The organism is Niastella sp. sgz303648 (assembly GCF_059587045.1).
This window is the reverse complement of sequence record NZ_JCAPSW010000019.1, coordinates 57,672-115,342: the sequence shown is the minus strand read 5'-3', so window position 1 is coordinate 115,342 and position 57,671 is coordinate 57,672. Positions and strand designations below refer to the sequence as shown.

The 57,671-nt window shown below is 44.1% G+C and carries 42 protein-coding genes and 1 tRNA gene (1 of these 43 only partly in view); 26 read left to right on the top strand and 17 right to left on the bottom strand.

Going from position 1 to position 57,671, the window contains the following annotated elements; translation table 11 throughout:
- Window positions 1-256 precede the first annotated feature (256 nt).
- The 5 genes from AC59IL_RS33885 (at window position 257) to AC59IL_RS33865 (ending at window position 9,789) form a co-directional block, all read left to right on the top strand.
- Window positions 257-3,151: an N-acetylmuramoyl-L-alanine amidase gene (locus AC59IL_RS33885; protein WP_496556697.1), complete on the top strand. Its 2,895-nt coding sequence runs from the start codon at window positions 257-259 to the stop codon at window positions 3,149-3,151.
- A gap of 245 nt (window positions 3,152-3,396) precedes the next feature.
- Window positions 3,397-6,375 (top strand): SpoIID/LytB domain-containing protein, encoded by a 2,979-nt coding sequence (locus tag AC59IL_RS33880; protein ID WP_496556696.1) that lies wholly within the window; start codon window positions 3,397-3,399, stop codon window positions 6,373-6,375.
- A 312-nt stretch (window positions 6,376-6,687) separates the two neighbouring features.
- Window positions 6,688-7,194 (top strand): M23 family metallopeptidase, encoded by a 507-nt coding sequence (locus AC59IL_RS33875; RefSeq protein WP_496556695.1) that lies wholly within the window; start codon window positions 6,688-6,690, stop codon window positions 7,192-7,194.
- A gap of 130 nt (window positions 7,195-7,324) precedes the next feature.
- On the top strand, window positions 7,325-8,578 hold the full coding sequence (locus AC59IL_RS33870; protein ID WP_496556694.1) for a sialidase family protein: 1,254 nt from the start codon (window positions 7,325-7,327) through the stop codon (window positions 8,576-8,578).
- Window positions 8,579-8,832: 254 nt separating this feature from the next.
- Window positions 8,833-9,789: an EndoS/ChiA family endoglycosidase gene (locus AC59IL_RS33865; protein ID WP_496556693.1), complete on the top strand. Its 957-nt coding sequence runs from the start codon at window positions 8,833-8,835 to the stop codon at window positions 9,787-9,789.
- Between the two features lie 71 nt (window positions 9,790-9,860).
- On the opposite strand, the gene AC59IL_RS33860 is transcribed toward AC59IL_RS33865, so the two are convergent.
- The 3 genes from AC59IL_RS33860 to AC59IL_RS33850 all read right to left on the bottom strand — a co-directional run bounded on the left by AC59IL_RS33860 (window position 9,861) and on the right by AC59IL_RS33850 (window position 14,157).
- Window positions 9,861-10,610, bottom strand: coding sequence for a DUF542 domain-containing protein (locus AC59IL_RS33860; protein ID WP_496556692.1), 750 nt, complete (start codon window positions 10,608-10,610; stop codon window positions 9,861-9,863).
- 220 nt (window positions 10,611-10,830) lie between these two features.
- Window positions 10,831-13,047: a sensor histidine kinase gene (locus AC59IL_RS33855; RefSeq protein ID WP_496556691.1), complete on the bottom strand. Its 2,217-nt coding sequence runs from the start codon at window positions 13,045-13,047 to the stop codon at window positions 10,831-10,833.
- 564 nt (window positions 13,048-13,611) lie between these two features.
- Window positions 13,612-14,157 carry a GNAT family N-acetyltransferase gene (locus tag AC59IL_RS33850; protein WP_496556690.1) on the bottom strand — a complete coding sequence of 182 codons (546 nt, stop codon included), beginning with the start codon at window positions 14,155-14,157 and terminating at the stop codon, window positions 13,612-13,614.
- Between the two features lie 588 nt (window positions 14,158-14,745).
- On the opposite strand from AC59IL_RS33850, the gene AC59IL_RS33845 reads away from it, so the two are divergent.
- On the top strand, window positions 14,746-17,802 hold the full coding sequence (locus AC59IL_RS33845) for a SusC/RagA family TonB-linked outer membrane protein (RefSeq protein ID WP_496556689.1): 3,057 nt from the start codon (window positions 14,746-14,748) through the stop codon (window positions 17,800-17,802).
- Between the two features lie 40 nt (window positions 17,803-17,842).
- Entirely contained in the window at window positions 17,843-19,246 is a 1,404-nt protein-coding gene (locus tag AC59IL_RS33840) for a SusD/RagB family nutrient-binding outer membrane lipoprotein (RefSeq protein WP_496556688.1), read from the top strand.
- 146 nt (window positions 19,247-19,392) lie between these two features.
- Here AC59IL_RS33840 and AC59IL_RS33835 read toward each other — a convergent pair whose 3' ends face one another.
- Window positions 19,393-20,484, bottom strand: a complete 1,092-nt coding sequence (locus AC59IL_RS33835; RefSeq protein WP_496556687.1) for a site-2 protease family protein — start codon at window positions 20,482-20,484, stop codon at window positions 19,393-19,395.
- Window positions 20,485-20,580: 96 nt separating this feature from the next.
- Here AC59IL_RS33835 and AC59IL_RS33830 point away from each other — a divergent pair.
- The 7 genes from AC59IL_RS33830 to AC59IL_RS33800 all read left to right on the top strand — a co-directional run bounded on the left by AC59IL_RS33830 (window position 20,581) and on the right by AC59IL_RS33800 (window position 25,841).
- Window positions 20,581-20,651, top strand: a tRNA-Gln gene (locus AC59IL_RS33830).
- A gap of 173 nt (window positions 20,652-20,824) precedes the next feature.
- The gene (locus AC59IL_RS33825) at window positions 20,825-21,652 is read left to right on the top strand and encodes an MBL fold metallo-hydrolase (RefSeq protein WP_496556686.1); all 828 of its coding nucleotides are present in this window, start codon (window positions 20,825-20,827) and stop codon (window positions 21,650-21,652) included.
- Between the two features lie 182 nt (window positions 21,653-21,834).
- Complete coding sequence (locus tag AC59IL_RS33820) at window positions 21,835-22,890, top strand: helix-turn-helix transcriptional regulator (RefSeq protein WP_496556685.1); 1,056 nt, start codon at window positions 21,835-21,837, stop codon at window positions 22,888-22,890.
- A 352-nt stretch (window positions 22,891-23,242) separates the two neighbouring features.
- On the top strand, window positions 23,243-23,827 hold the full coding sequence (locus AC59IL_RS33815) for an RNA polymerase sigma factor (protein ID WP_496556684.1): 585 nt from the start codon (window positions 23,243-23,245) through the stop codon (window positions 23,825-23,827).
- A gap of 64 nt (window positions 23,828-23,891) precedes the next feature.
- Entirely contained in the window at window positions 23,892-24,236 is a 345-nt protein-coding gene (locus AC59IL_RS33810) for a hypothetical protein (protein WP_496556683.1), read from the top strand.
- Complete coding sequence (locus AC59IL_RS33805; RefSeq protein WP_496556682.1) at window positions 24,233-24,754, top strand: Spy/CpxP family protein refolding chaperone; 522 nt, start codon at window positions 24,233-24,235, stop codon at window positions 24,752-24,754. Before AC59IL_RS33810 ends, AC59IL_RS33805 begins: the two co-directional genes overlap by 4 nt.
- A 406-nt stretch (window positions 24,755-25,160) precedes the next feature.
- Window positions 25,161-25,841, top strand: coding sequence for a TapB family protein (locus tag AC59IL_RS33800; protein WP_496556681.1), 681 nt, complete (start codon window positions 25,161-25,163; stop codon window positions 25,839-25,841).
- 63 nt (window positions 25,842-25,904) lie between these two features.
- Here AC59IL_RS33800 and AC59IL_RS33795 read toward each other — a convergent pair whose 3' ends face one another.
- From AC59IL_RS33795 to AC59IL_RS33765, 7 genes are all read right to left on the bottom strand, one after another.
- Window positions 25,905-29,366: a T9SS type A sorting domain-containing protein gene (locus AC59IL_RS33795; RefSeq protein ID WP_496556680.1), complete on the bottom strand. Its 3,462-nt coding sequence runs from the start codon at window positions 29,364-29,366 to the stop codon at window positions 25,905-25,907.
- A gap of 128 nt (window positions 29,367-29,494) precedes the next feature.
- The gene (gene rfbD, locus AC59IL_RS33790) at window positions 29,495-30,382 is read right to left on the bottom strand and encodes a dTDP-4-dehydrorhamnose reductase (RefSeq protein WP_496556679.1); all 888 of its coding nucleotides are present in this window, start codon (window positions 30,380-30,382) and stop codon (window positions 29,495-29,497) included.
- A 9-nt stretch (window positions 30,383-30,391) separates the two neighbouring features.
- On the bottom strand, window positions 30,392-30,952 hold the full coding sequence (gene rfbC, locus AC59IL_RS33785; protein ID WP_496556678.1) for a dTDP-4-dehydrorhamnose 3,5-epimerase: 561 nt from the start codon (window positions 30,950-30,952) through the stop codon (window positions 30,392-30,394).
- A gap of 152 nt (window positions 30,953-31,104) precedes the next feature.
- Window positions 31,105-32,175 carry a dTDP-glucose 4,6-dehydratase gene (rfbB, locus tag AC59IL_RS33780; RefSeq protein WP_496556677.1) on the bottom strand — a complete coding sequence of 357 codons (1,071 nt, stop codon included), beginning with the start codon at window positions 32,173-32,175 and terminating at the stop codon, window positions 31,105-31,107.
- 156 nt (window positions 32,176-32,331) lie between these two features.
- Window positions 32,332-33,312, bottom strand: coding sequence for a UDP-glucuronic acid decarboxylase family protein (locus tag AC59IL_RS33775; RefSeq protein ID WP_496556676.1), 981 nt, complete (start codon window positions 33,310-33,312; stop codon window positions 32,332-32,334).
- A 10-nt stretch (window positions 33,313-33,322) separates the two neighbouring features.
- Window positions 33,323-34,654: a UDP-glucose dehydrogenase family protein gene (locus tag AC59IL_RS33770; protein ID WP_496556675.1), complete on the bottom strand. Its 1,332-nt coding sequence runs from the start codon at window positions 34,652-34,654 to the stop codon at window positions 33,323-33,325.
- Between the two features lie 36 nt (window positions 34,655-34,690).
- The gene (locus AC59IL_RS33765) at window positions 34,691-35,824 is read right to left on the bottom strand and encodes a DegT/DnrJ/EryC1/StrS family aminotransferase (RefSeq protein WP_496556674.1); all 1,134 of its coding nucleotides are present in this window, start codon (window positions 35,822-35,824) and stop codon (window positions 34,691-34,693) included.
- A gap of 487 nt (window positions 35,825-36,311) precedes the next feature.
- Here AC59IL_RS33765 and AC59IL_RS33760 point away from each other — a divergent pair, with 487 nt between their 5' ends.
- Window positions 36,312-37,628, top strand: coding sequence for a 3-deoxy-D-manno-octulosonic acid transferase (locus AC59IL_RS33760; RefSeq protein WP_496556673.1), 1,317 nt, complete (start codon window positions 36,312-36,314; stop codon window positions 37,626-37,628).
- Here the strand turns inward: AC59IL_RS33760 and AC59IL_RS33755 are convergent.
- On the bottom strand, window positions 37,601-38,347 hold the full coding sequence (locus tag AC59IL_RS33755) for a DUF8457 domain-containing protein (protein WP_496556672.1): 747 nt from the start codon (window positions 38,345-38,347) through the stop codon (window positions 37,601-37,603). The two genes, AC59IL_RS33760 and AC59IL_RS33755, sit on opposite strands and share 28 nt — an antisense overlap.
- 72 nt (window positions 38,348-38,419) lie before the next feature.
- On the opposite strand from AC59IL_RS33755, the gene AC59IL_RS33750 reads away from it, so the two are divergent.
- The 8 genes from AC59IL_RS33750 (at window position 38,420) to AC59IL_RS33715 (ending at window position 44,013) form a co-directional block, all read left to right on the top strand.
- The gene (locus AC59IL_RS33750; RefSeq protein WP_496556671.1) at window positions 38,420-38,986 is read left to right on the top strand and encodes a thymidine kinase; all 567 of its coding nucleotides are present in this window, start codon (window positions 38,420-38,422) and stop codon (window positions 38,984-38,986) included.
- An 84-nt stretch (window positions 38,987-39,070) separates the two neighbouring features.
- The gene (locus AC59IL_RS33745; RefSeq protein ID WP_496556670.1) at window positions 39,071-39,721 is read left to right on the top strand and encodes a heme exporter protein CcmB; all 651 of its coding nucleotides are present in this window, start codon (window positions 39,071-39,073) and stop codon (window positions 39,719-39,721) included.
- 117 nt (window positions 39,722-39,838) lie between these two features.
- Entirely contained in the window at window positions 39,839-40,615 is a 777-nt protein-coding gene (gene ccsA / locus AC59IL_RS33740; protein WP_496556669.1) for a cytochrome c biogenesis protein CcsA, read from the top strand.
- 8 nt (window positions 40,616-40,623) lie between these two features.
- The gene (locus AC59IL_RS33735) at window positions 40,624-40,842 is read left to right on the top strand and encodes a CcmD family protein (RefSeq protein WP_496556668.1); all 219 of its coding nucleotides are present in this window, start codon (window positions 40,624-40,626) and stop codon (window positions 40,840-40,842) included.
- Window positions 40,843-41,001: 159 nt separating this feature from the next.
- Complete coding sequence (locus tag AC59IL_RS33730) at window positions 41,002-42,411, top strand: Glu/Leu/Phe/Val family dehydrogenase (protein WP_496556667.1); 1,410 nt, start codon at window positions 41,002-41,004, stop codon at window positions 42,409-42,411.
- Window positions 42,412-42,558: 147 nt separating this feature from the next.
- The gene (locus tag AC59IL_RS33725) at window positions 42,559-43,119 is read left to right on the top strand and encodes a DUF6934 family protein (protein WP_496556666.1); all 561 of its coding nucleotides are present in this window, start codon (window positions 42,559-42,561) and stop codon (window positions 43,117-43,119) included.
- 52 nt (window positions 43,120-43,171) lie between these two features.
- Complete coding sequence (locus AC59IL_RS33720; RefSeq protein WP_496556665.1) at window positions 43,172-43,348, top strand: hypothetical protein; 177 nt, start codon at window positions 43,172-43,174, stop codon at window positions 43,346-43,348.
- 125 nt (window positions 43,349-43,473) lie between these two features.
- A complete protein-coding gene (locus AC59IL_RS33715; RefSeq protein WP_496556664.1) occupies window positions 43,474-44,013 on the top strand; it encodes a GNAT family N-acetyltransferase in 540 nt (179 codons plus the stop codon).
- Between the two features lie 57 nt (window positions 44,014-44,070).
- On the opposite strand, the gene AC59IL_RS33710 is transcribed toward AC59IL_RS33715, so the two are convergent.
- Complete coding sequence (locus tag AC59IL_RS33710) at window positions 44,071-46,383, bottom strand: DUF2339 domain-containing protein (protein WP_496556663.1); 2,313 nt, start codon at window positions 46,381-46,383, stop codon at window positions 44,071-44,073.
- Window positions 46,384-46,434: 51 nt separating this feature from the next.
- Window positions 46,435-46,875, bottom strand: a complete 441-nt coding sequence (locus tag AC59IL_RS33705) for a type I restriction enzyme HsdR N-terminal domain-containing protein (protein WP_496556662.1) — start codon at window positions 46,873-46,875, stop codon at window positions 46,435-46,437.
- Between the two features lie 426 nt (window positions 46,876-47,301).
- Between AC59IL_RS33705 and AC59IL_RS33700 the strand changes: the two genes are divergently transcribed.
- Window positions 47,302-48,072, top strand: a complete 771-nt coding sequence (locus AC59IL_RS33700; RefSeq protein ID WP_496556661.1) for an AMP nucleosidase — start codon at window positions 47,302-47,304, stop codon at window positions 48,070-48,072.
- An 87-nt stretch (window positions 48,073-48,159) separates the two neighbouring features.
- On the opposite strand, the gene AC59IL_RS33695 is transcribed toward AC59IL_RS33700, so the two are convergent.
- From AC59IL_RS33695 to rpsT, 3 genes are all read right to left on the bottom strand, one after another.
- A complete protein-coding gene (locus AC59IL_RS33695; protein WP_496556660.1) occupies window positions 48,160-51,207 on the bottom strand; it encodes a DUF8202 domain-containing protein in 3,048 nt (1,015 codons plus the stop codon).
- A gap of 284 nt (window positions 51,208-51,491) precedes the next feature.
- Window positions 51,492-53,225 (bottom strand): M14 family metallopeptidase, encoded by a 1,734-nt coding sequence (locus AC59IL_RS33690; RefSeq protein WP_496556659.1) that lies wholly within the window; start codon window positions 53,223-53,225, stop codon window positions 51,492-51,494.
- Between the two features lie 120 nt (window positions 53,226-53,345).
- Window positions 53,346-53,603, bottom strand: coding sequence for a 30S ribosomal protein S20 (gene rpsT, locus AC59IL_RS33685; protein ID WP_496556658.1), 258 nt, complete (start codon window positions 53,601-53,603; stop codon window positions 53,346-53,348).
- Window positions 53,604-54,286: 683 nt separating this feature from the next.
- Here rpsT and AC59IL_RS33680 point away from each other — a divergent pair.
- Both AC59IL_RS33680 and odhB read left to right on the top strand, forming a co-directional pair.
- Window positions 54,287-57,061 carry a 2-oxoglutarate dehydrogenase E1 component gene (locus tag AC59IL_RS33680; protein WP_496556657.1) on the top strand — a complete coding sequence of 925 codons (2,775 nt, stop codon included), beginning with the start codon at window positions 54,287-54,289 and terminating at the stop codon, window positions 57,059-57,061.
- 105 nt (window positions 57,062-57,166) lie between these two features.
- A protein-coding gene (gene odhB / locus AC59IL_RS33675; protein WP_496556656.1) for a 2-oxoglutarate dehydrogenase complex dihydrolipoyllysine-residue succinyltransferase crosses the window boundary here: on the top strand, window positions 57,167-57,671 show its beginning. Its footprint extends 722 nt past the window's final position; only the first 505 of its 1,227 coding nucleotides appear in the window; its start codon is at window positions 57,167-57,169; its stop codon lies off the right edge, out of view.

Here is a 57,671-nt window from a genome sequence, read left to right as displayed (position 1 = left end):
AGCAGTGCCTTTGAAACCGGCCTGCATGCGATGATCACCCGGCGTTTGATTCCGCAGAGCGGAACAACAAACCCCTTTTGCCCTGACGCAACCCCTTACGTTTTAGTATAGCCCTACTTTACTGACAGACTACTCAGAAAAAGCATTTCTTTTTCTGACCAGGATATATATGCCCCTGCAAAAAACTTTGTTTTCTGCGGAACAGGAAACCTTTTTTCTATTCAAAAACCAATTCGCTAACCATTTAAAACTTCACATGATGATTACCCGAAGATTACTCTGTGGATTATTTATTACTCTTTTATGGAGTATGCAGGTAACCGCTCAGCAGGCCGACAATTACAGCGGTTATTTTGCCGAGGCTTATCGCCATTATCCTAACATTCCAACAGGTGTGCTCGAAGCCACTGCCTATTCGGCTTCGCATATGTACAACCTGGTTCCGGAACCAACCGGAGAAGGCGATGCAGTAGCAATGCCCAAACGCTATGGCATCTTTGCTTTGGTTGAAGATGGCAAAGGATATTTTAAAAACAACCTCGCAGCAGTTTGTTCATTAAGCGGAATTACCGTCGAACAGTTTAAAGCCGATGTTCGTTTACAAATTCTGGCTGTGGCAAAATTTCTTAGCCATGAAGCAGGCGCACAACAATTAGCCGCCAATGCTACCGCCGAAAGCTTTTCGGTTGTGCTTGACAAACTTTCTGAAATCCCCGACGATGGAAACGCAATTAATAAATATGCGCATTCATTGTACACGTTCGACATTTACAACCATCTTCAGAAAGGATTTTCTACACCGAATATTAAAATGACGCCCCGCAGCATTCAGCTCGATAAAATTTATCCGGCTAAAACACTGCGTGTATTACAGGCTCCCGGTGTACAAATCAATTACAATCGCGGTAGCATCAGCGCTAACGGCGCCGTTCTGCCAACTGCCAACACGCAAACGCCAACAACTGCAGGCAGCACTGCAAGAACCGATGGCACTACCGAAGTAGCGGCTATTCAAAGCACTGATTATCCGCCGGCCCTGTGGGACCAGGCAAGCACCAGTAACTTTACTGTTGGTCGCGGTGGGTACACGCCAACCAACGTGGTTGTACATACCTGCGAAGGAAGTTATTCAGGAACCATTTCATGGTTTAACAACTCCAGTGCGCAGGTATCTGCCCACTATGTGGTTCGTTCAAGCGACGGACAAATCACTCAAATGGTACTGGAAAAAGACAAAGCATGGCATGTATTGGACCACAACTACTACACCATTGGTATAGAGCATGAAGGATATGTTGCACAGGGCAACACGTGGTACACCAATGCCATGTACACAAGTTCGGCTGCTTTGGTACGTGATATATGCAGCAGTTGGAGCATCGATGGCACTACCTGCTTCCGCGGACCTGCCACTTCAGGCACTAATTTTCTGCCTGTAACAGTTCGTATCAAAGGACATCAGCACTACAGCGGCAATACGCACACCGATCCGGGTATTTACTGGAACTGGTCAAAATATGCCGACCTGATCAATCCGCCTACAGCAGTAACCACTATTACTTTTGCGGTAAAAGATATGAGCACCGGGCTGGCAATTGCCAGCGCATCGGTTAAAGTAACCAAACCCGATGGCACTACCGCTACCGTAACTACCGATGCCAGCGGTAAACTGGTATATGGCATCGAAACCGGTAACTATACTTTCGCGGTTTCAAAAAGCGGTTATACCACCCTCAGCACTTTGTTCACCGGCGGACCCGATGATGCCATCGCTGCTAATATCAACCTCGATCCCACCAGCACGGCAAGAATAGCATCTGGTTCTCCTTTATTAAAGGCAGAAAATAATGGCAGCAATATGGTGTTAACCGGTTATGTACGTGATGCCGATCAAAACACACCGCTGGCAGGCGTTCAGGTAAATGCAGGAACCTATACTGCCACTACCAATGCACAGGGCTTCTTTTCGCTTTCGGTACCTGCTTCAGCAGTAGCACAGGGTAATGTACCTGCTACCATTGCTATTCAATCTTCAAAAGCAGGTTACATCACCAATAGCATTAAAAACTTTTATGCTATTCCTGAAACATACGAAATGCAGATTGCACTTACTGCTACCGGTTCACCCCGTAGTGCTTTGTTGCAATCGAATGGCGATCTGATCACCCGCCATCATGGTTTGTTCGACAAAACACCGGCCGGGCAACTTGAGTTTACCGGCAGCAATCCGGTAAATAAATCAACCGCCAGAACAGATGGTTCGGCTGCAGTAACTGCAGCCCTCGCTGTGCCATCAAGCATTCGCGTAGCAACCAGTTGCGCATGCACTACCTGTTCAAATCCTACGGTTGAGGTGATGAGCCTTGAATCGTATGTACAAACCGGTGTTGATGATGAGTGGCTCAGCAGCTGGAACGCCGCTTCATTACAGGCCGGCGCTGTAGCATACCGTTCACGCGGCGCCTGGTTCGTTCAGAATCCTGCAGGCAACAACTACGACATTTCATCAGCAGCCTGTCATCAAACATGGCAGAGCGATAAAGCTACCAGCGTTAAAAATGCGGCCATTGCAACCGCCGGCATCGTGTTAATAAAAGACGGCGCTATTTACTTAGCCGAATACTGTGCTGAAACAAACAATGCAGGTTGCGGCGATGGTTATAGCGGAACCAGCACCGATTATCCCTGTATTGCCGACAGCCGTTGTGCAGGTCGTACCAAAAGCGGTCATGGCCGTGGTATGTGCCAGTGGGGATCGAGCTTTTGGGCTACCGATCAAACCTATACATGGATCTTAAACCACTATTACAATCCTGATGCAGCTTCTGTACAAACAGCCGCAGTTGCAGCCAGCAGCACCAGCGACAGCAAAGCCACTGATGCCGCAGGTACTTTGAAAGTATCGCCCAACCCGGTTACCGGCAGTGCTATCACTGTTGAGTATACGCTGGGTGATGCTTCGCAACCCGCAGGCGTTGTAATAGCCGACAACTACGGCAGCATAGCACAGCAACGTTCGGTGGTATTGCAAAAAGGCAGCAACCGCCTTACCATCAACACCACTGGTTTAAAAGCAGGTGTATATACCATTACCATTCGTTTGAATGCAACCGGCAAAGCAGTTAGCAAAAAGCTGGTGGTAGTTAAGTAATAGAAAACAAGTGAAGAATGCAGTAGCGTTAAGAGGATAAAAGAGCAAAGGAGAAAAAAGAGAAAATTCTCCTTTGCTTCTTTTCCCTGATTAATTTCTGACTTTCAGAATGATAAAAAGACAAAAGAGATTTAGAAAGTAAAAAAACTCTTTTTTCTCTTTCTTCTCCTTTAATCTCTTAGCCATACCTGATCTTCATCCTGAGCCAAAGGCGAAGGATTTAAAATTCATCTAAACGGTACACTATGATAAAAACGCGACTACTATTGATTGCACTGATGGTGCTGTTGTTTACTCAAACACGGGCGCAACAGAGTACCGGTGGAGGCAATAGTACCAACATCACTTTTGTTGTAAAAGACCAGAACACGGGTTTTGCCGTGCCCGGCGCTGTGGTACGGGTAACCGCACCCAACGGACAAAGCAGCACCATAACAGCTGCAGCAAACGGCAAAGTAGTATTCACTGCAGTAAACGGTAAGTACAACTTTGCCATCGGCGCAGACGGATACAAAACACTCGAAACATTTTTTTCATCGGGCGATGAAACCGAAATCGAAGCGAACATTAACCTCGATGCTGCCGGCAGCTATGCTTTGGCAGCTGAGCAACAGGGTCGCATAAATGTAAATCAGGCTATTATCAGCGGTTATGTACGCGATGCCGACCAAAATGCACCGTTGGCAGGAGTACAGGTTACTGCAGCAGATAAATCAGCTATCACAGATAGCAAAGGTTTCTTTTCGCTTCAGTTACCGGCTTCAGCAGCTATAACACAGGCCGCTGCTCCGCAAAAAGTTAATATCCGATTTACCAAAGCCGGATATGCACCTTACACGGTTCAAAACTTTTATTTAATACCCGATGCACATATGCTGCGGATTCCTCTATCACCACTGAGCTCGGCCCGCATGCAACAGAAGGCAGCAAGGCAGCAATCGATAGAAGAAACCGAAACGCAGGTACATGGCTTGTTCGACAGAACAGAAGCAGATGATCAGCAACGTTATGGCACTACGTCTGTTCCGCAGGCAAGGACTGAAGGGCTGCTCGCAGCAACAGTACCAAGCAGCATTCGCGTAGGTACCAGCTGTAGCTGTACCAGTTGCAGCGTGGTACAGGTAATGACGCTTGAAAAATATGTGCAAACCGGACTGAACGATGAATGGATTGCCAGTTGGAAAGCAGCTTCGTTAGAGGCAGGCGCCGTAGCCTACCGTACTTATGGAGCCTATTATGTTTTGCACCCGGTTAAAAGCAACTTTGATATCGCCTCCACTACCTGCAACCAGGTTTGGGACGCCGATGGCTCAACCGCCTGCACCAATGCAGCCAATGCCACTGCCGGCACTGTGCTGGTAAAAAGCGGCGCTATTTTCAGGGCTGAATATTCTGCAGAAAATAACAATGCCGGTTGCGGAGATGGTTACAGCGGTACAGGTTCAGCATGGCCTTGTATTTCTGATGCGCGCTGCGCCGGATATGCAACAAGTGGCCATGGCCGTGGTATGTGCCAGTGGGGATCGAGCCGTTGGGCCAGTGATAAAACCGGCACCTGGATCCTGAATCACTATTACAATCCCGGCAGTGTAACTATTCAGTTACCACCTGCTCCCACTGTTACTACTATCACTTTTGCAGTGAAAGATATGAGCACCGGCCTGGCAATTGCCAGCGCATCGGTTAAAGTAACCAAACCCGATGGCACTACCGCTACCGTAACTACCGATGCCAGTGGTAAACTGGTATATGGCATCGAAACCGGTAACTATACTTTCGCGGTTTCAAAAAGCGGTTATACAACCCTCAGCACTTTGTTCACCGGCGGACCCGATGAAACCATTGCTGCTAATATCAACCTCGATCCTGTTAGCACAGCAAGAATAGCATCGGGCTCTCCTTTATTAAAGGCAGAAAATAATGGCAGCAACATGGTGTTAACCGGTTATGTACGTGATGCCGATCAAAACACACCGCTGGCAGGCGTTCAGGTAAATGCAGGAACCTTTACTGCCACTACCAATGCACAGGGCTTCTTTTCGCTTTCGGTGCCTGCTTCAGCAGTAGCACAGGGCAAAGTACCTGCTACCATTGCTATTCAATCTTCAAAAGCAGGGTACATCACCAATAACATTAAAAACTTTTATGCTATTCCCGAAACATACGAAATGCAGATTGCACTTACTGCTACCGGCTCACCCCGTAGTGCTTTGTTGCAATCGAATGGCGATCTGATCACCCGCCGTCATGGTTTGTTCGATAAAACACCGGCCGGGCAAATGGAGTTTACCGGCAGCAATCCGGTAAATAAATCAACCGCCAGAACAGATGGTTCGGCTGCAGTAACTGCAGCCCTCGCTGTGCCATCAAGCATTCGCGTAGCAACCAGTTGCGCATGCACTACCTGTTCAGATCCTACGGTTGAGGTAATGAGCCTTGAATCGTATGTACAAACCGGTGTTGATGATGAGTGGCTCAGCAGCTGGAACACCGCTTCATTGCAGGCCGGCACTGTAGCATACCGTTCACGCGGCGCCTGGTTCGTTCAGAACCCTGCAGGCAACAACTACGACATTTCATCAGCAGCCTGCCATCAAACATGGCAGAGCGATAAAGCTACCAGCGTTAAAAATGCGGCCATCGCAACCGCCGGTATCGTGTTGATAAAAGACGGTGCTATTTACTTAGCCGAATACTGTGCTGAAACAAACAATGCAGGTTGCGGCGATGGTTATAGCGGAACCAGCACCGATTATCCCTGTATTGCCGATAGCCGTTGTGCAGGTCGTACCCAAAGCGGTCATGGCCGTGGTATGTGCCAGTGGGGATCGAGCTTCTGGGGTACCGATCAAACCTATACCTGGATCTTAAATCACTATTACAATCCTGATGCAGCTACTGTACAAACAGGTACAACTGCAACCAGCAGCACCAGCGACAACAAAGCCACTGACGCCGCAGGTACCCTGAAAGTGTCGCCCAACCCGGTTACCGGCAGTGCTATCACTGTTGAGTATACGCTGGGTGATGCTTCGCAACCCGCAGGCGTTGTAATAGCCGACAACTATGGCAGTATAGCACAGCAACGTTCGGTGGTATTGCAAAAAGGCAGCAACCGCCTTACCATCAACACCACTGGTTTAAAAGCAGGTGTATACACCATTACCATTCGTTTGAATGCAACCGGCAAAGCAGTTAGCAAAAAGCTGGTGGTAGTGAAGTAATAGGAAATAAGTGAAGAATGCAGCAACGCTAAGAGCATAAAAGAGCAAAGAAGAAAAAAAAGAGAAAATTCTCCTTTGCTTCTTTTCCCTGATTAATTTCTGACTTTCAGAATGATAAAAAGACAAAAGAGATTTAGAAAGTAAAAAAAACTCTTTTTTCTCTTTCTCCTCCTTTAATCTCTTAGCCATACCTGATCTTCATCCTGAGCGAAGCGAAGGATATATTCAGTTAGTTCTTTATTTCTAAATACAATTTAAACTATGAAAAAAAACACCGCAAGAATCATGTCTCTTGGAGTTTTAGTTCTCCTTATGTCAGTACTATCCTGTAACAAATCCGATACCTCTGCTGCATCGGAATCGCAGGACCAGGAAGTTACAACTGAACCGGTAAAAACTGAAGAACAAACTGAAGCAGCAGCTGCTGCCGCAGCGAGAATTGCATCGCCGGTTCCTGGTTATGGAATTAGCTATCCGTATGGGGTTAAAAATCCTCGCTATGCTGCCGGTTTCCATACCGGTGACGACTATGCTTCTCCTACAGGCACTAAAGTAGTAGCTGTTTTAGGTGGTAAAATTGCCTGGTCGAACGATAACGGTGGCGCATATGGTAAATGGATCGGTTTGCGCGCTACCAATGGCCGCGATTATGTGTATTGCCACCTTTCGAAACGCTCGGTTAGCAGCGGTGCAACAGTAGTTGCCGGTCAAAAATTAGGCGAAGTAGGTGCTACAGGAAATGTAACCGGTCCTCACCTGCATTTTGAAGACAGACCAAAAGGCGGTGGTTACGGAAATGTTCGTAAGCCAACGTGGTAATTTCGTGAATGGTGAATGATGAATAAAAACCATGAACCGTTGTTCACCTCAGTATTCTAAACACTCCTTACTATGTGCCACGTCGTTATGGCGTGGCACTTTTTGTTTCATCAACCATAATAACACAAACATGAAAAAAACAATGAACAAATTGCTGCAAATACCCGTTGCCGGCAAAATTGCGGGCATGATGGCGCTGATCGCCATTTCGGGTATTGCCTGTAAAAAAGGTATTACCGAAGAAGCTTCTGTAAGCAACGAACCGGCTTCTTCCAAATCAGCTGCGTTGGCGGCTGCCCAAACCCATACCCATATAAAATTATTTGACGGTGGTGCAGAAGGATATCATTCATGGCGTATCCCTTCTATTATACGCACCAACGCCAACACACTTATTGCTTTTGTAGAAGGACGAATGAGCAGCAACAAAGATTATGGCAATATAAATGTGGAGTACAAACGATCTACCGATAATGGCAGTAGCTGGTCGTCGGTAATGGAAGTAGTGGGAGCAGGCCAGGGAACCTGGGGCAATCCAACAGCAGTGGTAGATCGCAGTAACGGTCGCATCTGGATATTTATGAGCTGGAATTCGGCTACCAAGAATCAGGGAGGAACCGACGGTTACGAGAAAATTGATACCTGGGGCGACCGGCGTGTATACGTTTCGCACAGCGACGACGATGGCCTTACTTTTAGTTCGCCCATTGATATGACCAGTACCTTACTGCCGCCCAATCGTATCTGGGATGCTATGGGCCCCGGTGTGGGTATACAAACCAGCAATGGCACGCTGGTAATTCCTGCTATATCAAGAAATATTTACAGCACCGATCATGGCGCCACCTGGCAATACCAGATCATTCCGGGCGGAACCAGCGAAGGCGCTATCGTTGAATTAAACGACGGCCGCCTTATGCGAAATGATCGTCCTACTACGGCCTCCTGGGAAACTGCCAAACGTCGCTGGGTATCGCGGGGTACAATTCCAGGTACCTTTTCGGCATTTGCACCCGATAATGTATTACATGATCCAGCATGCGAAGGCTCCATAGTGCGTTATACCGGTTCGCCCGACCGTATTATGGTGTTAAACTCAGACAGCATCAGCACAAGAGGCAATATGCGTGTACGCATCAGTTATGATGGCGGCCTTACCTGGCCCATCAGCCGTAGAATTTTCGATTATTTAACAGTAAGCGACGCTATAGCACAGGGCAAAGGCGGTTACTCAAGCATGGTAAAAACAGCCGACTATACCATTGGCGCACTTATAGAAGTTAATGAAGATGTTCCGAACAGCAGCACCAGCCACCGTTCTATTGAATTTCACAAATTCAATCTTCCGTGGATGGTAGATGGCGCTACTGAGCCTCTTCCATAAATTTGGAAGTCTGAAGTCGGAAGCCCGAAGAATTCGTTATAAAAAAGATGGCATCTAAAAAATTCGGGTTCTTCTGACTTCGGACCTCTGACTTCAGACTTCTGACTTCGGACTTCTATTACTGACTTTCGGACTTATAATAACTTGCATCTTGCAACAATTTATATATGTGCAGCCCTCACCAACCATCGCAATTTTAAGTTAAATTGTTAGTATCCTGCCCTTTCTATTCTTCACACAAAACCTTTGCACATATGAAAAAAAATCACCTCGCAGCAATGCTTGTGGTTATTACGGGCATTTGTTCCTGCACAAAAACCAGCAACCTGAATCAGCTTTCAAACAATGAATTAAGCGGCAATCTGCTGCGAACAGCTTCTATAAACGCAGCGGCAGCGCTTCCGGCGCCACCCAATTTTAAAGTGGCTTATTATGCCTTCGACGCAACGCCCAACAACTTACCACTTACCAATTTTGCCAAAGCGGCAAATGTTGTAGTGTTATTCGAAGGAACTGCCTGGGAAATGGCCGACTCGGCTCATTATGGCAGTAGCAGCGCTTACATACTGAACGTTAATCCCAATTATCATTCCTATAAATCAATCATCAACCATGTAAGAGTGTTACAGCAGAGTGGTGTTAAGGTATTGATGAATGTTGATGATGCCGCTTCCTGGAATACTACAACGCCTTTCACAACATACAACGGCCAAACGCTGTCGTACACACAGTTTGCGGCTTTTGTTAAAGCATGTATCATCGATTCACTACACTATGATGGCATTGCGCTCGATGTTGAACACATGGGCAGCACACCGGCCAATACAAACTTCACGAACCTGGTGAAAGAGTTTGGAAAATACTTCGGGCCATTGTCGGCCAATAGTACTACTACGGTGTATACCGCAGCCATATACAGCGGCGGACAGGCAGGTTACGCCATCGGGCAATCGCCTTCGGTGGCGCAGTATTTAAATTTTGTTGAAGACATGGGTTATTTTCAAAATAATACTACCCGGTTTAACCGGTGGGCAAATTATATAGGCCCCTCCAAAACAATGATCGGTGTATCGAAACAATACAACAGTCTTAGTAATGCAACAACAGCGGCCGCCTGGGAACCATCCGGTGGAACCAAAGCAGGTATTATGGTTTTTGCGGGAAATGTTGATTCGTCGTATACCAATACGATATTCAGAGCAATCAGGTAATGACTCAAGACTCAAGGCACAAGGCCCCGCTTACGCTAACGCTATGGCGGGCAGGCAAGGATCAGGGAGCCTCACTGCTTGCTCAATTCTTTTTCGATAGTGAGCAAGCGGGGTAATATTATTTTGTTTTCGAGATACAGGTGTTGAACAACATCATTATCGAGTTCGATCAATTTCATAAACACCACGCTATGACTTTTACAGGCATTTACGGGCAGCGTGTAATTATTCGTAAGCTCGCGAAACTTTAATAATACGCTAATGGCCAGTTGATGCTCCTGATCCATTACTTTTTCAACCGGTTTGCGAAGCGTGCGCGTAAGCAGTCCGCCAAAGGGTTCTTTGGCCAGCCAGGCCCGGTTTACCTGTTTAATATAAGGGAAAATTGTTTCCTCCTGCTGTTTCATATAAACAGGCAAACTGGTAAACAGCTTCAAAAACTGTTGCTGCAGTTCATCGAGGTAAGCATATTTTTTACGATGTTCGGCAATAAAGTGATCAAGAAAATCTTTCAGCAGGGGAAGTGCTTGCTTCAAATAGCCGTGATGCACATACATAATATAATCTGTCAAAAAATCGAGCGGCCATTCGGCAAAAGGAAGCGCATTGGAAGTAGGAATGCTACGCACAGCCTGCTCCAGCTCTTCTTTTATAATATTGGTGTCGAGCCCCCTTACTTCACAGGCGGTTTGCAACGGCCATTTGGCGCCGCAGCAATAATCGATACCATATTTTTTAAATACATCTGCGGTCCGGTAGTCTCTGACAACCAAATCCGTCACAAAGGCCTGCTCATCAATTTTGTATAGCGGGGTGATCATGCTTCCGGGCTTTTGAATTTAATCCAACGAATAATCGACAAATTAAACTCATTGCCCGCAGAAAAAACCTGATTTTCGTCATGTCGGTGTTCCACCGAACTTGTATATAATAGCGCGAGACGCAGAGTTAAATGCAATTGTTTATTCTCTGCATTTCTGTGTATCCTTGTTAAGATTGGCTTTATTGTTTATCAATTGCCCATTGCCTATTGCCTATTGCTTATTGCTTATTGCAATCAACCGGCACCTTCACTATCATTTTACATCCGCATCCCGGTTTGGTATCGATGTATATCGAGCCGCCAAAAGTTTCGGCCCGGTTGCGGATATTCATCAGGCCTATTCCGTTTGCATGAAGGCTTTTATCAAAACCCTTTCCATCATCCTGAATAAGCAGGTTCAAAAATCCGTCGCATTTGTTAATGGCGATCTTTACACAGCCCGCTTCGGCATGACGAATGATATTATTGGTTTGTTCCTGTATAATTCTGTATAGCATCAATTGCAGATCGTAACAAATTTCTTCCTCGAGGCAGGGGTCGCACTCAAATTGCACGTTTAATTTTTGCGCCAGCTTCATGCATTTAATGATATCTTCCACCGGTTCAACAAAACCTACTTCATTGATCACAGATGAATTCAGTGATTTGGATATTTTTCGAATCTCCTGAATGGCCAGATTCAGGTATTCGCTGGTCGTTTCCATCAGGCTTGCCTGCTCGGCCGGATTATCTTTGGCAACACTTAATAAGATCACGGCCGAGGACAAAATCTGGTTTACATTATCATGCAGTTCTTTTGAAATCTCATTCCGCTCAATATCCTGGCCTGCAATCATGGCCTGGTTGATTTGTATGCGCTCCTTTTCTTTCTGATGCGCCAGCTCGGCTTCGAGCCTTCTTTTCTCGGTTAAATCCTGAATGGCTCCAATGGCCCGCACCGCCTGTCCGTTCTTATACATAATATATCCTTTATCCGACAGGTATTTATAGCTGCCATCGGCGCAACGGAAGCGGTATTCATCGTGCCAGTAATTATTTTGCGACATCAAACAGGCATTGATTTGCGCCATTACCCGTTTGCGATCGTCTTCATGTATCTTTTCATACCACCAGTACAGGTTGCTGTCAATATCTTTCTGAAAATAGCCTGTTAACCGGGTGAAAGGTTCACTGCGGTAAATATGGCCCTTTTCGATATTCCAGTCCCAGATTGAATCAGACGTTGCTTTGGTAGCATAATAAAAACGCTCGTTGCTTTTTACAATTTCTTCCTGGGCGTTTTTTTCGTCGGTAATATCTATCGATTGCCCGCCTATCAGGCGTTTTGCATTTGAGGTTTTTAGTAAAAATTTATGCACAAGGTATACGCCGGGTGTACCATTTATGCGCAACGATTTTTCGATGGTGATCAACGGCTGACCGGTTTCCAATACCTTGCGGTTATTGGCTATGTACTCCCCTATCATTTCTTTTGGCAACAGGTCGTGCATGTTACCATTCAAATGGCTATCGTTCAGTTTCCATACATTCTTAAACACATCGTTCATGTAAATAATATTGCCGTCTTCATCGATGATCCAGGCAGGGCTGTGGGTATTGTTCATGAACGATGCAAAGATCGCCTCGGTTTCTGTTAATCGCGATTCGGCTTCGCGGCGGGCGGTGATATCAAAAAAAGTAACCGCTATAAGACCAGGCCAGCACGAAGTATGCGCATCGGGCAAACAGGTATTTACACTCACCCAGGTGGTTTTGCCACAGCTGTTTTTAAATCCTGCGATCGCATGTTTTATGGGTTCGCCGGTACGCAGTGTAATCAACGGAGGAAAATCCGATACATCCATACAGGAGCCATCTTCCTTAAAGGCTTTTCCTGCCAGGTCGGTAAGGTTTTGGCCGATCAGTTGCTTTTTTCTAACACCGATAATGTCACAGGCCTTTTTATTGGCTGAGATAATGGTGCCCTGTTCGCCCTGCAATAACAAAACACCTTCTTCCAAAGTGTTCAACAGGCTTTTGTACAGCACCTGTTCGGGATGCAGTTCATTGCGCGATGTTTGCAGGTCGCGTAAAATAATAACAACATCTAGCAAATAGGTTGTACCGGGGAATTTATGCGTATAACACGAGAGGCGATATGTTTTACCGGCAGGAGTTGATAAAAAAATGTCTTCCTCGGGTTCGTCCTGCGTTACCACTTTTTCAAGCATTTCCTGTACTTCGGGATATCCGGGAAACAACAGATCAAGAAAGGCAATTACATTTTTATTCGAGGGGCGGTTTGTTTGCTGAAACCATAATTCTTCGGCGGCAACATTCCAATGCAATCGCTCAAAATGCTTGTCGGTTATTATAACCGCATCCTGATAATCGTTCAGAATAGTTTCCAGCCAGGGGGTCATCTCACGGTAGTTGGTTGAAAAAGTCGGGTTCATAGGGATCAGATTTAAATTAACCTTATAGCAAAGCCGGTTACTCCCTAAATTATGCCAAGGTATAACCTGTTTATTATCAAAGCGTTTAAATTGTACAAATAACACTAATTTCCCACAAATAGAATTTTATTCCCATTTATTAGTGTCCGCAACCCCGCAAATGTGAGTGCCGCAGCTACCTGATTTCTATTTTTTAAATAATAGTACTTACTGCTGATTACGTATATATGCATCCAGCCATAGAACTCATACTACAAGCCGGTGCACCGGCTGTCCGTAAAAAATTCCGTCAGATTAACAACCGTTAATCTGACAGGTATTAAGACAGATTGTGCACGACATTTCTACTGTAAATCTTAAAGGGAAACCGCGCGGCGGGCGGCAAGGTAATTAGCATTTTGTGATGATCGCTAAAAATCATTTAGCATTTTTCGGGCATTGGCGGGCGCCCCTTAATCATTGAAGAAACTTCAGCAATCTTTCCCATCGCCGGAAACCTGCATATTTAACTATGGCTGGTTGGCTGCAAAAAGGTTGCCGCAACAACTATTTTAACGAAGCGAATTACAATTTCCACTCATCCTTTAATAATGAAAATACAAACAGATCAATGAACCGGCTGTTTACAAACTCGCCCTGGCGAATGATACCTTCTTTTTTAAAACCGAGGCGCTGAGGTATCGCCTGGCTTTTATAGTTTTCAGTGCCGGCCCTGATCTCAATTCTGTTTAGGCCAAGCCGGGTAAAACTGTAATCAATAACCGCTTTGCAGGCGCCGGTAATAATGCCCTGCCCCATCCATTCCGTAGCGATCCAGTATCCGATGGAAGCATTGCGATTTTGCAAATCGATATTGTATAATCCTATTCTGCCGATCATCTGGGGTCCGGCCATTATTACATATCCTATTTCAACCTGACCTGAATAACGTTGTTTTGAGTTGCCGATATATCTTCGGAAGTCTTCAACCGTTCGCATATGATCAACCCACGGTAGCCACTCTCTTAAATGCTGGCGATTGGCTTTCACCAGCTGGTACAGTGATTCGGCATGATGATAATCAATAAGCTCAAGTGCAATTTTATCGTTTATTTTCAGTGTATTGGCCATGGCGCAACCGGCAGATTAGAAAACTAAATTTACGAAGCGCCCAATAATAAAGTCGCATTTATTTTAATGCCTCCCACCGTGTTTTATCGATAATCATATTTATGGCGGTTCAGGTAACACCATTCACTACCCGGCAATCTGCATCAATATTTCTTCATTGTATCCCAGGCAATCAGCTGGTTAAAATCGGCTTCCCTAAAAGTTTTCAGTTGAATCATATGTCATTTTCTGCACCCGCCAATTTAGCTGACATTTTTTAACAGGCAAAATCGGTCAACAAATTACTCATAACCGTTAATTACACCTTTAATCTGTTCAAAGAACAGGTATAATTACGCTGAATGGCATCTTGAAAAGCAAATAAACTACCTGTCAATATCCGTAAACAATCCGTCAAGAAGCATTAACACAATTCTGCCATACCGTAATAAATTCGTACAAGTTAAATTATTCAATTGCAAACCCGGAAAAACTACCGCCTGCCCCAAAGAAATGCTTATCCTGTACTCTAACGACTGGTTAATATTCAGGCTGCCGTAAAATCAACTTCAGCAAACTTTTCTGTAAAACAAACCAAAACAATATAACATGCAACTCACACTGCTACGGGTATTCGTACTTGCTTCGGCGTTATTACTTTGTTTTGACACATGGGCGCAAAATAAAGTAATAAAAGGTATAGTACGGGATGAAAACGGGGCGCCTGTGCCAAAGGCCACGGTACTTATAAAAGGCTCAAAACTGGGTACCAGTACTGATGACGACGGAACATTCCAGATCAGCATTACATCAAATGCGGTTTTAGTGATCAGCGCCGTTGGATTCAACAAACAGGAAGTAAAAACCAGCGGAAATGAACAGCTTGCCATTTTGCTGATGTCTAACACCAACGCATTAAACGAAGTAGTGGTTACAGCGCTTGGTGTAAAACGCGAAAAAAGGACCATCACCTTCAGTTCCCAGGAAATTAAAGCCGATGAACTGGTGCGGGCCAAAGAACCCAACATTTTAAATGCAATGACCGGCAAAGTAGCCGGGGTGCAAATCACCAGCTCGTCGGGAACACCCGGCGCATCGAGCCGCATTGTGATCAGAGGCGCCACATCAATTTTGGGCAATAACGAAGCACTGATCGTAGTAGACGGCATACCGGTAAACAATTCCGAAACCGGTGCGGTGAACAGCGGCCCCGGCAGTAACCGGTTAATCGACATCGATCCTTCGGTTATTGAAAGTGTAAACGTATTAAAAGGTGCAGCCGCTACCGCTTTATATGGTTCGGCAGGTGCAAGAGGCGTTGTAATGATCACCACCAAAAGCGGCGCCAATACCCGCAAACCGGTGATCGGTTTTTCGCAGGATGTGTCGCTCGAAAAGGGCATCTTTCCCAAAATACAAAGCAAATATGCACAGGGTGATACCAAAACTATCAACGGAGTTAATGTAGATAATGTTTATTACAATGGTGAAACCGATAAAGCCAGCAGTTCGTGGGGCCCGCTGATGGACACGCTGCGTGTAAACGGACAACCGGTACAGAAAAGGAACCAGCTGAAAGATTTTTTTCAAACCGGCGTTACCTCTACCAGCTCTATTAGTTTCAGAGGTGTAAGCGGTCCCGGTTCCAATTACTATGCATCTTATTCTTATTTAGATCAAAAGGGCACTGTACCCACCACGTATCTGAAACGGCATTCGGTATTTACCAAATTCACCACAAAGCTCAGCGATAAAATTACCGGAACCTTCCAGTTCAATTATGCCAACTCGCGCACCAACCGCATGCCCGAAGGCTATATTCTGGAAAGTCCTATCTGGACCATTTATACAGCTCCCATTTCATGGAATCCTTTACCTTATCTAAATCCCGATGGCACACAACGTGTATACCGCTATTCGCGTAACAACCCATACTGGGTGCTCGATAATGTATATACACATGGCACCGTAAACCGTTTTCTGCCTTTGGTTACATTGAACTATGCACCTGCATCATGGCTTACGATAACCGAAAGGCTGGGCGCCGATATGTACAACGAACAGGTGAAGTATTACGAAGCACGCGGTTCGGTAGCCAATCCCAAAGGTGTTGTAGTTGACCGGGTAAATAATTTCCGGCAGTACAATCACGACCTTATCATTGATGCCCATAAAGAATTCAATAAACTGAATGTACAGCTGCTGTTGGGTAATAATGTTTTTTCAACCTACACCCAAAACGTGCAGGCTAAAGGCGTTGGCTTATCTATTACCTCGGGGTACGATAATGTAGCCAATGCTTCAACACAAACCTATACCGAAGCGCATTATTTACAACGAAAAGTAGGTTTTTATGGTCAGGCCAATTTAGAATACAATCATTTATTAAACCTGGCCTTAACCGGCCGTTATGACGGTACTTCAATACTGGCAAAAGACAACAGCTTTTATCCCTATGGTTCTGTTGCAGCAGGCTTCATCTTTTCGGAACTTACGAAAGACAACCTTCCTTTCCTGAATTTTGGTAAGCTGCGCGCTTCCTATGCAACAGTTGGTAATGATAACGTAGGCGTTTATTCTTTAACAACGCCTTACATAAACGCCAGCGGCGACAATGCCATTGCAGGTATCAGCTTTCCCTTTCAGGGACAAAATGGTTTTTTACTGAGCGGTACCCTGGGAAATCCATTACTGAAAAATGAACTGGTAAAAGAATTTGAAACAGGGCTTGAATTTAAAGCACTGAATAACCGCATCGGCGCCGAAATTTCATGGTTCGATAAAAGAGTTCAGGATGGACTTATACCCATTAATACATCTCCCGCTATCGGTTATAACAGCACCATCATAAACAGCGCCCGTATGCGCACAAAAGGATTTGAACTGTTATTGAATGCCACACCTGTAAAAACAAACAAATTCAGCTGGGACCTGATATTAAGCTTCACCAAACTCAACAATAAAGTGGTTGAATTGGGCTATGGCTTAAAAAGCGTACCCATTGGATTCACCCAGGCATTTGTGGGTGAGCCTTACGGCGTAAAATACGGCACCCGCTATGCGCGCGACAGCGCCACCGGCAAGCTTTTGGTAGATGCTGATGGCCTTCCGTTTGCCGATGCCAACCAGGGCATTTTGGGAACTGTTTCGCCCGATTGGCTGGCAGGATTAACCAACAACCTTACTTATGGCCCCTTTAGCCTGAGTTTCTTTTTTGACATGAAAAAAGGCGGCGTTATTGAAAACAACGTAGACGGATACGGATATTTTTATGGTACGCCCAAAGTTACTGAAGACCGCGGCCCGCGGGTAGTTGATGGCATCAACATAACAGATAACAAAGCGAATACAGTTTCTGTAACCGGACAGCAATACTACAGAAGGATCAGCGGCATACTTGAATCTGTTATACAGGATGCTACCTATATTAAATTACGCAACGTAAGTTTCAGTTATGTTCTTCCTGGAAAACTGATCGATAAAACACCATTTAAATCAGCTTCATTAACCATCACAGGCAGAAACTTATGGATATACAGTCCGCATTTCACCGGCGGCGATCCCGAAACCAATTCATTTGGTTCATCAAACGGGTCGATGGGTATTTATTCGTTCTCATCACCTACATCACGCTCGGTAAATATTGGTTTAAAACTGAGCCTGTAAAATCTGTAGCATCCATTATTAATCTGTAAACACGATCAATATGCGTAATAATATATATACAGTACTGTTTTTATCCTGTTTAATAAGCAGTGCAGGCTGTAAAAAATTCATCGACGTTAATACCGATCCCAATAATCCACTCACGGTACAGGAATCGCTGATACTGGCGCCGGTTGAGCTGAATATTTCTTCTATACTCACAGGCGGATCAGGAACCGGCGGATTTGCCGCCATACTGGTAAATCACTGGATGCAGAATGTGGCGCTCAATCAGCCTGTTCCTAACACGGGCACATACATGCTTTTCAATCCCGACCTTAATGACATCTGGAGCAATTTGTATGTAACCAGCCTCAACAACCTCAAAGCACTGAACGACAAAGCCGTCACAAACGGCAATTACAATTATTCGGGCATTGCAAAAATATTAAGCGCTTTTAGCCTGGGTATTGCCACCGATTACTGGGGCGATGTTCCTTATTCCGAAGCATTTCAGGGAACCACCAAACTGCAGCCTGCATACGATTCACAGGAAAATATTTATAAAACCATTCAGCAGTTGCTCGATGCCGGCATTGCCGACATAAATAAGAACACTACTATTAAACCAGCCGGGGATGATTATTTTTATGGCGGCGACATGAGCAAATGGTTAAAGCTCGCGTATTCGCTCAAGGCCCGTTATTATATGCACCTGATCAAAGCGCCCGGCCATACAGCAACTGCACAGGCCGACCTGGCGCTTACAGCCTTACAAAACGGCCTGCAATCGAACGATGATGATATGATATTCACCTATCCCGGAAGCGCCGGTAACGAAAATCCGTTTTATGTTGATTTTCTTCCGGTAAGTACACTGGTGCTTTCTTCGGCCTGTGTTGATACACTGGTTACGCGTAACGATCCCCGCTTACCAAAGCTGGTTGCCAAAGCCAGCGCAACCGGTTTGTATAACGGAAGGCCCATTGGTTCGGTAAGTTTGGGCGATCTGGAAGAATATTCATTACCCGGCCCTGCTTACGGAAATGCTTCTTCGCCGGTAAATGTGTTTAATTATTCAGAAGCCTTGTTCCTGAAAGCCGAAGCTACCCTGTATAAATCGGGTTATGCAGCAGCCGAACCAGTTTATCAGGCAGCCATTAAATCGCATATGACCAAACTGGCCATTGCCGATGGCGATATCAATACGTATATTTCAGCCCGTGGCACTTTAACAGCCGCCAATGCGCTGCAACGTATTATGGAAGAAAAAAAGATCGCCAACTTTTTATCGATCGAAAACTTTAACGACTGGCGCCGCACCGGTTATCCGTTGCTGACCAAAGTGCCCAATGCCTCGTCGGATATTCCAAGAAGATTTTTATACCCGCAAATAGAAATATTATCCAATCCCCAATCGATTCAATCAGCTAAAATAACTGATAAGGTTTGGTGGGATAATTAAGTTGTAAGTAATAAGTAATAAGTTGTAAGTAGTAAGAAAAGTCCGGAAGATGTCGCCAATGATACATCTTCCGGATTTTTGTTTTTAGCCCAGTCAACAACTGCCCACTGCCTGCTGCTTACTTAATACTTATAACTTATGACTTACTACTTACTGGCCTGCTTTATTAAAATCAACTCACTGATATTCTCCTTATCAACCATGCCCACCAGCCTGCCATTTTCAATTACAGGATACACCGTACCGTAGCCACTCATCATAGAAGTATATACTTCGTGCAGGTTCATATCGGGCGAAACTGTTAAAAAATCTTTTCGCATAATATTGGCTATGGGAGAATTTTTTCCAAATTCCGACAGGCCGTGGATCAGCTCCTTACGGGTAAGCACACCTATTACCAGCTCCTGTTCGGTGATCAAAAATTCCTGCTCCTGTCCGTCGAGCAGTAAGCGGGCAGCCTTTTCAAGATCATCGGTTGGCAGCAAAGTTGTAAACCGCGTCATCAATGCATCGCGTACGGTAAATCCGCTTAGTAAACTACGCGCCGATTCATAAGCCGCTTCGCCTCCGGCCCCGAGATAAATAAACAATCCGATAAACACCAGCCAGAAATTATAAAAGAAGCCTGAAAACACAAATACAATGGCCAGGAACTGGCCAATGCGCGCCGCAATTTTTGTGGCTTTTGCCCTGTTCATTTTATACGCCAGTAGCGCGCGTAATATGCGGCCTCCATCCATCGGGAAGGCCGGTATCAGGTTAAAAACAACGAGGGCCAGGTTGGCAGCAAAAAGATTTAAAACAAATATATCGGGGCGGATCTGAGAAACAGATTCCAGTTGATCCAGATCGGGATTATAACCAATCAGCCACATGTACCCAAACAGCAGGCCGGCAATAACCACATTTACAAGCGGCCCGGCAATAGCTACCAGTAATTCCTGCCCCGGTTTTTCGGGCATCGACTCCAAACTGGCTATGCCGCCTATGGGGTAAATGGTAATATCGCGGGTGGCAATATGATACCTTTTGGCGGTTAATGCATGCCCGAATTCGTGCAATACAACGCAGGCAAATAAAGCCAGAATAAACAAAACGCCCCATAAACCCGCCTGCCAGCCATCGCCCATCCGGGAATGCATGATAAAGATCCACACGATTAGTATCAGAAAAGTCCAGTGTATGTAGACTTTTATACCCGAAAACCGGCCGAGGTAAAGTGACCATTTGTTTTTCATATCAAAATGTTTAGGTCAGAAAGGTTTTGTTTTCCAGGAATTTGTAATATTTTTGTGGCCGTCTTTTTAAATGTAGCTCTTTTTTCAAATATCTTCTGCCCGATAGTATAATGGTAGTACGACAGATTCTGGATCTGTATGTCGAGGTTCGAGCCCTTGTCGGGCAACAAAAGTCCCGCCCGTAGTCGGGACTTTTTCTTTCTTTTTTACCCCCAATGGCCCATGCTTGCCTTGAATAAATTGTAAAAATCCGGCCAGGTCGACCGGTTTTCATAATTGACCTTAATTTGTAAATTTGCATAATGCAAGGCGCTTTGCCCTTATGCATTAATCTTTACCCATGAAAAAATTACATCTTTTTCTAATAGGTTTATTTACTTCCCTTCTTACATTTTCACAGGACCTCAACTATGAAGTTTACGCCATAAAATATTCTTCCCTGGCTCCTAATGCTCCCGCTTCAAGAATTGCATCGCAAGACAGCCTGAATATCGATTTCATGATCTGGCTGATCAAAGGAAATAATGGAAAAAATATATTACTGGATGCCGGTTTTTTATATGGTATTGAAGAACCCAAAGATTTTAATGGCATCAATTATTTGCGTCCCGACTCAACGCTGCCAACTTTGGCTATCCGCCCTGAGGAAATCAGTGATATTATTTTAAGTCATCAACATTGGGATCATATTGATTGTAAAGCCTTGTTTCCGAATGCACATGTGTACATTCAGAAAGATGATTACAATTATTTCACAAGAATGTCGTGGCAAAAAGGGGGTGTAAACGCAGAATTTAATAAAAGAAATGTGCGCGAGCTTATTGAATTAAATACAGCCGGCAGGGTAACAATGGTAGAAGGTGTTAACAACGAAATAATTCCGGGTATTAAAGTATATACCGGATCGGCACAAACTACCAAATCGCAATATATATTAGTAAAAACAAGCGCCGAAAACACCGTATTGGCTTCGGATAATGTTTGGCTTTATTACAACCTGAACCGGGCAACACCTGCCCCGTATTACGGCATGTACGATGCAAGTGGTTATATGAAAGTTTTACAAAAAGTAAAAACGCTTGTATCTGACGACATTCCGCCTGTTAACGACTCGGCCATGTTTTCAAAATTCCAGATTGTAACCGAAGGGGTTATCAGAATCAAATAGATCATAAAAAAAATTCTTCGCCCGATTTCGTAACATTTTTTCCCTGATTACTAACGTATAAGATTAACTTAGTTTGTTAATCAAACGCTGCGTATGACAAAGGTCATCGCAACACTTAAGCATTGAGCCTACTTTTGTACTATTAGCCACTCTCCCATTCATTACCATCTAATAGTAACATTATGAAACTGCTTTGCCCCCCGAATGGAGAAGTACATTTTAGCGAACAGGTTCCTCCTGAATTAACCAGGTTCAAAGTACAACGCACTGTTGTACAGGCTGCCCGTGGCAGTTACGGGGCCATGCTGTTGCAGGGTCTTCCCCCCGGCGATATAAATGCATGGCATTCGGTGTTTCGCATTACACGCGATACCACCTTTTTAGTGCAATCATCAACAAACGGTCATGGTGTAATGGCAAAACTGCGCCTGCTTATAAAAACATCGCAACTGATGCATGTACAGGGGTATGGTGATATTTACCTGCAGGAAGGCGGAGCAAATATGTTATACGCGCCCGATAATCAATTCACGCATTACTGTAAAAAAGGTAAAGAATATATATCATTCGATATTTTTTACCCGTTGAACCAGCTTTCAAAGTGGAGATCGCTGTTTCCTGACCTCGACCAGTTTGTAGCTAAAATAGAAGCCAATAAACCAGCCATGCTATCTAACAAACCGATGTATTTAACGGCCGGCGTTTTCAGTATTATTCATGAAATGATCCATTGCCGGTACGATGATCCCTACCAAAAATTGTATTTCGATAATAAAGCCAACCTGCTGCTGTTTTTGTTGCTGATGCAAACCCTTGAACCTGCAGATGACCATAACTACCAGGAAAACCTGCATATAAACAGTATTCTACACGCCAAAAACATCATCACCAAAGACGAGCGGTATCATTACAGCATACCGCAAATAGCCAAAGAAGTAGGATTGAATGAAGTAAAACTAAAGAAAGGATTTAAGCAGATATTCGGTACCGGTTTATATGGCTTTCTGATGTCGGCCCGCATGCAAAAAGCCAAAGAGTTACTGGAATTCACGTCAAAAACAGTTAAAGATATAAGTCATTTGGTTGGTTATAAAAGCACCAGCAGCTTTATAAAGGTTTTTAAAAACCAGTTTGGCTATTCGCCTTTTGTATGGCGTAATGTTCAAAAAGCAAAAGTTGCCGGCATACATACTCCCAATGGTACACCTGCCGGGAAAAAGAAACCGGGTAACAAGTAACAGGCAATCAAACCACATTGGTAATTCATTCGCCTTTTAACAAATAATTTCTCTCCCCTTCAGTTGCCTTAAAGGCAATACTTTGTTGAGGGTTGCAGGTAGTTTTCTCCGTACCATCTCCGTACCAGGTCCGTACCATCACCGTTAATTTAACGGATATAGTACTTATATCATACTGATTTCACACATTGAACATATAGTATAATATGCTTTGAATATAGTGAATGGCAATAAGCAACAGGCAACAAAAACAGGCTATACGTCCCCTGCATATGGCCAATTGTCGATTGCTAATTGATTTCCCGCAGGATTTCGTAAGTTGTAGCGTCAAACTTCAAACGGCCGTTATTTTTTGAGCGAACTGGAACTGATACAACAACTCCGGGCAGGAGACGAACTGGCATTCAAATCATTGGTAGCGAACTATCAGGATCTGGTATACAATACTGCCCTTGGCATTGTGCAAAACAGCGAAGATGCACAGGATGTAGCGCAGGAAGTATTTATACAGGTATACCGGTCTATTGATCAGTTTAAAGGCGACGCCCGCCTGAGTACCTGGATTTACCGCATTACTACCACCAAGGCACTGGACCATATTCGAAGCCGGCGCAGGAAAAAGCGCTTTGCCTTCATTACCAGTTTATTCGGCCCCAATGATGAACTGGTTCACGAACCTGTTGATTTTCAACATCCCGGCGTGGCGCTCGATCGCAAGGAACAGGCGGCGCTGTTATTTCGCATGATAGATCAACTCCCTGAAAACCAAAAAGTAGCCTTTACATTGCACAAAACAGAGGAACTGAGTTACCAGGAAATTGCCGACGTAATGAATCTTTCGGTTTCGGCGGTGGAATCGCTGTTATTCAGGGCAAGGCAAAACCTGCGTAAATTACTTGAAAAACATTATCAACAGAATAATTCACAAGACCCATAGGGGTTCGAAGGATTTGCCTGTTATTATCGTCAAATATATTAGCTTAGATCGTTAAATTACAGTTATGTCAACCGATTCAAATAATAACTCCCGGAAGATCAATGAGGTGATGGATAGCCTGGAGGGTATACAACGCGCTAAGGCGCCCGATTTTATGTATACCCGCCTTAAAGTGAAGATGGAAAAGGAGTTCGACCAGGGCGGTCCGCTGGGTCGCTGGCTTACCAAACCGGTTCTGGCGTTATCGATTGCTGCTATTATTTTAATTATAAATGCCACCACCGTATTGAAAATGTTGGAGCAAGGCACTTCTTCCGGTAGCACATCATCCGAATCGGCTCAGGTTGTAGCAGCCGATTATCCTGTTAGCGTGTACCCTGTATACAATGAAAATTCCGTAGAACCATGATAAGGCCCCTGCGTCAACGATGGCTTTTGGTGTTGGTAGCGATTTTATTTATAACCAATATTGCCACACTCTCTATTTACTGGTTTGGAAAACCGCCTCATGATGGAGGTGGTGGTCCGCCCCATGATCCCGGTAAAAAAATGGGGCAGTTCATGGTTGATCAAATGAAGTTCGATAAGGAGCAGGAAGCAACCTACTGGAAGTTACGCGATTCCATGATCAACACCCAACGGCCGGTGATGGATTCGATACGCAATGCCAAAAAAGATTTTTTCGATCTGTTGAATCAATCCGATGCCAATGATTCGATGTTGCACGCGCGTAGCAATGAAATCGCCGATCTGCAAAAAAGATTAGACCTGGCCACCTTTCGTCATTTTCAAAAGGTTCGGTCAATATGCCGCCCCGATCAGTTGCAAAAATTCGATACTGTAATTAAAGAAATCGTCAACCGAATGACCCCCTTCCGCCGTTTCGGTGGCCGGCCCGAGGATTCAACGAAGAATAGTCCTAAGTAATAAGTTCTAAGTTTTAAGTACTTAGTTCTGAGATTATAAGAAATTAAGCTCCGTCATTGGCGGGGCTTTTTTTTGCATCGCCTGCCAATAGGCTGAATTAAATTGCTGCGTTCAGCCATTAGTGGTGAACTATACCAAAACATGGGGTGAGCTTCGGTAAAACCTGGGGTGAATAGCCCAATCCTTGTGTCAACCATGTGTGATTTATGTGCCTTTCATTGGGAAAAGAGCTATTTTGACACAAGGATCGCACATGGATCGCACAATGATCATACATAATAGCCGAATATCCAAACATTGCCCTTCCCTGCTTACCACTTATTACTCAATTTACCACGAAATGGGTATTACCTGTTGTTGTAATTGGTCGTTAATTTGCTACATCCAGCTCATCAAAACCCTTCATATGCGTACAACAACTTTACTTGCCGTTCTTTTTTGCATGATGGTGTCGCAAAGCAACGCCCAGGATTGCAAAAACTATTACTTCTTTCAGAAGAACAAAACCATTGAAATGACCATCTACAACAAAAAGGGAGATGCCAATGGTAAACAGGTTTATACAGTTTCAGATGTCAACAGCAGCGGCGCCGAAGCAACGGCCACCGTTAATTCAGAAATGTTCGATAAAAAAGGAAAATCTATTGCAAAGGGACATAGCGAAATTGTTTGTAAAAGTGGGGTAATGATGATAGATATGAAAATGCAATTACCCCAACAGCAACAGGAGCAATTTTCAAAAGCCAATGTAAAAGCGGATAACATTTATATTGAATATCCCGCCGGCATGAAAGTGGGCGACGATTTAAAAGACGCCACACTGGATATGACCATCGATAATTCGGGTATGACGCAATCAGTAAATATGCTAACCAGCAATCGCAAAGTTGAAGCCAAAGAAAGCGTTACCACAACTGCCGGTACCTGGGATTGTTTTAAAATTTCGTACAAAAGCAAAATCACCATAAAAACGATGGGCATTGGTATACCATTTAATATCGAAGGATTTGAATGGTTTGCCCCGGGCTTTGGTATTGTAAAAACCGAAAGCAAAGCCGGCGGAACCGCCATCACCGCCATTAAATAAAAAAAGAAACAGTCCCGAAATCGGGACCGTTTTTTATGTACCTGTGTATGTATGAAAACTATTTTATTGTTTAATCATCTTTAAAGTATACTGCTTTCCGTTATGCTGAACAGAGATGTAATACATGCCGGCCGGTAATTGTTGCACGTTAACCGGTTGAGCGTTGTTAACTGTTTGCCGGTGCACCGGTACGCCTGCTGCATTATGTATAAGTAAGGTTGCGGGTTGCATATTATCGGGTAACTGAACACGAACAGTATTTTGTACGGGGTTCGGTTGAAGTTTTACAGCCATCGCATCATTATTGAGTTGAACCGAAACAATTTTCGAATAGCTGTACAAACCATCCCTGTCGGTTTGCTTCAGGCGGTAATACCAGGTTGAACCGTTTGTTACTGCATCGGTCCAGGTATAACTTTGATTACCGGTGCTGTTGCCAATAGCATTCACCATGCCTGCCTGCTGAAAATCCACACCGTTTGAACTTTTTTCTACAGTAAAGTGGCATGTATTAATTTCTGCCGAAGTTGCCCAGTTTAAATCCACATTACCATTTCTTATTGCAGCATTAAAATATAACCAGGTTACAGGCAATGTTCCGGTTACCACACTGCCGCTAAGAGTTTCATTACTGTTATAAACCGGCGCCGCTGATCCATTGTATTCAAAAATTTTGTAGAAATATACATCGCCCGGTGTAAGTCCGGTTACCATCACCGAACTGCCACTACCCGAAAACACAACGTACTCATCAATAGCTATCTGTGCACCGTTTTTGAAAACAGCATTGGCAGGATACACACTTAAATCAACAGGAGCAGCAGATACAGCGCTTCCTTTTTTTACTACAACCATTCTTCCGCTGCCACTTCCATTGATCCAGTTTACCGTTATGCTGTTACCGGTTGCCGCAACGGTTGCATTGGTGGCGGCAATTACAGGCGCCGACACGGTGGCGTTACTGGTTGTTAGTATGCTGCTGGTAAGATACCGCAGCAAGCTACCCGATCCATTGTATTCAAAAACAGTTAAATAGTAGGTGGTAGCCGGCAACAGGTTGGTGAGGGTAACGATGTTGCCATTGCCATTATACACCACATATTGTGCATTGCCCAAATCGGTGCCCGCACCAAATGAAGCGTTAGCCGTATAACTGGTTGCATTAGACGGAATAAATGAAACAGGACTGCCCTGTCGCATTACCACTATACGGCTGGCGCCATCGCCGTTTGTGCATTTAAAAGTGAATTTATTTCCATCAACAGCCGAAAAAACAGCATTGGTGGCAGCCGTAGTGGGTACTGTAGCGCCAGGTAAATCGGTAGTGGTAAAACTAAAGCTGCTGCCCGGTATCAGATATGCAGGCTGGCCTGAGCCATTGTATTCAAATGCCGTAACATAATAAGTAGTGTTTGGCGTAAGACTGCTTACGGTAAACGGACTACTGGCCGAAGAAGTGCGGTATACAATATAATTTCCGGCCGAAACAAACTGCACCACTCCAAACGACAAGCTGTAACCTGAGTATGCTGTAAGTTCCTGTGGAACGGCATCAACCGGTGTATTGGCTTTCATTACAAACAGGCGGCTGGTACCATTTCCACCAGTATAGTTAATGGTGGCCTGTGTTGCCTGAATAGCAGTAGCGCTTAAAGAAGCAGTTGACTGCGTAGGCCGTGTAACAGTAGGTGCATTACCGGTTAAATACGTAGTAGTTAAATAATCAGGCACACCGGCATCAGACACATTGTATTCAAATACGGCGAAATAATAGGTAGCTCCGATTTCAAGATTGGTTGGCGTAAAATTATTATTCGTACCGTCGTACATCACATATTCTCCGGGTGCTACCTCTGTTCCCTGACCGAAAATGGTATTTGCCGTATAGGATGTTCCATCTGCAGGTTTATAAGTTACGGCAGAGCCTTTCTTTGCAATTACCATTCTTCTGGCGCCGTTCCCGATGATCCAGTTTACCCACATTCTGTCGCCCTCCTTCGATAGCTGCGAAAAAGTGGTAGCAGCCTGTGTTGGTTCAAGCGGAATAGAAAAGCTGATGGATGCAGGTGTTTTATTATACACCGGGTAATTGGATCCATTAAATTCAAAAATGGCGGCGTAATAGGTATAGCCAGGCTTTAAAGCATTTATTGTAAAAGCGGCGCCATTCATACCGCCGGCAATAACATAATTACCCGGCGCTATCTGTGTGCCTGACCCGAAAGTGGCATTGCCGCTATAAAGGGTCAGGTCCTGCGGAATGGCATTTACGGCACTTCCTTCTTTTACAACTGCCAGCCGGTAACTGCCCGAACCGGGTGTAAAGCTAACCGTAGCCGATGTTCCGGTGATGTTTGTGGTAACAAGGTTAGTCGCAATAGACGCAGGGGGTGTTGCTGTACTTTTACTGCCATCGAGCGGCGTGGTTAAATAATAAGTACTGTTACCGGCTCCTTCATCAAATTCAAAAAAACGAAAATAGTAAGTAGTATTCGGTTCAAGATTGGTTACGGTAACACTTTGAGTCGATGAACTGGCCACCACATATTCTCCCGCAGCAATTTCCTGGCCCGAACCAAAAACTGTATTGGCCGTATATACTGTTCCGTTCACAGGTACGGCCGTTACCGGTGACCCTTTACGGGCAATAAGCAATCGCTTGCTGCCATTGCCGATGGTAGCCCCAACAGTAATTCTGTTTCCCTCGATATTCACAAAAGAAATATTCTGTGTTGGTTTTGTAGGACCTGCATTGGTGGTAACATTCCAGTTCGAAGCAGGTTTTAAATACACCGGCGTACCGCTGCCATTGTATTCAAAAAAGGCAAAATGATAGGTAGTGTTTGGTTCCAGTTTTGTAATAGTTACATTGGCGCCACTCCCCTTGTATACTGTATAGTTATCAACGTTAATTACATCACCGGTACCAAACTCACCCGAAAGATAAGGTGAATAGGATTTCAGGTCGGTTGGTTCGGCATTTACAGCAGCTGCTTTTTTTGCCAGTACCAGCCGGCCGCTTCCATTGCCGCTGACCCAGCTCATTTTAATCGAGTTACCGGTGATTTCTGTAAAACCAACACCGCTCGTTTGCACATCAGGCGCCACAACAGTCGACTTACTGCCGGTTAATGGCACCATCAGGTATTTAGTATTGGTACCGGTGCCGTTGTATTCAAATACGGCTATATAGTAGGTAGTACCGGGTTTTAATTTACCTACCGTTACCGATGTCCAGCTACTTTTTTGAACCACATACTCACCGGCGCCGGTAAACTCTGTTCCGGCTGTTGCAAAATTTGAGTTGGCAGTATAGTCTTTACTATTTTCGGGCAGCCCGGTAACCGCACTTCCTTCTTTTACAACAACAAGGTGCGTGGCGCCATTGCCTGCATCGAAATTGATCTGAAAACCGGCGCCTTCGATATAGGAAAACCGCAAATTACTGGCAGGTACTGTAGGCGCTACCTGTGCAGAAGCATAAATACACGATAAAATAAATAACAGCGTACAAATTTTTTTCATGGGCTACATTTTTAATGAGGGAACAAATGTAGCAGCTACGATACGCCGTTATAGGCTACGCGTAATGGAATGCAGAAAAAGCAGCGTGAATTGCAGCAGACAATGAACTGAATGGTCAATGAACCGATTCACGATTCACTATTCATCAGCAACGACAAACATTGCTGCAATGATTCTTTCCAAAAGGGAATGGTGCAATGAAATACGTTCTGAATTTTGTTTGTATCGAGTAAAGAAAAAGATGGCCGTTTGGCCGGTGTAGGAAATTGTTCTGTGGGAATTGGATTAACAGCGCATGCACTGCCGGTTAATTCTTTAATGGCCACTGCAAAATCATACCAGCTGATGCGGCCATGGTTACTGTAATGATAGATGCCGGGGTGCCAGGCGGTAGTTTGTAACTGGCAATTGGCAATATATTGAACCATACACTGAGCAAGATCTGCGGCATAAGTAGGTGAGCCTATCTGGTCATTCACCACATTTATAGCCGGGCGGTCGTGCATAAGCTTCATCATTGTTTTTACAAAATTCTTTCCAAACGATGAATATACCCAGGCAGTTCTGATAATAATGGCTTCGGGATTATATTGCCGGCACAGCTCTTCGCCTTTGAGTTTTGAGGCGCCATACAGGTTAACCGGTTCGGTAAGCGCTTCTTCTTTATAAGGAACCGGCGATTGCCCGTTAAACACGTAATCGGTACTAATATGTATGAAGCGTGTATTGAAAGTTTCGCAGGCGGCAGCCAGTACGCGGGTGCCTTCGGCATTAACGCGGTAGGCTGTTTCCCAATCGGTTTCGGCTTTATCTACGGCTGTGTATGCAGCGCAGTTAATGCAATAAGCAGGACGATGCGTTGAAAAAAACTGCTGTACAGCCGCTTCATCATCGATCGGCATATTTTCATGCGAAGTAAAAATAAAATCAAACGTCGGGTACGATGCTGATAAAACCCGCAACTCCTGCCCTACCTGTCCGTTAGCACCGGTAACTAAAATAGCTGGTTGCGACATATAATATAGTTAACCTTCAAAAACAAACGGATTAATGCAACTGGTAAACCCAGGGTTTTGTAAATCTTTATCTGATATAATAGCCTTTGCTGCAGGGATCTTCCAGTCGATGGCCAACACCGGATCATTATACAAAATACCACCTTCACTAACCTTGCTGTAAAACTGATCGCATTTGTACAGCACTTCGGCCACATCGCTCAGCACCGAAAAACCATGTGCAAAACCGGCAGGAATAAACAGTTGCTTTTTATTATCTGCCGATAGTTCAATTGAAAAAGCTTTTCCATATGTAGGTGAGCCTTTTCTGATATCCACTACTACATCCAATATTGCGCCAACTAATGCACGTATTAATTTTGACTGGGCAAACGGAGGCACCTGGTAGTGCAATCCCCTGATCACACCATAAGTTGAACGGGATTGATTATCCTGCACAAACCGGTTGGTGATTCCTGCGCCGCCAAATATTTTTTCGTTATAGGCTTCGTAAAAAAATCCCCGGCTATCATCAAATACCATAGGTTCAAATACCAACAAACCCGGAAATCCTGTTTCAATAAAAGGCACAATTGTATATTTTGAGATTTTGAGATTTTGGGATTTTTAGATTTTAAGTTTCTGCAATTTTGAGATTTTGAAATTAGAAAAGAAGGATCGAATAAAAGAAATCCCGAAATCTCAAAATCCCGAAATCAGAAATTTAAACATCGACTTACTATTTACCTCTTAACATACTGCTCTTCATAATAGTGCTGGTAATCACCTGAAGTAACATGCTTCACCCAATCTTCATTGGCCAGGTACCACTCCACTGTTTTTTCAAGACCTTCTTCAAATTGCAGCGAAGGCTTCCAGCCCAGTTCTTTATTCAGTTTCGAAGCATCGATAGCATACCGCATATCGTGGCCCGGGCGATCTTTTACATAGGTGATCAGTTTGGCCGAAGTGCCTTCGGGCCGGCCCAGCTTTTCATCCATTATTTTGCACAACAGGTGTATAAGATCGATATTTTTCCATTCATTAAAGCCGCCTACATTGTATTTATCGCCTGTTTTTCCTTTGTGAAAAATTACATCGATGGCCCTTGCATGATCTTCAACAAACAACCAGTCGCGAATATTTTCACCTTTGCCATATACCGGCAGCGATTTGTTGTTTTTAATATTGGTGATCATTAAAGGAATAAGCTTTTCGGGAAAATGATAAGAGCCGTAGTTGTTCGAACAGTTGCTCATTACCACAGGAAAGTCATACGTATGATACCAGGCCATTACAAAATGATCTGATGATGCTTTGGAAGCCGAATAGGGCGACCTTGGATCGTAGGAAGTTTCTTCGGTAAAAAATCCTTCACTACCCAGTGAGCCATATACTTCATCGGTCGACACATGATAGAACCGTTTTCCGGTCATGCCATCGGCCGACTTTGCCCAGTACTTACGGCTTATATTAAGCAGCGTGGCTGTACCCAGCACATTTGTTTTTACAAAAGCGAGCGGATCAATGATCGAGCGGTCAACATGGCTTTCGGCAGCAAGATGGATCACCGCGTCGAAATCATATGCTTCAAACAACTGCTCAATTCTGCCGGCATCGGTAATATCAGCTCTTTCGAACCGGTAATTAGCAGCCAGTTCTATATCTTTCAGATTTTCGAGATTGCCAGCATAGGTTAATGCATCGGCATTCACGATTAAATAATCCGGGTATTTATTTACAAATAACCGTATCACATGCGATCCGATAAAACCGGCTCCGCCAGTGACCATTATTTTCTTTGCAAAGCTCATAACTTTTTTTTGAGGTCTGAAGTCCGGGGCCTGAAGTCTGAAGAGTCTCAGATTTCAACATCCTGACTTCAAATTAATTTTTCTTACTTAAGCTTCCCACTTCGGACTTCCGACATCAGACTTCCGACTTCTGACATCGGACTTCTGACTTCCGTCTTACTTCTTTACAAATTCCTTCGGCTGTTTAAACCATTCTTCCTTTGGCAATGATTTAAAGTATTCGTAGGTAACTTTCAGCCCTTCTTTACGGCTCACTTTTGGCGACCAGCCCAGCACTTCTTTTGCACGGGTAATATCAGGCTGACGTTGTTTGGGATCATCTACAGGCAGCGGCTTGTACACGATCTTTTGCGTGGTGCCGGTAAGCGCAATGATTTCGTCGGCAAAATCTTTCAACGAAATTTCATCGGGGTTACCAACATTCACCGGCAAATGATAATCACTCATCAGCAAACGGTAAATACCTTCTATCAGATCATCAACATAGCAAAAGCTTCTTGTTTGTGATCCATCGCCAAATACGGTTAAATCTTCGCCACGCAAAGCCTGACCAATAAAAGCAGGAAGTGCGCGTCCGTCGTTCAACCGCATCCGCGGGCCATAGGTATTAAATATGCGTACAATGCGTGTTTCTACACCATGAAACGTATGATAGGCCATGGTCATTGCCTCCTGAAAACGTTTTGCTTCGTCGTACACGCCTCTTGGTCCTACCGGGTTTACATTACCCCAGTACTCTTCGTTCTGCGGATGTACCATGGGATCGCCATAAATTTCCGAGGTAGAAGCTACCAGTATGCGGGCGCCTTTTGCTTTTGCCAGGCCAAGGCAATTGTGGGTGCCCAGCGATCCTACCTTTAATGTTTGAATAGGAATTTTCAGGTAATCGATGGGACTGGCAGGAGATGCAAAATGCAGTATATAATGCAATTCGCCGGGAACATGTATGAACTTCGATACATCGTGGTGATAAAATTCAAAATGTTCCAGCTTGAATAAATGTTCAATATTGCGCAGATCGCCGGTGATCAGGTTATCCATTCCAATAACATGAAACCCTTCTTTAATAAAGCGATCGCATAAGTGTGAGCCTAAAAAGCCGGCTGCACCGGTTATAAGTACTCGTTTTTTGGTCATGGGATGGGTTTTATTTATGTTTAGAGCCGGCAGGTATAGCTACAGCACGGCCCACACTTTCGTAGTAAAATCCTAATTCTTTAATAGCGTTTGCTTCGAAAAGGTTACGACCATCGAAGATCACTTTACTTTTCAGCGCAGTAACAATTTTCAGGAAGTTAGGTGTGCGAAACTCATTCCATTCGGTGGCAATAATCAGCGCATCGGCCCCTTCGAGACAATCATACTGGTTTTCGCCAAATTCAATTTTATCGCCCAGCAATGCCCGTACGTTATTAATGGCTTCAGGATCAAAAGCGCTGATAGAGGCTCCTTCTTTCAATAATTCATCTATAATATATAAAGCAGGCGCTTCGCGAATGTCATCGGTATTTGGTTTAAAGGCCAGCCCCCACAATGCAAACTTTTTACCCTTCAGATCATTATGAAAAAACCTTTTGATCTTCGGCAGCAGGTGCAGCTTTTGTTTTTCGTTTACATCCATTACCGCATTGAGTATCTGAAAATCATATCCTGCTTCACTCGACGATTTTACCAATGCCTGCACATCTTTCGGGAAACAGCTTCCGCCGTATCCGATGCCCGGAAACAGGAATCGTTTACCAATGCGTTCGTCGCTACCGATACCACGGCGCACCATATCAACATCGGCGCCAAGGCGTTCGCACAACTGGGCTATTTCATTCATAAATGAAATTTTGGTAGCCAGAAATGAGTTAGCGGCATATTTGGTCAATTCGGCCGAACGAACATCCATAAATATTACCGGGTTACCGGAACGTACAAAAGGAGCATACAGCTCGCCCATAACTTTACAGGCTCTTTCAGATGAAGCGCCAATAACCACACGGTCGGGCTTCATAAAATCTTCTACGGCTACACCTTCGCGTAAAAATTCGGGGTTGCTCACTACGTCAAAATCACCCACATAGCCTTTTGCAATGGCCGCATATACTTTTTCGGCTGTGCCTACAGGCACGGTACTTTTATCAACTATTACTTTGTAATCGGTCATTATTTCACCAAGATCTTTGGCAACGCCCAATACGTATTTCAGATCGGCGCTTCCATCTTCCCCGGGTGGTGTTGGCAAGGCAAGAAACACGATTGCGGCATCTTTTATGCCATCCGATAAACTGGTGGTAAACCGTAAGCGTTCTTCTTTGAGGTTGCGAAGAAATAATTTTTCAAGTCCTGGTTCGTAAATGGTTATCTGGCCGGCAGAAAGTTTTTCCACTTTCGTTTTATCGATATCTACGCAGGTAACATCGTTACCGGTTTCTGCAAAGCAGGTGCCTGTAACCAAACCTACGTAGCCCGTACCTACTACAGCGATTTTCATTTTGAGGATGTTTTAGAGCCTTAATTGGTATAAGGTTTATTGTTTATTAATGAACTCCAATACCTTACCGGTAATAAACTGGAGCTGTTCGTTGCTCAATTCGGTATGCATAGGTAAGGATAACACGCGTTCGGTAAGCCAATCGGTTGTTTTCAGTTCGTATTTCGAACCACCAAACGCGTCGAACATTTTCTGACGATGTGCAGGTACAGGATAATAGATCATCGAAGGAATACCATGGCCCGCTAAAAACTGATGCAATTCATCGCGATTTACGCCTTCCAGCAACAATGTATATTGATGAAACACGTGATTGCAGTAATGGGCCCGGTAAGGAACAGTAATTTTTGCATGACCGCCAAAGGCCTGATCGTAAAAATCAGCAGCACGCCGGCGGGCGGCAATATATTCATCAAGATATTGAAGCTTTACATTTAATACAGCTGCCTGTACAGTATCGAGGCGGCTGTTGCAGCCAACACGGTCGTGATAATATCTTTTTGCCTGTCCGTGATTGGCGATCATTTTCAGCGCATCGGCTAACTCATCATCGTTGGTAAAGATAGCGCCGCCATCGCCAAAGCAGCCAAGATTTTTTGAAGGAAAGAAAGAAGTAGTGCCTATTGTACCAATAGTACCTGTTTTTTTAGCAGTGCCATTGCTGAGTTGAATATCGCCTCCAATGGCCTGCGCATTATCTTCAATAACATATAAATTATAACGGCGGGCCACTTCCATAATGGCTTCCATATTGGCAGCCTGACCATATAAATGTACCGGCACTATTGCTTTTGTTTTTGGCGTGATGGCCTTTTCAATAGCTACGGGATCAATGCAAAATGTTTTGGGATCTACTTCTACAAAAACCGGTTGCAACTGTAACAATGCAATTACTTCGGTGGTGGCAATAAAAGTAAACGAAGGTGTAATCACTTCATCGCCCGGTTGCAGGTTCAATGCCATTAAAGCGATCTGCAACGCATCGGTTCCATTGGCACAGGGAATAACATGTTTAACACCGAGGTATTTACTTAACCCGGCCGCAAAATCCTGAACGGCCTTACCATGGATGAAAGCAGCACTGCTGATCACCTCCTGCATGGCTGCATCTACCTCTGTTTTAATTTTTGCGTATTGCTGCTTTAAATCAACCATTTGTATCGGCTGCATATCCACTTATTTTTTTAGTCAAAACGGGCACAAACCTACTGCAAAAAAATGGTGTTAGCAACATAAACGACAACCTGAAATGCTGAAAATAAAGAAGTAACAGCCACATGTGAATAGTTTCACTATTATATAATATATTGAAAGAAAACATATCAGGAAAAATATGTAACCCGAAATCCATTATTTTGGGCAGTGCGCCTTTAAATTACCGGATGCAGGTACCTGAATTGCTCAACAGCCCCCCATTTACCTGGTAGTTATCAATAATTTATAGCAGAAAGCACCCCTTTATATCCTGAGCCTGGCTTGTGCGCCGTTACCCCGGCGAAGTTGGATGCCGGAGCTTTGGGCGCCGGAGCCTCAGTTCAGCGCTGCAACAGGAAGGCTGATGACCTGTACCTTGTACCTTGTGCCTTGCACTTTGTTCCTTTTTTGACTGTATTGACTTTTACTACGACATTTGTTTTTTTTGAATCAAATTATTGCCGTGCACCTTTTCATTTATAATATTTTTCTGTTTCTATATTCAATTGGAATTCGCATCACCGCCCTCTGGAACCCCAAAGCCCGTTTATGGCTGAACGGACGGAAATCTGAAGTCAGCAGCCTGAAGCCGGAGGCCGGAAACCAGCACTCAGTACTCAGAACTGAGAACTCACAACTCGTATGGATGCATTGCTCGTCGCTGGGCGAGTTTGAGCAGGGCCGGCCCGTGCTGGAAGCCATCAAACAACAGTACCCTTCTGTAAAAATTGTACTGACGTTTTTTTCGCCCAGTGGCTACGAAGTGCGCAAAAATTACCCGGGCGCCGATCATGTTTTATACCTGCCGCTCGACTCAAAAGCCAATGCCCGCAAATTCTTACAATTGGTACAGCCCAACCTCGTTGTTTGGATAAAATATGAATACTGGTATTATTTTCTTACCGAAATAAAGAAAAAGAAAATCCCCTGCATATTGGTATCAGGTATTTTTCGAAAAGACCAGCCGTTCTTTAAATGGTATGGCAGGCTACACCGCTATATGCTCGAAAGCTTCAATCACCTGTTTGTTCAAACAGCAGCATCCAAACGATTGCTGGGCAGTATTGGGTTCACCAATATGGTTAGCGTAAGCGGCGATACGCGGTTCGACCGGGTGGTACAAATAGCAGAACAATTTGAACCCATTGACCTGATAGCACAATTTTGCGGTAACAGTAAGGTGATCGTCGCCGGCAGTACCTGGCCCGAAGATGAAGAAGAAATGGACCACTATGCCAATACGAACCCCGATGTAAAATTCATCATTGCTCCGCATGAAATTGATGAAGATCACCTGAAAGAGGTGGAGAAACTGTTTAAGTATAGCGTGCGTTTTTCGCAGTTATCTGTTGCCGGTTACCAGTTACCCGATACCGGAAAACAGGAAACAGGAAACCGGGAACCGGTACCAAACACTTTAATTATCGACAACATCGGCATGTTATCTAAACTATACAAGTATGCTACTATTACTTATGTAGGCGGAGGCTTTGGTGATGATGGAGTACATAATGTGCTGGAAGCGGCGGTTTATGGCAAACCGGTAGTGTTTGGGCCTGTGTATGAAAAGTACATTGAGGCTGTTGAGCTGGTAGAGAACCGTGGTGCTTTTGTGATAAACACGGCGCTGGAACTGGAGCAAACTTTTAATGAACTTCTAACAAATAATCATTCGTATCAATCAGCCTGCGAGGCTGCCCGTAATTATGTATATACTAATAAAGGAGCAACTGATAGTGTTATGCAATACATTTACGAAAACCGTCTTTTAACCAGTTGATAAAAATGGCGGGTGCTTTCTTTATTTTCATCCCATCCCAGCTTAACTTTTAATTCTCTTTCAATCCAGTATTGTGCTTCGGGCAATATGCGAAAGCTGTTGATGGTTTTTATACTGCGTTCATACATTACTTCGTCGTTGCGGAACAGTTCGCTTATAAATACAAAACGATCGTTGATGCCAATGGCGCGGCGCAGATCGCGAACAGGCGCATCGTTCAAAACATGGGCAACTTCCTTAACTTCTTCTTTTAACTTTTCATTAAGTGAAGATTCTTTCGAAGCCATTACCTCGTTCAGCTCTTTTACAACCTGCTGATGAGCAAGGGTTGGAATTTCGCGCAGCGGGTCGAACTTATAGCCGTTTTCGGTTTGAACCGGTACCGGTTCAGGATGATGACCATTCTGGCCATTCTTTTTATCCACAATACCGTTTATAACCGGTTCGTTATGCACTTCTTCCACTACCGGCACCGCCGGTTTATCAACCACCACCTCAATTACAGGCTTTTCTGCCATCACCTGCCGGTTCTGATAAGCATGTCCGTTCGCCGGCATCATCACAGCCACCTTTGAAGTGTTGGCGGTTCGGTGTGTAGACGTTGACATTTGTACCAATTCTGTTTCAATTAATTGGGTAGTCACTAATAGTTGAAACGGATCGGCATTTTGTGCAAATTGTTCATTTAATTTGCCAATAAGTTGAGCTAAACGTTCCATAATAAGCGGGTACTTTTTTATGGTTAGAGTTAATTGATAAAGTTAACAATTATTGTACCTATTTCCGTTAAGATGTTTATAGAACCAAATATATCGGGTGAACGCCGCGGCAGTATTGAAGTAATTTGCGGGTCTATGTTTTCCGGAAAAACCGAAGAATTGATCCGGAGACTAAAACGGGCAAAGATCGCCAACCTGCGGGTAGAAATATTTAAGCCTAAGATAGATGTTCGTTATGATGCACAGAACATTGTATCGCACAACGAGAGAGCCATTTTATCAACTCCTATTGATAACTCTCAAACCATATTATTATTGCATGGCGAAGCCGATGTGATTGGTATTGATGAAGCGCAATTTTTCGATGACCAGCTTCCCGATGTGTGCGACCAGCTGGCGCTGAAAGGGATCCGTGTAATTGTTGCGGGTTTGGATATGGATTATACCGGTAAGCCATTCGGACAAATACCCTTTCTATTATCCAAAGCCGATTTTATAACCAAGCTGCACGCCATTTGCGTTAAATGCGGTCATATTGCGAACTATTCCTATCGTAAAACCGCCGGCAACGCACAGGTACTGCTGGGCGAAACCGATTTGTATGAACCGAGGTGCAGGAAGTGTTATTATGAGAAGTAGGCAATAGGCAGTAGGAAAAAAGAATGTTAATATTGCGCCGCGTTACACAGAACATAGAACTCAGAACTTAGAACTATCAAACAATTGAACCACATACTGGCCCTGATCAAAAAAGATCTGTTACTTGAAATCAGACAGCAATACTCGTTTTATGGCATATTGCTGTATGTAGCTTCTACCATATTTGTATTGTACCTGGCCATGAACCAGCCCGAAGAAAAAGTATGGAACGGTTTGTTCTGGATGATACAGTTATTTATTTGCGTGAATGCCGTAGCCAAAAGTTTTTTACAGGAAAGCCAGGGCAGAATGTTATACTTCTATACAGTTGCAGGTGCGCGTGATTTCATTCTTTCCAAATTGTTGTTCAATGCTGTGCTGATGATACTGATGAGCCTGGTAAGCCTGCTATTATTTCAGTTGCTGATGGGCAATCCTTTACAAAATCCCGTTCGGTTTATTGGTTTTGTTTGTTTAGGCGGCTGCAGTTTGAGCCTGGTATTTACTTTTCTTGCAGCAATAGCAGCCCGTGCCCGCCAGGGTGCGGCGTTAATGGCCATACTTGGTTTTCCGCTGATCATTCCGCAGGTATTATTGCTCATGCGTATGTCGAACACCGCTTTTGCCGATGTAATTCAGGCCGGTTTACTGCAGATCATACTGCTGCTGGTTGCCCTGGATATACTGATAATTGTGCTGGCGATTATATTGTTTCCGTTTTTGTGGAAGGATTAAATCTGTCACCGGATACCAGTTCCCCGATTCCGGTAACTGGTAACAGGTAACTGGTAACTGGTAACAGGCTTCTGGTAACAGGTATCTGGCATCTGGTAACTGACAACCGGAATTTGAGTGCTTTCCCCTAAATTTGCCCCACCTATTTCGGATTATTGGGATTCAGATAGTTTGCAGGTACCAATAATCATCAACAAACTACACGAGTTTATGCGCCGGTACTGGTGGAAAATACTAAGCATTGTTTTGCTGCTCTATACATTTATTGCAGGTTTTTTGATTCCGCTTCCTTACAAAACAGCTTACGAAGACAGTAATCTGTACGAAAGCATGCGAAATTTCTTCTTTCATGTGCCCATGTGGTTCAGCCAGCTGATATTAATTACGGTATCGCTGGTGTATTCAATAAAATACCTGCGCAAGTCCGATATTACTTACGACTTTTATGCTACTGAGTTTGCCCGAACAGGAACTGTACTGGGGTGCCTGGGGCTGATCACGGGGGCAATATGGGCTAATTATACGTGGGGGGCTGCCTGGAGCAACGACCCCAAACAAATCGGCGCCGCCATTGCCCTGCTTATTTATGTAGCTTATTTTGTATTGCGCAATTCCATGACCGATATGGATAAAAGAGGCCGTGTGGCTGCCGTATATAATATTTTTGCATATTTTATTTATATACCCATGATCATGATTTTGCCGCGTTTAACCGAATCTTTACATCCCGGCGGCAAAGGATCAGAGGGAAATCCCGGTCTTGGTGGCAGCAGCCTCGATGCTACCATGGAAACAGTTTTCTGGCCCGCTGTTTTTGGTTGGGCATTATTAGCCACCTGGATCACTACGCTCAGACTGCGTGTGCGATTACTGGAAGAGAAAAAACACAGTTAATTTTTAGTATGAAGCAACTAATTGTAACCCTGTTCGTTTTATTTGCCCGGATAGTGGCAAATGCCCAGGACTCATTGAACCATTCGGCCCAACAACCAACCGGTTTAAATGCCGGAAATAAAATTTATGTAGTGTTGGTAGTTGCCGTAACCATCCTTATTGGTCTGTTGTTGTATGTAGCACGATTGGATAGAAAAATTTCCAAACTGGAGAAACAAAGTTCGTGATTGGTGAATGGTCAGTGGTGAATAGACTGTTCATTTTTAAACAACTGAACAATGGAAAATCAGGTCGCGGAGTTCATTCCCGATTGAAGATTCACCATTCACCATTGACCATTGACCATTGAAATACTGCTCAATCATAAAAACAAAAACAGCTTAGTCATGTCAGAGTACAGTTTTTTTGGCGCGGTGGAAAAGAGTTTTGATAAAGCCGCGCAATTCACCAACTGGGATCCTGGTATCCTGGAACAGATCAAGCAATGCAATGCCGTATACCGCATGCATTTTCCGGTAAAGATTGGCGATAAGATAGAAGTGATAAAAGCTTACCGCGTACAACACTCCCATCACAAACTGCCCTGCAAAGGAGGTATTCGTTTTGCCCTTTCCGTGAACCTCGATGAAGTAATGGCCCTCGCCGCCCTTATGACCTACAAATGCGCTATTGTAAACGTTCCGTTTGCAGGCGCCAAAGGTGGTATTACCATCGACCCTAAAAAGTACACGCCATATGAATTGGAAAAAATTACCCGCCGTTATACGTCGGAACTGATCAAAAAGAACTTTATTGGCCCCGGTATCGATGTACCTGCACCTGATTATGGTACCGGCGAACGCGAAATGGCATGGATCGTTGATACCTATACCAGCATGCGCCCCGGCGAAATCGACGGGCTTGGTTGCGTAACCGGTAAGCCCGTTACGCAAGGTGGTGTGCGTGGCCGCAAAGAGGCAACCGGCCTGGGTGTTTTTTATGGTTTGCGCGAAGTGCTTCACATGAAAGATGTAATGGATAAACTCGGTTTATCGGTAGGTGTTGAAGGCAAGCGTGTAGTAGTGCAGGGACTGGGTAATGTGGGCTATCATACCGCAAAATTCTTCCAGGAACACGGCGCAAAAATTGTTGGTATCAGCGAATGGGAAGGCGCCATTTTTAACAATGATGGTTTGGATGTAGATAAGGTGATGGAACATCGCAAAACCAAAAGCACCATTTTAAATTTCCCCGGCAGCACCAATTTTGCTAAAAATACCGATGCACTGGAAATGGATTGCGATATTTTGATTCCTGCTGCACTCGAAAACGTTATCAACGGTAAAAACGCGCCCAACGTAAAAGCAAAGATCATCGGTGAAGCAGCCAACGGTCCGCTTACACCCGAAGCAGATGAAATATTTATAAAAAGAGGCATTCTGGTAGTACCTGATATGTACCTGAATGCAGGCGGTGTTACTGTATCATATTTTGAATGGCTTAAAAACCTTAGCCATGTACGTTACGGACGTATGGAAAAACGCTTTACCGAAAACCTCAACAGTCATATTCTTGGACAAATTGAAGGGCTCACCGGCAAAAAAGTGAATGGCAAAGAAAAAGAGCTCATTTTACATGGTCCCGAAGAAGTTGATCTGGTTCGCAGTGGCCTGGAAGAAACCATGATCACCGCCACCCGCGAAATCATGGAAGTATGGAAAACCAATCCGCAAATACCCGATATGCGCACAGCCGCTTACGTGGTAGCTATTAATAAGGTGGGTACCAGCTATGCTGAGTTGGGGATATTCCCATAGGGCAGGAAACGTTATAAATTTCAATCCCATTCATTACACGGATGGGATTTTTGTTTTATTGACCATGATCATTTTCGCATATACATGTTATGAATATTCCCTACATTTCATATTTGAACTTTTCGCTTACATAAACAGTTTTGCCAAATGGCACTAAATATAAAGATTGATTTTAACGATTGCTATCCAATCAAGGCCTTAGGCAATACCCTGCAATTAAGCTTATTCAATACTGTATTGCAAAATGGCCAAACGATTCCTATAGGTATTCATATTAGCGAGGAAGCACATCACCTTATGCCCAATGTTCATAACCTGGCATTCGGTCCTATTGATCAAAATAATGAGATTGATGATAAAATAAAATTGTGCCATCAGAATCATTCTAAATTATTTTCAACCGTAGTATTCACTGGTTTTACCTTTTTACAAAACACAAAAGAAAAATTTCTGGGCATTGATGGTTCAAACAATGCAAGGGCTTACATGTATTACAGGTGTATTCAAAATAACTTTGAATATCTGAACCAATTCGTGAACATTTTTGGAGTTAACTATTATGTAAGGGTTTTGCGCAAAGTAAATGATGGTGATGATGGCCATCCTGTTGATAAAGAAGATATATTAGCTATGCCCAAACCTATGGATAAAAAACTGTTTACGAGGTACGAAAAACTATATAACTATTTCATTTTCAACTCGAAATAGCTAAAATATTGAGTAGAACAAAGTTTTAATTTTTTTTATTAAATTTGATATTATGAATGAAGATATTAAGGAACAAATGAGGCAGCTTTGGCTACAGGCTAAGCAAACCGGTAAGCCCGATAGTGAAATTAAGGTAACGCTTAAATCCGGTGGTGAAACTTCTTTAAGCAAGGTTATTAAAACAAAAGAGCAGGCTGATTTATTTATGAAAATATTGAAGTCCTTGTAAATAATTCAAACATTATTATACTAAAAATCCCATTCGTTATACGGATGGGATTTTTGTTTATAAGGCTCCGCCGCCGGCCTTTGAAAAATATTTTTAAATTTCAGTTCTTAAGCTATCCTTTTAAAATGAACCCAATTGATCAATCACGCATAATAATTCAACCTGTAGAAGTAACTTTTCTGGAAATGCACCTGCGCCCGGCAAATACGATTGCTCAAAAAAGAGATACAAAATTTGAATTGTTGCCTAAACCCATTTCAATTGATGAATACCGCCGGTATTATTACGGCGTTGGTAAACCCTGGCATTGGCTCGACCGGATGGTCATGAACGATGATGTATTATTCGAAAAGATCAATGCCGCTAATGTCGACATCTACCTGTTTCTGGTACAAAACCAACCCGCCGGATTTGCAGAATTTGTAAAAGAAAACGAATATGTAGAGATATTATATTTTGGATTATTACCCGGTTTTATTGGAAAAGGATTGGGTGGCTATTTTCTGCAGCTGGTTATACAGCAGGCATGGAGCTACCAGCCGAAATGGATACAACTAAACACCTGCACCCTCGATCACCCCAATGCATTACCTGTTTACAAAGCCGCAGGGTTTAATGAAGTAAAGAAAACTACTGAAAACCGCAGAGTATTGTTACCTGAATAAATCACTTATACAACTCCTGCCTCCAACCTGAGGCACATGCGTCACAGACTTATTTTTTTATTTGGTTTCGTCATCACCAAACAACACATCTTTATACCTGTTGTATAAATACGATACCAGCAGCAATATTACCCCCAGTGATATGAAGGATATTGTTTTGGTAATAGTTTCTGCCCCGGCCAGATCGTAAAAAAATAATTTGATAAGCGTAATTAAAAACAACGCAATAGCGGCCAGCCGCAGGTGTTTTTGCTTTTTGCGAATCCCCAGCACAACCAGTAACAACGCATAAACACCCCATATAATACTAAGCCCTAATTTATATTGATTATCAGCGCCACCCAGAGTAGTCCGGCAAAGGTATTCTGCGCTGATAAAACCTAATATTACGGTGTGCACCATAAGCGACCAGGCTTTGTTCCATACCGGCTCCGGTACAAAATCGTTCATTGTTTTTTTACCTATATAAAGCATGGCTGCAGTACACGCTAATACTATATATCTGATAAATAAATCTCCTGCACCAAAATATGCACGTCCCTGCCGGTGATAAAAAACAGCCAGATCATTCGCCACTTCTAATCCCTGCAACAATAGCACAATCATCAATATTGCAATACCCGCCAGCGAAACCTGAGCAAGTGTTCTGTTGCGCACCCATCGCCGGTTTACGATCATTATTACGCTATTAAACACCATTGTATAAAGCAACAACACAATAAATGCAAACGCAGAAACTTCTGAACTCCATACACCAAATTCCTGGTATTTTCGGGAGGCTTCTCCCAGTTGCGCGAAATAACCATTTATTTCGAAGTGAAAAACAAAATACGTTGTAACAAGAAATATCACCGGCAATGCATAATCATAAAAGCTGCGGTACATGCTATGCGCCGGCAGTTCTGATTGATACTTTTTATTTCTGTTATAAAAAATGATGGCCCCCTGTGCTGCAACGACCAATAAACCCGAAGCAAAAATGATATTCAAAAATGGCCGCTCCGGTGAGCTATCGGGATAAGTAAATTCAAAAACATGATTGAGCCAATCCTGTATCAGACTAATGAAGCTCAGTACAACCAGGCCCGCCCCCAGCTTTTCATAAGCCGCGGCCTGCCGCATACGACCGATCAAAAACACCAGTACCGCTTCGGCAGTCCATAACAGGGTAACCCAGTTGCCATCTAACTGAACAGGAACGGCAATGGTGAAAAACACAATCACCAGTCCCAGTATCATATAATACAAAGCCCTATCGGCGAGTTGCAGCTTTCTGATCACCTGGCTAACCATTAAATGAATAAGTGCATTGATTAAGGTAAAAAGACCTGCGTAATTTTCTGAAGGCACATCCTTATGCAACAATCCATATCCGATGCCATAAAATCCAAACGCATTGCCTAAAAGAATGATCACATCATCCAGTTCATACCTTTCTTTCTTTATGATCTTATAGGCAAGAAATGTGCAATAAAAGATCAGAAAGAAAATACCAAGGTAAGTCCATGCAATGTATACATGCTTTGGATGTTCGTAACTGAATAAATACCACGTTAAATAAATAGTCCAGGTAAGTGCAAAGGCCGAATAAAATAACGATTTCCAGTACTTGCGAAACGACACCACGAGTATGCCTGTATTGATGATGGCGATATATCCCAAAAACACTGCATACCGGCCCGAATTGTCACTCAATAAAAATGGTATGGCATATGCGCCTACCTGCGCCAGATGGGCAATAATAACCCGGTTGAACAACAACGCTGCATAAACAGTAGCAACGGTAAAAACCAGCATCAGCGCAAATGCCGCTTCCTGAGGCATTCGATTATATACACTGTACGCTATATAGGTAATGAAATATAAAACGGCTAAACCACCACCCATCAATACCGAGCTGTATGCTTCGTATTTCTTTTTTAACCACATAGCTACTGCAATTAAAGCAGCGCCGCTTATATATCCTGATAATATACGCACGGTTTCGCTCACCATGCGGTGTTCAATGGCATACCGCGCGCCAATGAAAATGCCAACAATGGTAACCAGAATGCCTACTTTACTGGCTACGTTCTTTCCAATAAATTCTTCGAATGTGTTCCTGTTTTCACGGAACTGCGGTGCATTTTCAGCAACAGGCGTTGGGGGTTGGTAGTATGAAGGCGGCTCAATCACCTTACTTACTTCAATAGTTGTTACCTGTGCCGGTTGTTCAGGCATAACAGGAGCAACCTCATTGATAATTTGTTTCAGTGCATCGAGTTCGTTGATCAGCTGTAGCAGCTGATTACTGATGTTTGTTTGCTGACGGGCAAGCTCGTTTATACGGCGGGTTAGCTCAGCAATTCTCTCATGGACGTTTTTATCCATAAAGCAATTATTGGTTAAGCTAAAGAAAGCACAAAAACCGTTAACAATAACTTAATTCCCAAATTCTGGCAGGGCGGCCAAGGGTTCCAGTGAGCCGTTCTTCTTCATAAACGCCGAACAATATTCGCCATTGGTAATCACCAGGTAAGGCACAGGAACAGCAATATTATAGCGTAAAATTTGTTGTAACACCCCCTGGTTCAGCTGCACATCCATGCCCTTGCATTCAACCATCAGCCAGGGTTGGTGCTGATTGTCATATACTAATATATCAAAACGCTTTTTCAATTCGCCCAGCCTGATCTCTTTTTCAACAGCCGTAAGCGAAGCGGGATATTTTTTTACCTGTAGCAGGTATTGTAAAAAATTCTGACGTACCCACTCCTCGGGAGTAAGCCGTAACCATTGTTTTCGAAACTCATCAAAAATCAATTCCTTACCGTCTTCTTCCTTCATCCGGAACGGACAGGCAGGATAGTCGATCTTTATCATAGTGCCAAAACTACTATTTAGGTACAGATGCTACAGATAATATTTAGAATCCCGCCTGCGGCGGGATTGAATACCCCGCCGGGGCGGGGCCACAGATGACACAGATGAATACAAAATCCTGAACAAGCCGACAAATTATTGCACCTTACCACAACTGAACCCAATTCAATTTATATGATCCTCTGCAATTTGTACAACATAATAATCTGAACTTATCTGTGTTAATCTGTGCAATCTGTGGCAACCTGAATGCTGAGCGAAGCTCAGCTTCCGTTAAAAAAGTGCAGCCGTTTGCCTAAAATAAACGAAATTTATAGATTATATAAACCTGTCCGCAACCAAACAACGCGCTTTCAGCTTGCCCGCATAGCAAATCCCATCCCGGGAAGCACCTATTGGCCCGATTAAAAAGCAAAGAATATACAGATGAAAACGAAAGATGAAATAGTCAAAAACTGGCTACCCCGCTACACAGGAGAATCCCTGGATCACTTCGGCGAATACGTTCTGCTCACCAATTTCAGCAACTACGTAAAAATGTTTGCTGAATGGAACAATGTGCCCATCATAGGGGTCGACCGTCCTATGCAATGCGCTACCGCCGAAAACATTACCATCATCAACTTTGGAATGGGCAGTCCAACTGCCGCAACGGTTATGGACCTTTTAACCGCCATTGAACCAAAAGCCACCCTGTTTTTGGGCAAATGCGGCGGATTAAAAAAACGCAACAACATCGGTGATTTGATTTTGCCCATTGCAGCAATCCGCGGTGAAGGTACTTCGAACGACTACTTTCCGCCCGAAGTGCCAGCTCTGCCGGCCTTCGCATTGCAAAAAGCAGTTTCTACCACCATCCGTGATTACGGTGTCGATTACTGGACGGGTACCGTTTATTCAACCAACCGGCGGGTATGGGAGCATGATGAACAATTTAAAGAATACCTGCAAAAGATACGCGCAATGGCCATTGATATGGAAACAGCCACTATCTTTTCAGTAGGCTTTTATAACAAAATCCCAACCGGCGCCCTGTTGCTGGTAAGCGATCAGCCCATGGTTCCCGAAGGCGTAAAAACCGAAGAAAGCGACAAAAAAGTAACAGCCAGCTTTGTTGAACGCCATGTGCGCATAGGCATCGACTCGCTGAAACAACTGATCAACGATGGATTAACGGTAAGACACCTTAAGTTTTAAGTTGTAAGTTATTAGTTTTAAGTTCCGGATAGCAGGAATACTGAATAAGTAGCATTCCTGCACCCGGTTTACCCACACACCTGTTCCCTATTTTTTAATTACCCTGTATACCGTTTTGCTGTCATTGATAGCAACACTTAATATGTACACACCGGCACTCAGTATATTTCCGGTAACGGGAAGATGATACACGCCCTGCAACCTGTTTTGCCGGCCTGTTAATCCGGGAACATTCAAACGGCGGCCATGCACATCAAACAAATCGATTTGTACCTGAGTATTTTTCAGCAGCTGAAGTATTAATTCCGATTCGCCGCTTGCGGCATCGGTAGCTAACCGTACCATATTGCTTTCGCAATCATTCAATACAGCTATCGATGAATAACCGGTAGCGCCAGATCTATCGGTTGTCTTTATACGATAATAAGATGTTCCCGGCAATGGCGAACCGTCTGTAAAAATGTACGCCTGCTGCGAAACACCGGCTGCTTTGCTTTTCACCACTCCTATGGTTGTAAAGCTTGTAGCATCTGCACTGCGTTCAACTGAATAATTGTCAACATTAATTTCGGTAGCTGTAGTCCAGTTTAATTGCGCCGTATTTCCGCGGCAGATAGCCGTAAAGCTTACTAACTGAACCGGCAGCGGCGTAGTGGCCGAAGCAGAGGCCAGGGTAAAATAAGGAGTACCGGTAAAATTAGAAGCCGGCACCGTAACAGTAACAACCCCCGCAACAACTGTAATAGTAACAGCAGGGGAACCAAGTATAGTGGCATTGGTAAAGTCGCCGTCGTTATCAACCAGCAATCGCAGATCAGAAACGTTTAGCGGCGAATAACCGGGCGTAATTACATTGAAATCAAATTCAAGTTTCAGGTCCGTATTGGTGAAATTAGTTTTTTGCGATAGCCATTCCCGGCGCAGCCTGCAGCAAATACCCGCCGGCACTTCAGTAGCAGTGCCGGTAAATAAATATGGATCACCGTTATGTGCCGCTATAAAAAACGATTGGTCGCCGGCAGTGAATGTACCGGTGTTATTCACCTGGTTCACCTGTTTAGTGCCACCTATATATAAAGTAAGCATATCCTGCACAATCTCAGTGCTTTTGGATTGCTTCTGACTTAATACGCTGTTATTATCCTGCGCAATACCAATAATGTTGTTGTTGTATGCTGCATTTACCGATCTGTTCCATACGGTGGCGCCGGCAGATGATAAATAATTATGACCAAGCGTAACGCCGTATTTGATGGCCAGGTACGATTCTATTTTATTTCGGGTAGTAACATCGTGCGAGGTATTAACATAGGAAACGATCTCGGCAATACCGCCATCATAAAATTCCTTGTTGGGAGTTACCGCACGCTGGCAGCCTAAAGCGTTATATTGATCCGGTGATTTTCGGGCAGTACCTGCTTTGGTTCCTGCCGAAGTGCCTTTAAGAAACATTTCGCGATACGATGAATTGAAATCAAAAGTAGCCATGCCCGGATAATTTCCCGTCCATTGATTGCCAATGATCAGATCATTTAAACACCAGGAATCATTAAACGAACCACCCGACCGAATATCGAACGAATTAAAAGTATTTCCTGCGGCATCAAATATACCCGAGAACAGGAATTTGCCCGGTGTAGTGGCGTTATTGGCGCCGGGTTTTATAACAGCATATACGGCATATGGATTATTTCCTGATGATAATATACCTCCGGCACTGATATCCATAAAATCGGCCAGGGCTGCATTTTGCGAAGACGCGTCAAAGTTTACTACAGGATTAAAATTGATGTTATTGGTACTGTTATCATAATAGACCGGGCTGGTGGCTGTGGCTGCAGAAGTAGCATTGCGCGCATTTCCCGATTGATCGTTCCATGCAGTTAAATTGGATGCATTGGCTGTAGAAGATGTTCCGGCATTGGCCTTCACCCAAAAAGCAAGGTTGCTTTTAACACTGCCAGGCGCTACAGAACAGGCAGCGATAGTACGGGCACCTGTTGGATTGGTTACAATTGGTGTAAATGGCGAACCGGCGATAGTTACCTTCGAACATTGGGCATCTACCACATTGCCAATGGTAGCCGCACTTGTATTAATATCATATGTTATCCAGAAATAATTAGTACCGCTTACAAGCGCCTGCGAACCGGTTGCTGTAATGGCGCCTGTTGCAGGATTTATTCCCCCACTTACCAATTCATTGACAGGAGACATTACCGAAGAAGTACCTGTATAATAAATATGAATTTTTGAAACATCGTTGGTATTGGTGCCGGGAATGGTAGAGCCGGTCATATTGAACTGCAGTTGTGTAACGCTGAACACCGTTGCACAATACGAAGCAACTACCTGTATCCCGATAATAACCTGATTCAACTCGCATTTTGAAACCGTAGCGGTATTGGCCTGCGTAGTAGTAACAGAAACAATGCCGGGTACAAAACGGTATACCTGGCCGGTAGCAGGCGAAACGGCAAGTATTTTGGAGTCGGTACTATATACTGCATTGGGCGCAGTCCCTGTTCCATCTAATGCATAAAAATCAGTTGCACTGGCGCCACCTGAAATGCCAATGGAAGCACCGGGAGCCAAAGGAGCTGTACTTTCACTCCGGTAAACAAAGTCAATTATATTAGTGGTTTCATATAGTTTTACCTGGAACGATATAACATTTCCCGAAGCATCATATCGCCATTTCATATTAAGATATTCAATAGTTAATACACGATACGGAGCCGTTCCTGAAAGAACATAATTTACACTTCCTCCCGTTCCTACAGATACATCATCCCATAATGGCGCCAGGATGGGACCCAGACTTGTATTTGCAAGATCGTTCGTATATGTTTCACTGGTTGCAGTTGTACCCAGGCTTATATAGCCATTTGAAGACACTTTATATTGTGTATAGCTGTTACAGCCGTATATAAAAGTGAAGCCGATATTTTGGGCAGATGATAAGGCATCATCGGTGCCGGCTGCAAAAATGGTAGTTGCGCCTGTATTTGCGGTGAAAGTACCGCTGCTCGCAGAAAAGCCATAAACGAGCTGGGCCGTGGATGCAAAAGAAAATAAAACAGCAAGCAGCAGCAAAGCAGCTTTGCTTAAGTTTTGGTTTAGCAAGGTCTTCATTGGGATGAGATTAGGTTACGGTGATAATCAACCGTAAAATTTATGCAATACTAATTTAGCTGCAACGTAAATCGACGTATGGCATATAACTTGCTAAACTTTAATAAGTAATCGTTTGCTGTAGTGCCTTTAATAAAAAATTTATAAAGTATAAGTATAGACGAATAGTACCACCTGGCAATAGGCAACAGACAATTGGCAAATTGAAAACCCTCTTATTGCTTACGTCGATTACCCATTGCTGTTTAACCATTGACAATTGCCTATTGCTCATTGCCTATTGCTTATTGCCCATTCACCACCCTATACACCGGATAGCGCAAATACTCAGGCTCATACCAGGGGCTGTTTCTGTACACAAAATCGAGCTGTGCAGAGGCACTGGCGGCAAAAGCCGTATCAGTTGCTTTGCGCTCTTCGAGCTGTTTTCTAAGATCAGGATGTTGGGCCAGATAATCAGCCGCAATATCTTCAAACGCATAAGCACTGTATCCTTCTTTCCGCCCGAGTATTGCATCAAAATAGTTCCATGCAAAATACGAGTCATCACCCTGCGGCTCCAGCACTTCTGCTATAAAACGGTTAGCCGGCTGGTTCATCGGAATATAATAATCACCCTTACGAAAACCGACGGTCAATTTTCGTTTACTCACTGTTACATCGGTGTTCAGGTGATGCATTTCGAACTGATGGGGAAAGGTTTTATAATCATCTATATGGTATACTTCCACTTCAATAGTCGTGTCTTTCGAAAGTTGCCGCATATTCACTTTATTCAGCTTCAGTTGGTCAATCACTTTCCACCAGCCCTGAGGTATAATGTAAGCAACCGGTTTTGTTACTGTTGTGCGCGCATTATAAAAATTGAAGTATTGAATTTTCTTTTCATAAGGTTTGGTACGATCGTAATACAATCGGGGCAGCCCCGATACATTACTGGCTTTATAGCCTGCTTCGTATCCTTTAAATACCACCTGTTCAGAACGGGTTGTATCCGGTTTCCAGCTAACAGCAAAACTGTTTTGCAGGGTCACCGATTTTTTGGTTTCGTTGCGAAGCTGTTGAATGGTTGCGCTGTGCTGACTGGTAAAAGCAATCATACTTTGCATCATGGCATAGGTACTTTGCACCCGCTGTGCATATGGTTTCAGCATATGCGTTTCAGTTATAAAAGCAAAGCTGTGCCATAAAGTAGCATACCCGCTGCTGTAACGCGGACCGTCGAAATAAGCCATCATGCCCTGTTCAGGAGTGTTACCGGCAAAATCAACATATGGCACCAGGTCGTACCCTTTTTCCTTCATCAGTTTGTACAACCCCGGTTCAAACTCATTATGCAGATAGTTGCCCATAACGCCACCCAGTTTATTATACTGCGTGGTAAGCAGCGTCATCACATGCTGGTAATCGGCCCCGTTACTTACGTGGTTGTCGACAAACACATCGGGATCGCACAGGTGAAATATTTCGGCAAAAGACCTGGCTTCTTTAGAGTCGCATTTGATGAAGTCGCGGTTCAAATCGAGGTTTTGCGAATTGCCGCGCGAGCCAAAACTATCGGGACCGTTTTGATCGGCCCGGTACCAGGAGCTGCGATTCAGGCATCCGCCGATATTATATATAGGAATAATGGCCAGCACCACATTGTTTGGCAGTTTTTCTTTACCGGTGGCAATATCACGCACCAGCAGCATGCTGGCATCGATACCATCGGGCTCGCCCGGATGTATACCATTATTAATAAGAATGATGCGCCTGTTTTTGCGATGCAAACTGGTCATGTCAAAATCGGTGGAGTTCGAAACCAGCACCAGGTGCAGGGGAAAACCGGCATCGGTTGGCCCCATAGTTAACATCTTTATTGTGGCAAAACGGGCATCCATCATCGTCCACCAGTCGATGATTTCCTTATAGGTAGGCGTTTCTTTGGTTTGTGATTGTTCGTAGCGGGTAAGAATTTGCTGACTGAACCCGAAACAGGGAAATAACAGAAGAACGAATGCCGCTAATTTTCTCATAGTGTTGGTGCTTAAGTAAGAACCAAGATACAGGAAACAAGGCAGCCTTCAGCCTACCCCAAAACAAAAAACCTCCCGCGAAAACGGGAGGAAAAAAAACAAAAAAAATAATGAGTTCAATTATTTTGCTAAGGTGTTGATCTTACGGGCCAGCTTACTTTTCAGATTAGCGGCTTTATTTTTATGGATCACGCCTCTTTTAGCCAGTTTGTCAATCATAGAAGCTACTTCAGGAAACTCTTTAGCAGCTTCCGCGCCAGTCTTAATAACTTTCAGGTCACGGATGGCATTACGGGTAGTTTTACCGTAATACTTATTTCTATCACGTCTTTTGGCAGATTGACGAACATCTTTTTTAGTAGCCTTATGATTTGCCATTTCGTTCCAAAATTTAGGACGGCAAAGGTAGGGATTTGCCGGGTAAAAAGAAAAATAATACCATAAAAATGTTATGTTTTTCTATTTTGAATGAAAAACAGCAGGTTAGCAGGTCCCGGTTACCGGTTATCAGTTACCGGTTTGCGGTTACCGGATGGGCAATTATTAACTGTTTGATCGGGTCACATTCACAGGTACGTTCCTTCTGATAGTAGTGTTATAGCAGAGTTATAGGCAAGTTGTAGAGAACTTATAGTTAAGTTAAAGCCAACTTATAGGGGATTTATAGAGAACTTATAGGGAACTTATAGGAATGTTCCTCCCGGGTTACTCCTTAGTTACTCCCTGGTAGCTCCCTGCCAGCTCCATACCTGTCACCTATTTGACCGGGTCATATGTTTCGCGACCGTGTGTTGCCCTGGTTTCAGGCACCTTCACTAGCACTTCAGCCCCCCGAAAGTGAAGCAAGGATGCCCGGCCCGATCGGGGCGCAACTTTTTATTCAGCAGATATGTTGTTTAATCAGAAACTTACGTTTATTGCGGGTTCCGGTATCGTTTGCGGACAAAAGAGTTCAAAAAACACAAAATCAGTCAAATTGGCCTTTCGTTCCTATTAATTTTGACCGATATTTGTACCCCGATTTTTAATAATCAATATACTTTAAGCTCAATTGCATCCTCATGAAGGATTTTTCGTATATCACAAATTCCCACCCGGCCTTTATTGAAAACCTTTACCGGGATTTCTTACAAGATCCCAATAGTGTTGATCCCGACCTCAAAAAATTTTTTGAAGGATTTGACTTTGCCGTGGGACAAGGCAAAAACGGGACAAACGGAACCGCCACCATTGGCGGAACTACCGAAGTCACGCCCGGTGGCGTGACAACCGGTGAATCGATCGACTGGCGAAAAGAAGTAGGCGCCTACCGCCTTATTCTCGGGTACCGCAACAAGGGACACCTTATTGCCAAAACCAACCCGATTCGCCAGCGTAAAGATCGCGGCGCCAACCTTGACCTTGGGTTCTACGGTTTTACTGAAGCGGACCTCGATAAAACATTCCACGCAGGTAATATGATCGGGCTGGGTACCACTACCCTGCGCAATATTCTGCAGCACATGCAGCAATGCTATGCTGCGCATGTAGGCATCGAGTTCAAATACATCAGCGATCAAAAGCGTGTTGACTGGCTTACCAACGAAATGGAGCGGAACTTCATAAAACCGTTCTCCATCGAAAAGCAAAAACGCATTCTCGAAAAGCTGAACCAGGGAGTGATCTTTGAGAAATTTCTTCATACCAAATATATAGGGCAGAAAAGGTTCTCACTCGAAGGCGGTGAAACAACCATTGCAGCCCTCGACTCCATTATTACCACTGCCGCCAATAACGATGTGCAGGAAGTAGTAATAGGTATGGCACACCGCGGCAGGTTGAATGTACTGGCCAACATCATGGGCAAAACCTATGAGCAGATATTCAGCGAGTTTGAAGGCACCGCCAAGCTCGATCAAACCATGGGTAGCGGCGACGTAAAATACCACATGGGCTATGGCAGTGAAGTGCAAACCGCCGATGGCAAAACCATTCACCTGAAACTGATGCCCAACCCATCGCACCTCGAAGCGGTAGATCCCGTAGTAGTAGGTTTTGCACGGGCCAAGGCCGACGTATTATATAATAGCGACTTTGATAAAATATTGCCCATTCTGATCCACGGCGACGCGTCTGTTGCCGGACAGGGTGTTGTATACGAAGTGCTGCAAATGAGCGACCTCGACGGATATTATACCGGAGGTACCATTCATTTTGTGATCAACAACCAGATCGGTTTTACCACCGATTTCGACGATGCCCGCAGTTCAGACTACTGTACTTCACTGGCTGCCATGATACAGGCGCCGGTATTACACGTAAATGGCGACGATGCCGAAGCTGTTGTAAAATGTGTTGAAATTGCCACCCGCTACCGCCAGGAATTCAATGCAGATGTATTCATCGATATGGTTTGTTATCGCCGTCACGGACATAACGAGGGCGATGATCCCAAATTCACACAACCGCAGTTGTATTCACTGATCGAAAAGCATGCAAACCCGCGTGAAGTGTATACAAACTATTTACTCGAGAACGGAGAAGCCGATGCCAAAGATCTGGCTAAGGAAATGGAGAAAAAATTCTGGGGCGACTTACAGGAAAGGCTCGATGAAATAAAACAAAATCCCCTTCCTTATCATTATCAGCAGCCCGAACTGGCCTGGAAAAGTTTGCGTAAAGCAACAGAAACCGATTTTGACAAATCGCCTGTTACTTCTCTCAGCGAAACCGACTTTAAAAAGGTATTTGATGCACTGATGACCTGGCCCAACGACTTCAAGCCATTGAAGAAAGTTGAAAAGATCATTCAGGATAAAATAAAATTATATAATGAAGAAGGCAAGGTTGACTGGGCTACCGGTGAACTGATGGCCTATGGCAGCCTGTTGCTCGAAGGAAAAGATGTGCGTATGAGCGGACAGGATGTTCGGCGCGGAACCTTTTCGCACCGCCATGCTGTATTGCGCGACGAAAACAATGATAAAGCGTACAGCAGACTGAGCGCTATTCCCGATGCTCAGGGACAATTCAGAATTTACAATTCATTACTAAGTGAATATGGTGTATTGGGTTTTGAATATGGCTATGCCATGGCAAACCCCAATAGCCTTGTTATATGGGAAGCGCAGTTTGGCGATTTCTGTAACGGAGCACAAACCATGATCGACCAGTTCATATCGGCCGGTGAGCAAAAATGGAATCGTATGAACGGGGTTACCATGTTGCTGCCGCACGGTTATGAAGGGCAGGGACCCGAGCACAGCAGTGCGCGTATGGAACGCTTCTTACAAATGTGCGCCGAACAAAATATGGTAGTAACCAATATTACAACCGCGGCTAACTTCTTCCATGCACTGCGCCGTCAGTTAACCTGGCCGTTCCGCAAACCGCTGATCAACTTTTCGCCCAAAGCCAATCTGCGCCATGCCGGTACCTACTCACCCAAACAGGAGTTTTTAACCGGAGGCTTCAAAGAAGTGATTGACGATGCGTATACCAATGACGCTTCGCAGATTAGAAAAGTATTGTTCTGCAGTGGTAAAGTATACTTCGATCTGGCCGAACGTCAGCAAAAAGAAAATAAAAAAGATACCGCCATTGTAAGGCTCGAACAGTTATATCCTTTACCGTTAAACCAGCTCGAAGAACTGTATCGCAAGTACAGCAAAGCCACCTGGTTCTGGGTACAGGAAGAGCCGTTGAACATGGGCGCCGCCGCTTACCTGCAAATGAACCTGAAGAGTATTAATTACGGAGTGATCAGCCGCCAGCCAAGCGCAGCTACTGCTACCGGTTATGCCAAGGTACACGCACAGGAGCAGGCAGAGATTATCGATACAGCATTCTCAATTTGATAACGGAAGTCGGAGGTCGGAAGTCAGAAGAGATTGAATAATGAACGACCTATTGACTATTGACCATTGACCATTCACCATTGACGACAAACAGAAACGTTTTTTATGATAGATATAAAAGTTCCGACAGTTGGAGAATCCATTAGCGAGGTTACTTTATTAAGATGGGTAAAGAACAGCGGTGATTATGTTGAAAGAGATGAAGTGATCGCAGAACTGGAAAGCGAAAAAGCCACTTTTGAAGTTAATGCCGAACAGGCAGGCACCCTGAAGCAATCAGCGCAGGAAGGCGATACCCTTAAGATTGGAGATATACTGGCATCTATTGATGAAACAGCCCCCAAACCACAGGGCGCACCCGCATCCAACGGAACACCTAAGGAAACGAAGTCTGAAGCTCCTGCGACTCAAACCTCACAAGCACCGGTTACAGCCGTATCTAATGATATTAAAGCAACACCGGTTGCTGCAGCTATTATTGCCGACAAAAAAGTAGATCCCAAATCGGTTACGCCCAGCGGTTACAGCGGCAAGATCGTTAAGAACGATGTACTGGCAGCCTTATCGAACCCCGGCAAAGTAACAGGCGGCAAGCCCCTGTTCAGCCGCG

What these genes read in the sequence shown, in the direction of transcription:
- AC59IL_RS33885 (WP_496556697.1), top strand. Translation starts at nt 257, where the DNA reads ATGATGATTACCCGAAGATTACTCTGTGGATTATTTATTACTCTTTTA.
- AC59IL_RS33880 (WP_496556696.1), top strand. Translation starts at nt 3,397, where the DNA reads ATGATAAAAACGCGACTACTATTGATTGCACTGATGGTGCTGTTGTTT.
- AC59IL_RS33875 (WP_496556695.1), top strand. Translation starts at nt 6,688, where the DNA reads ATGTCAGTACTATCCTGTAACAAATCCGATACCTCTGCTGCATCGGAA.
- AC59IL_RS33870 (WP_496556694.1), top strand. Translation starts at nt 7,325, where the DNA reads ATGAAAAAAACAATGAACAAATTGCTGCAAATACCCGTTGCCGGCAAA.
- AC59IL_RS33865 (WP_496556693.1), top strand. Translation starts at nt 8,833, where the DNA reads ATGAAAAAAAATCACCTCGCAGCAATGCTTGTGGTTATTACGGGCATT.
- AC59IL_RS33860 (WP_496556692.1), bottom strand. Translation starts at nt 10,610, where the DNA reads ATGATCACCCCGCTATACAAAATTGATGAGCAGGCCTTTGTGACGGAT.
- AC59IL_RS33855 (WP_496556691.1), bottom strand. Translation starts at nt 13,047, where the DNA reads ATGAACCCGACTTTTTCAACCAACTACCGTGAGATGACCCCCTGGCTG.
- AC59IL_RS33850 (WP_496556690.1), bottom strand. Translation starts at nt 14,157, where the DNA reads ATGGCCAATACACTGAAAATAAACGATAAAATTGCACTTGAGCTTATT.
- AC59IL_RS33845 (WP_496556689.1), top strand. Translation starts at nt 14,746, where the DNA reads ATGCAACTCACACTGCTACGGGTATTCGTACTTGCTTCGGCGTTATTA.
- AC59IL_RS33840 (WP_496556688.1), top strand. Translation starts at nt 17,843, where the DNA reads ATGCGTAATAATATATATACAGTACTGTTTTTATCCTGTTTAATAAGC.
- AC59IL_RS33835 (WP_496556687.1), bottom strand. Translation starts at nt 20,484, where the DNA reads ATGAAAAACAAATGGTCACTTTACCTCGGCCGGTTTTCGGGTATAAAA.
- AC59IL_RS33825 (WP_496556686.1), top strand. Translation starts at nt 20,825, where the DNA reads ATGAAAAAATTACATCTTTTTCTAATAGGTTTATTTACTTCCCTTCTT.
- AC59IL_RS33820 (WP_496556685.1), top strand. Translation starts at nt 21,835, where the DNA reads ATGAAACTGCTTTGCCCCCCGAATGGAGAAGTACATTTTAGCGAACAG.
- AC59IL_RS33810 (WP_496556683.1), top strand. Translation starts at nt 23,892, where the DNA reads ATGTCAACCGATTCAAATAATAACTCCCGGAAGATCAATGAGGTGATG.
- AC59IL_RS33805 (WP_496556682.1), top strand. Translation starts at nt 24,233, where the DNA reads ATGATAAGGCCCCTGCGTCAACGATGGCTTTTGGTGTTGGTAGCGATT.
- AC59IL_RS33800 (WP_496556681.1), top strand. Translation starts at nt 25,161, where the DNA reads ATGCGTACAACAACTTTACTTGCCGTTCTTTTTTGCATGATGGTGTCG.
- AC59IL_RS33795 (WP_496556680.1), bottom strand. Translation starts at nt 29,366, where the DNA reads ATGAAAAAAATTTGTACGCTGTTATTTATTTTATCGTGTATTTATGCT.
- rfbD (WP_496556679.1), bottom strand. Translation starts at nt 30,382, where the DNA reads ATGTCGCAACCAGCTATTTTAGTTACCGGTGCTAACGGACAGGTAGGG.
- rfbB (WP_496556677.1), bottom strand. Translation starts at nt 32,175, where the DNA reads ATGAGCTTTGCAAAGAAAATAATGGTCACTGGCGGAGCCGGTTTTATC.
- AC59IL_RS33775 (WP_496556676.1), bottom strand. Translation starts at nt 33,312, where the DNA reads ATGACCAAAAAACGAGTACTTATAACCGGTGCAGCCGGCTTTTTAGGC.
- AC59IL_RS33770 (WP_496556675.1), bottom strand. Translation starts at nt 34,654, where the DNA reads ATGAAAATCGCTGTAGTAGGTACGGGCTACGTAGGTTTGGTTACAGGC.
- AC59IL_RS33765 (WP_496556674.1), bottom strand. Translation starts at nt 35,824, where the DNA reads ATGCAGCCGATACAAATGGTTGATTTAAAGCAGCAATACGCAAAAATT.
- AC59IL_RS33755 (WP_496556672.1), bottom strand. Translation starts at nt 38,347, where the DNA reads ATGGAACGTTTAGCTCAACTTATTGGCAAATTAAATGAACAATTTGCA.
- AC59IL_RS33750 (WP_496556671.1), top strand. Translation starts at nt 38,420, where the DNA reads ATGTTTATAGAACCAAATATATCGGGTGAACGCCGCGGCAGTATTGAA.
- AC59IL_RS33735 (WP_496556668.1), top strand. Translation starts at nt 40,624, where the DNA reads ATGAAGCAACTAATTGTAACCCTGTTCGTTTTATTTGCCCGGATAGTG.
- AC59IL_RS33730 (WP_496556667.1), top strand. Translation starts at nt 41,002, where the DNA reads ATGTCAGAGTACAGTTTTTTTGGCGCGGTGGAAAAGAGTTTTGATAAA.
- AC59IL_RS33725 (WP_496556666.1), top strand. Translation starts at nt 42,559, where the DNA reads ATGGCACTAAATATAAAGATTGATTTTAACGATTGCTATCCAATCAAG.
- AC59IL_RS33720 (WP_496556665.1), top strand. Translation starts at nt 43,172, where the DNA reads ATGAATGAAGATATTAAGGAACAAATGAGGCAGCTTTGGCTACAGGCT.
- AC59IL_RS33715 (WP_496556664.1), top strand. Translation starts at nt 43,474, where the DNA reads ATGAACCCAATTGATCAATCACGCATAATAATTCAACCTGTAGAAGTA.
- AC59IL_RS33710 (WP_496556663.1), bottom strand. Translation starts at nt 46,383, where the DNA reads ATGGATAAAAACGTCCATGAGAGAATTGCTGAGCTAACCCGCCGTATA.
- AC59IL_RS33705 (WP_496556662.1), bottom strand. Translation starts at nt 46,875, where the DNA reads ATGATAAAGATCGACTATCCTGCCTGTCCGTTCCGGATGAAGGAAGAA.
- AC59IL_RS33700 (WP_496556661.1), top strand. Translation starts at nt 47,302, where the DNA reads ATGAAAACGAAAGATGAAATAGTCAAAAACTGGCTACCCCGCTACACA.
- AC59IL_RS33695 (WP_496556660.1), bottom strand. Translation starts at nt 51,207, where the DNA reads ATGAAGACCTTGCTAAACCAAAACTTAAGCAAAGCTGCTTTGCTGCTG.
- AC59IL_RS33690 (WP_496556659.1), bottom strand. Translation starts at nt 53,225, where the DNA reads ATGAGAAAATTAGCGGCATTCGTTCTTCTGTTATTTCCCTGTTTCGGG.
- rpsT (WP_496556658.1), bottom strand. Translation starts at nt 53,603, where the DNA reads ATGGCAAATCATAAGGCTACTAAAAAAGATGTTCGTCAATCTGCCAAA.
- AC59IL_RS33680 (WP_496556657.1), top strand. Translation starts at nt 54,287, where the DNA reads ATGAAGGATTTTTCGTATATCACAAATTCCCACCCGGCCTTTATTGAA.